This window comes from Hafnia alvei (assembly GCF_900095695.1).
GTDB lineage: Bacteria > Pseudomonadota > Gammaproteobacteria > Enterobacterales > Enterobacteriaceae > Hafnia > Hafnia alvei_B.
On sequence record NZ_FMIQ01000036.1, the window covers coordinates 1 to 57671 of the forward strand.

At 48.1% G+C, this 57671-nt stretch carries 50 protein-coding genes, 1 other RNA gene and 1 pseudogene (1 of these 52 running past the window's edge); 27 read left to right on the forward strand and 25 right to left on the reverse strand.

Annotated features, from left to right (window positions below; translation table 11 throughout):
* The 4 genes and pseudogenes from BN1044_RS09990 to BN1044_RS10005 form a co-directional block, all read left to right on the forward strand.
* A pseudogene (locus tag BN1044_RS09990) lies at window positions 1-212 on the forward strand (hypothetical protein); the annotation flags it as partial.
* A 296-nt stretch (window positions 213-508) separates the two neighbouring features.
* Window positions 509-1486, forward strand: coding sequence for a hypothetical protein (locus BN1044_RS09995; protein WP_247650274.1), 978 nt, complete (start codon window positions 509-511; stop codon window positions 1484-1486).
* Between the two features lie 206 nt (window positions 1487-1692).
* A complete protein-coding gene (locus BN1044_RS10000) occupies window positions 1693-2964 on the forward strand; it encodes a RidA family protein (RefSeq protein WP_072308547.1) in 1272 nt (423 codons plus the stop codon).
* A gap of 459 nt (window positions 2965-3423) precedes the next feature.
* Entirely contained in the window at window positions 3424-3942 is a 519-nt protein-coding gene (locus BN1044_RS10005) for an Hcp family type VI secretion system effector (RefSeq protein WP_072308548.1), read from the forward strand.
* A gap of 77 nt (window positions 3943-4019) precedes the next feature.
* Here BN1044_RS10005 and dxs read toward each other — a convergent pair whose 3' ends face one another.
* The 3 genes from dxs to xseB all read right to left on the reverse strand — a co-directional run bounded on the left by dxs (window position 4020) and on the right by xseB (window position 7214).
* Complete coding sequence (gene dxs / locus BN1044_RS10010) at window positions 4020-5885, reverse strand: 1-deoxy-D-xylulose-5-phosphate synthase (protein WP_072308549.1); 1866 nt, start codon at window positions 5883-5885, stop codon at window positions 4020-4022.
* A gap of 177 nt (window positions 5886-6062) precedes the next feature.
* Entirely contained in the window at window positions 6063-6968 is a 906-nt protein-coding gene (ispA, locus tag BN1044_RS10015; protein ID WP_072308550.1) for a (2E,6E)-farnesyl diphosphate synthase, read from the reverse strand.
* A 3-nt stretch (window positions 6969-6971) separates the two neighbouring features.
* A complete protein-coding gene (gene xseB, locus BN1044_RS10020; protein ID WP_040044353.1) occupies window positions 6972-7214 on the reverse strand; it encodes an exodeoxyribonuclease VII small subunit in 243 nt (80 codons plus the stop codon).
* A gap of 259 nt (window positions 7215-7473) precedes the next feature.
* On the opposite strand from xseB, the gene thiI reads away from it, so the two are divergent.
* Window positions 7474-8922, forward strand: a complete 1449-nt coding sequence (gene thiI, locus BN1044_RS10025; RefSeq protein ID WP_072308551.1) for a tRNA uracil 4-sulfurtransferase ThiI — start codon at window positions 7474-7476, stop codon at window positions 8920-8922.
* A gap of 143 nt (window positions 8923-9065) precedes the next feature.
* Here the strand turns inward: thiI and yajL are convergent, their stop codons facing one another.
* Both yajL and panE read right to left on the reverse strand, forming a co-directional pair.
* Window positions 9066-9659 (reverse strand): protein deglycase YajL, encoded by a 594-nt coding sequence (gene yajL, locus BN1044_RS10030; RefSeq protein WP_072308552.1) that lies wholly within the window; start codon window positions 9657-9659, stop codon window positions 9066-9068.
* The gene (gene panE, locus BN1044_RS10035) at window positions 9622-10536 is read right to left on the reverse strand and encodes a 2-dehydropantoate 2-reductase (protein ID WP_072308553.1); all 915 of its coding nucleotides are present in this window, start codon (window positions 10534-10536) and stop codon (window positions 9622-9624) included. Before panE ends, yajL begins: the two co-directional genes overlap by 38 nt.
* Before the next feature lie 312 nt (window positions 10537-10848).
* On the opposite strand from panE, the gene BN1044_RS10040 reads away from it, so the two are divergent.
* Entirely contained in the window at window positions 10849-11340 is a 492-nt protein-coding gene (locus BN1044_RS10040) for a YajQ family cyclic di-GMP-binding protein (protein WP_040044356.1), read from the forward strand.
* A 276-nt stretch (window positions 11341-11616) separates the two neighbouring features.
* Here the strand turns inward: BN1044_RS10040 and BN1044_RS10045 are convergent, their stop codons facing one another.
* The 8 genes from BN1044_RS10045 to BN1044_RS10080 all read right to left on the reverse strand — a co-directional run bounded on the left by BN1044_RS10045 (window position 11617) and on the right by BN1044_RS10080 (window position 20836).
* Complete coding sequence (locus BN1044_RS10045; RefSeq protein WP_072308554.1) at window positions 11617-12984, reverse strand: MFS transporter; 1368 nt, start codon at window positions 12982-12984, stop codon at window positions 11617-11619.
* A 267-nt stretch (window positions 12985-13251) separates the two neighbouring features.
* Complete coding sequence (cyoE, locus tag BN1044_RS10050) at window positions 13252-14142, reverse strand: heme o synthase (protein ID WP_025800005.1); 891 nt, start codon at window positions 14140-14142, stop codon at window positions 13252-13254.
* Between the two features lie 13 nt (window positions 14143-14155).
* Window positions 14156-14506 carry a cytochrome o ubiquinol oxidase subunit IV gene (locus BN1044_RS10055; protein ID WP_025800003.1) on the reverse strand — a complete coding sequence of 117 codons (351 nt, stop codon included), beginning with the start codon at window positions 14504-14506 and terminating at the stop codon, window positions 14156-14158.
* Window positions 14506-15126 carry a cytochrome o ubiquinol oxidase subunit III gene (locus BN1044_RS10060; RefSeq protein WP_072308555.1) on the reverse strand — a complete coding sequence of 207 codons (621 nt, stop codon included), beginning with the start codon at window positions 15124-15126 and terminating at the stop codon, window positions 14506-14508. The genes BN1044_RS10055 and BN1044_RS10060 overlap by 1 nt, the downstream gene beginning before the upstream one ends.
* On the reverse strand, window positions 15116-17107 hold the full coding sequence (gene cyoB, locus BN1044_RS10065) for a cytochrome o ubiquinol oxidase subunit I (protein WP_072308556.1): 1992 nt from the start codon (window positions 17105-17107) through the stop codon (window positions 15116-15118). The genes BN1044_RS10060 and cyoB overlap by 11 nt, the downstream gene beginning before the upstream one ends.
* Before the next feature lie 3 nt (window positions 17108-17110).
* Window positions 17111-18040: a cytochrome o ubiquinol oxidase subunit II gene (cyoA, locus tag BN1044_RS10070; RefSeq protein ID WP_072308557.1), complete on the reverse strand. Its 930-nt coding sequence runs from the start codon at window positions 18038-18040 to the stop codon at window positions 17111-17113.
* Window positions 18041-18659: 619 nt separating this feature from the next.
* Entirely contained in the window at window positions 18660-20141 is a 1482-nt protein-coding gene (ampG, locus tag BN1044_RS10075; protein WP_072308558.1) for a muropeptide MFS transporter AmpG, read from the reverse strand.
* 116 nt (window positions 20142-20257) lie between these two features.
* Window positions 20258-20836, reverse strand: coding sequence for a lipoprotein (locus tag BN1044_RS10080; RefSeq protein WP_139130923.1), 579 nt, complete (start codon window positions 20834-20836; stop codon window positions 20258-20260).
* A 472-nt stretch (window positions 20837-21308) separates the two neighbouring features.
* Here BN1044_RS10080 and bolA point away from each other — a divergent pair, with 472 nt between their 5' ends.
* From bolA to BN1044_RS10125, 9 genes are all read left to right on the forward strand, one after another.
* Entirely contained in the window at window positions 21309-21638 is a 330-nt protein-coding gene (gene bolA / locus BN1044_RS10085; protein WP_172625154.1) for a transcriptional regulator BolA, read from the forward strand.
* Window positions 21639-22217: 579 nt separating this feature from the next.
* On the forward strand, window positions 22218-23522 hold the full coding sequence (gene tig, locus BN1044_RS10090; RefSeq protein ID WP_025799991.1) for a trigger factor: 1305 nt from the start codon (window positions 22218-22220) through the stop codon (window positions 23520-23522).
* 233 nt (window positions 23523-23755) lie between these two features.
* On the forward strand, window positions 23756-24376 hold the full coding sequence (clpP, locus tag BN1044_RS10095) for an ATP-dependent Clp endopeptidase proteolytic subunit ClpP (RefSeq protein ID WP_025799989.1): 621 nt from the start codon (window positions 23756-23758) through the stop codon (window positions 24374-24376).
* A 265-nt stretch (window positions 24377-24641) separates the two neighbouring features.
* A complete protein-coding gene (clpX, locus tag BN1044_RS10100) occupies window positions 24642-25913 on the forward strand; it encodes an ATP-dependent protease ATP-binding subunit ClpX (protein WP_025799987.1) in 1272 nt (423 codons plus the stop codon).
* Between the two features lie 190 nt (window positions 25914-26103).
* Window positions 26104-28458: an endopeptidase La gene (gene lon / locus BN1044_RS10105; protein ID WP_040044362.1), complete on the forward strand. Its 2355-nt coding sequence runs from the start codon at window positions 26104-26106 to the stop codon at window positions 28456-28458.
* A gap of 218 nt (window positions 28459-28676) precedes the next feature.
* Window positions 28677-28949 carry a nucleoid-associated protein HU-beta gene (gene hupB, locus BN1044_RS10110; RefSeq protein ID WP_008814266.1) on the forward strand — a complete coding sequence of 91 codons (273 nt, stop codon included), beginning with the start codon at window positions 28677-28679 and terminating at the stop codon, window positions 28947-28949.
* A gap of 321 nt (window positions 28950-29270) precedes the next feature.
* Window positions 29271-31154, forward strand: coding sequence for a peptidylprolyl isomerase (ppiD, locus tag BN1044_RS10115; protein WP_072308559.1), 1884 nt, complete (start codon window positions 29271-29273; stop codon window positions 31152-31154).
* 140 nt (window positions 31155-31294) lie between these two features.
* A complete protein-coding gene (locus BN1044_RS10120) occupies window positions 31295-31675 on the forward strand; it encodes a ComEA family DNA-binding protein (protein WP_072308604.1) in 381 nt (126 codons plus the stop codon).
* 146 nt (window positions 31676-31821) lie between these two features.
* On the forward strand, window positions 31822-32232 hold the full coding sequence (locus BN1044_RS10125; RefSeq protein WP_072308560.1) for an acyl-CoA thioesterase: 411 nt from the start codon (window positions 31822-31824) through the stop codon (window positions 32230-32232).
* A 267-nt stretch (window positions 32233-32499) separates the two neighbouring features.
* Here the strand turns inward: BN1044_RS10125 and queC are convergent, their stop codons facing one another.
* Together queC and BN1044_RS10135 are read right to left on the reverse strand one after the other, a co-directional pair.
* On the reverse strand, window positions 32500-33186 hold the full coding sequence (queC, locus tag BN1044_RS10130; protein ID WP_025799977.1) for a 7-cyano-7-deazaguanine synthase QueC: 687 nt from the start codon (window positions 33184-33186) through the stop codon (window positions 32500-32502).
* A 101-nt stretch (window positions 33187-33287) separates the two neighbouring features.
* A complete protein-coding gene (locus BN1044_RS10135; RefSeq protein ID WP_072308561.1) occupies window positions 33288-34988 on the reverse strand; it encodes an SgrR family transcriptional regulator in 1701 nt (566 codons plus the stop codon).
* 135 nt (window positions 34989-35123) lie between these two features.
* Here BN1044_RS10135 and cof point away from each other — a divergent pair, with 135 nt between their 5' ends.
* Window positions 35124-35945 carry an HMP-PP phosphatase gene (gene cof / locus BN1044_RS10140; RefSeq protein ID WP_072308562.1) on the forward strand — a complete coding sequence of 274 codons (822 nt, stop codon included), beginning with the start codon at window positions 35124-35126 and terminating at the stop codon, window positions 35943-35945.
* An 83-nt stretch (window positions 35946-36028) separates the two neighbouring features.
* Here the strand turns inward: cof and BN1044_RS10145 are convergent, their stop codons facing one another.
* Window positions 36029-37069 (reverse strand): PLP-dependent cysteine synthase family protein, encoded by a 1041-nt coding sequence (locus BN1044_RS10145; protein ID WP_072308563.1) that lies wholly within the window; start codon window positions 37067-37069, stop codon window positions 36029-36031.
* Window positions 37070-37194: 125 nt separating this feature from the next.
* Between BN1044_RS10145 and BN1044_RS10150 the strand changes: the two genes are divergently transcribed.
* From BN1044_RS10150 to amtB, 5 genes are all read left to right on the forward strand, one after another.
* On the forward strand, window positions 37195-37656 hold the full coding sequence (locus BN1044_RS10150) for an Lrp/AsnC family transcriptional regulator (protein ID WP_025799970.1): 462 nt from the start codon (window positions 37195-37197) through the stop codon (window positions 37654-37656).
* Between the two features lie 118 nt (window positions 37657-37774).
* Window positions 37775-39547, forward strand: a complete 1773-nt coding sequence (locus BN1044_RS10155) for a SmdA family multidrug ABC transporter permease/ATP-binding protein (RefSeq protein WP_072308564.1) — start codon at window positions 37775-37777, stop codon at window positions 39545-39547.
* The gene (locus BN1044_RS10160; protein WP_072308565.1) at window positions 39540-41318 is read left to right on the forward strand and encodes a SmdB family multidrug efflux ABC transporter permease/ATP-binding protein; all 1779 of its coding nucleotides are present in this window, start codon (window positions 39540-39542) and stop codon (window positions 41316-41318) included. The genes BN1044_RS10155 and BN1044_RS10160 overlap by 8 nt, the downstream gene beginning before the upstream one ends.
* A gap of 332 nt (window positions 41319-41650) precedes the next feature.
* Window positions 41651-41989, forward strand: a complete 339-nt coding sequence (gene glnK / locus BN1044_RS10165; protein ID WP_004091732.1) for a P-II family nitrogen regulator — start codon at window positions 41651-41653, stop codon at window positions 41987-41989.
* 33 nt (window positions 41990-42022) lie between these two features.
* On the forward strand, window positions 42023-43312 hold the full coding sequence (gene amtB, locus BN1044_RS10170; protein WP_072308605.1) for an ammonium transporter AmtB: 1290 nt from the start codon (window positions 42023-42025) through the stop codon (window positions 43310-43312).
* 79 nt (window positions 43313-43391) lie between these two features.
* Here the strand turns inward: amtB and tesB are convergent, their stop codons facing one another.
* On the reverse strand, window positions 43392-44252 hold the full coding sequence (gene tesB, locus BN1044_RS10175; protein WP_072308566.1) for an acyl-CoA thioesterase II: 861 nt from the start codon (window positions 44250-44252) through the stop codon (window positions 43392-43394).
* A gap of 292 nt (window positions 44253-44544) precedes the next feature.
* On the opposite strand from tesB, the gene BN1044_RS10180 reads away from it, so the two are divergent.
* Window positions 44545-45063 carry a YbaY family lipoprotein gene (locus BN1044_RS10180; protein WP_072308567.1) on the forward strand — a complete coding sequence of 173 codons (519 nt, stop codon included), beginning with the start codon at window positions 44545-44547 and terminating at the stop codon, window positions 45061-45063.
* Between the two features lie 53 nt (window positions 45064-45116).
* Here the strand turns inward: BN1044_RS10180 and BN1044_RS10185 are convergent, their stop codons facing one another.
* Window positions 45117-45455 (reverse strand): MGMT family protein, encoded by a 339-nt coding sequence (locus BN1044_RS10185; RefSeq protein WP_072308568.1) that lies wholly within the window; start codon window positions 45453-45455, stop codon window positions 45117-45119.
* A 204-nt stretch (window positions 45456-45659) separates the two neighbouring features.
* On the opposite strand from BN1044_RS10185, the gene ffs reads away from it, so the two are divergent.
* Both ffs and BN1044_RS10195 read left to right on the forward strand, forming a co-directional pair.
* Window positions 45660-45756: signal recognition particle sRNA small type (gene ffs, locus BN1044_RS10190), an RNA gene on the forward strand.
* Window positions 45757-45943: 187 nt separating this feature from the next.
* Window positions 45944-46363: a lysozyme inhibitor LprI family protein gene (locus BN1044_RS10195; protein ID WP_072308569.1), complete on the forward strand. Its 420-nt coding sequence runs from the start codon at window positions 45944-45946 to the stop codon at window positions 46361-46363.
* A 199-nt stretch (window positions 46364-46562) separates the two neighbouring features.
* Here BN1044_RS10195 and BN1044_RS10200 read toward each other — a convergent pair whose 3' ends face one another.
* From BN1044_RS10200 to BN1044_RS10225, 6 genes are all read right to left on the reverse strand, one after another.
* Entirely contained in the window at window positions 46563-46766 is a 204-nt protein-coding gene (locus BN1044_RS10200) for an HHA domain-containing protein (protein WP_004091739.1), read from the reverse strand.
* Window positions 46767-46785: 19 nt separating this feature from the next.
* The gene (tomB, locus tag BN1044_RS10205) at window positions 46786-47154 is read right to left on the reverse strand and encodes an Hha toxicity modulator TomB (RefSeq protein ID WP_046457234.1); all 369 of its coding nucleotides are present in this window, start codon (window positions 47152-47154) and stop codon (window positions 46786-46788) included.
* 513 nt (window positions 47155-47667) lie between these two features.
* Entirely contained in the window at window positions 47668-47808 is a 141-nt protein-coding gene (gene ykgO / locus BN1044_RS10210) for a type B 50S ribosomal protein L36 (protein WP_004091741.1), read from the reverse strand.
* A complete protein-coding gene (locus BN1044_RS10215; RefSeq protein WP_072308570.1) occupies window positions 47808-48080 on the reverse strand; it encodes a type B 50S ribosomal protein L31 in 273 nt (90 codons plus the stop codon). Before BN1044_RS10215 ends, ykgO begins: the two co-directional genes overlap by 1 nt.
* 158 nt (window positions 48081-48238) lie before the next feature.
* Window positions 48239-51391, reverse strand: coding sequence for a multidrug efflux RND transporter permease subunit AcrB (locus BN1044_RS10220; RefSeq protein ID WP_072308571.1), 3153 nt, complete (start codon window positions 51389-51391; stop codon window positions 48239-48241).
* A 45-nt stretch (window positions 51392-51436) separates the two neighbouring features.
* Window positions 51437-52627, reverse strand: coding sequence for an efflux RND transporter periplasmic adaptor subunit (locus BN1044_RS10225; protein ID WP_072308572.1), 1191 nt, complete (start codon window positions 52625-52627; stop codon window positions 51437-51439).
* Between the two features lie 139 nt (window positions 52628-52766).
* Here BN1044_RS10225 and acrR point away from each other — a divergent pair, with 139 nt between their 5' ends.
* The 3 genes from acrR to mscK all read left to right on the forward strand — a co-directional run bounded on the left by acrR (window position 52767) and on the right by mscK (window position 57354).
* Complete coding sequence (acrR, locus tag BN1044_RS10230) at window positions 52767-53471, forward strand: multidrug efflux transporter transcriptional repressor AcrR (protein WP_072308573.1); 705 nt, start codon at window positions 52767-52769, stop codon at window positions 53469-53471.
* On the forward strand, window positions 53471-53824 hold the full coding sequence (locus tag BN1044_RS10235) for a DsrE/DsrF/TusD sulfur relay family protein (RefSeq protein WP_072308574.1): 354 nt from the start codon (window positions 53471-53473) through the stop codon (window positions 53822-53824). Before acrR ends, BN1044_RS10235 begins: the two co-directional genes overlap by 1 nt.
* A 164-nt stretch (window positions 53825-53988) precedes the next feature.
* On the forward strand, window positions 53989-57354 hold the full coding sequence (gene mscK / locus BN1044_RS10240; RefSeq protein WP_072308575.1) for a mechanosensitive channel MscK: 3366 nt from the start codon (window positions 53989-53991) through the stop codon (window positions 57352-57354).
* 136 nt (window positions 57355-57490) lie between these two features.
* Here mscK and BN1044_RS10245 read toward each other — a convergent pair whose 3' ends face one another.
* A protein-coding gene (locus tag BN1044_RS10245; protein ID WP_072308576.1) for a sensor domain-containing diguanylate cyclase crosses the window boundary here: on the reverse strand, window positions 57491-57671 show its end. The gene runs 1340 nt beyond the window's last position; 181 of the gene's 1521 nt are visible here — the last part of the coding sequence; the start codon falls outside the window, past its right edge — the gene reads right to left on this strand; the stop codon is at window positions 57491-57493.

Consider the following 57671-nt stretch of genomic DNA (forward strand, 5'->3'; position numbering starts at 1 on the left):
CCCCAACTGCTCGTGAGTTCCAGTGGTTACCTAGCGGTACAGAACTAGGTAATCGCCTCAAGCCTCTGATTATGATCGACGGCAGAATTGATACTCGCGATCTGCCCGCTGAATACCGCGACAAAATTAGCGGTGAAGAGCTTATCCTATGGATACTGGAAAGTATCAAAATGCGGGTGGGTGGTGACGAAGATATTCTATCTCATCGATAAATAGTCTGTTTTGAGCTAACGCCATTCTTTATATACATGACGTTAGCGACTCAAACATATATTTTTCTTTAATAGCTATATGACTAATGTATTTGTCGTGTTGTAAATATAAAATTGTATCGAGCAGTCTTCTTATAAAATCCATACAAACCGCCAGTTGGGCCTATAATGCTGAAATTAGCGCGCCAAAAAAATAAAAGGAATTAGCTATGCGACATCTATCGTGGTTATTACTTAGCACTTTGGTGTTATCAACAACCGGCTGTGGGCCACACTCTCTTCGTAAGGATACTGCTATGAGTACTCAACTTCCCACGCAAAAACACTGCTTTGGGCGTTATGAAATTGAATTACCTAACTTTATGTATATGAATAGTGGCGGTTATTCCTTTGACAGCTTTAGCATTGAAATTGTAAGGGCAGTCAGAGCTGATTATCCAAATATAGAAAAAGACTGGATTAATTATATTAATGAAAAAATATCTAAAGATAGTGAGTACAACAAGGGTAGTCGCATTGTGCACAAAAATATGGGCTCTAATCCTAAGATAATATTGGAGTATTCAAATACAGAAAAGAATCCAGATATTGGGATGAGTTCTTTATATCGCTTTCATCCGTATTATTTAAAATCAGTCCCCGAGCGTAAACAATGGATATTAGTCACAGGAAGGTCGATAGAAATCCCTCGTCCACTATCAGCCGATAGACTAGATCAGGAGTTAAAAAACAAAACTGATGCTCAAATGCGGGATATAAAAAAAATAGCCTATCATGTTTATCCGCACTATGATCAAGGCTATTGCCTTGACAACGAGTACCAATATTACCCAGGGCGCCTTGAGACGCAAGATAGTTATGGCATCACATGGCGTGGAACAACAGGACATGCCGATACAGCGAGCCGTATAACCATTGATGTTCAAAGTCTTAATAAAGATGAACAATCAGTGTTAGAAGACCGCACTTCCAAAGGCAAACTACTCAGAACCTTCTTCCCGAGTACCACGGTGGTTGTCGGTGGGATTAAAGGGGAACTCTATACCAGCCACGATAAGCTCAACCCGACCGGGCGTGAATTCCAATGGCTGCCTAGCGGTACTGAACTGGGCAATCGCCTAAAACCGTTGATTATGATTGACGGTGAAATTGATACTCGCGATCTGCCCGCTGAATACCGCGATAAAATCAGCGGTGAGGAGCTTATTCTATGGATACTGGAAAGTATCAAAATGCGGGTGGGTGGTGACGAAGATATTCTGTCGCATCGATAATGACTAGCTAAGTAAAAAATAGAGTAAAAAATAAATGCCGTGCGCTTCAACGCATGGCATTTATTTTGCTTGAAATAAAGGCTTCATAATTTATGAAGTTCAAATGTTTGTTACGTGGATGCAACCGCAGCAATGATCGACAGCGCTGTAGAGTCTTGTTTGCCACATAACCCACTAAACTCTAATTTTTAACGGTGAACATCACTATGAGCGGCTACAATGAAGTCTTAGCAAGAAACACGCAGAATGCACCAAGCGATATCGAACTCCATTCACAAACTGTCGCATTTTCTCATTATAATAATTTTTCAGTTCAGTTGCCTATTGATCCAAAATCAGGTGAATTGGTCGCAGGTGGTATAAAAGAGCAGGCCGGGCAGTGTTTTAACAATATTAAAGCCGTTGTAGAAAGCATCGAACATGTCATGAGTGATATTATTCGTATCACTATATTCGTTAAGAATATCAAAGATGCTGACGCCGTAGGTGTAGTTTATAAATCATTCTTCCCAACCTATGTTCCCGCCCTAACGGTTGTTGCGGTTGATGCTTTGCCTATGGGGGCGTTAGTGCAAATTGAAGCACTTCTCTCAAACGGAGAGGGCACAATTCCAAACGCCCCACAAGCTGGCGACCTGATAAAGCTTATAAATAACACGGTAAATGCGCCAGTGAGTTCTCTATCTTCACAAACAGTCGCTTTTTCTCATTATAATAATCTTTCGGCCCAATTACCTATTAATCCGATAACCGGCAGAGTGGTAGAGGGGGGGATTAAAGAGCAAACTAAGCAGTGTTTAAAGAATATTAAAGCCATTGTAGACAGTATTGACGTGCCCTTTGATGACATTGTGAAGATAAGTATTTTCCTGAGAAACCTTTCGGATCTTGAAGCCGTCAACGAAGTTTATGCTACATTTTTTCCCGACTCAGCGATTGCCCGAACCATGGGCTATGTTCCAGCACGAGCGGTGATTGTTGCGTCAGGGTTACCTATGGGGGCTTTGGTGCAAATTGAAGCCGTGGTGTCACACGGCGACGGTACACCGCCGCAGGCCGTTGAAGATAGACATGGGCTCATTGTAGAACCACACAATACGGACAATGCGCCAAAATGCCCTCTGTCTACACAGACTGTCGCTTTTTCTCATTACAACCATTTGTCAGCTCAACTGCCTATTGATGCCAAATCCGGCAAATTAGTCGCCGGTGGTGTCAAAGAGCAGGCTGAGCAATGCCTTAAAAATATTAAAGCAATTATAGAGAGCATCGAGCACACGATGGGTGACGTTGTTAAAGTTAATATCGCCCTTAAACATATTGCAGATATTTCCGCAGTAGATAGCGTTTACACAACATTCTTCCCAAGTGGTACTCCTGCACGAAGAATTATTGGCGTATCTGCTTTACCTAAAGATGCGCTAATCCAGATAGAGGTTGTTGTCGCAAATGAGGAAGGAACGCCGCCGAAGGCATAAACTTTGACTTGTGATTTCTTCGCTAACTATGTTTATTCATCCGAATGACTGGCTTTATTGAGTGGTTCGAGATGTCGTCTCTTAATATCGTTATTTCAATCAAGCCTCGCTCTGCAAAGGGCGAGCGCACGCAGTGCTCAAAAAATAAAATTCTTTGGTCGCGTAATTCCATCTATTGACGGAAGGGCGTTTTATCTCCAGTGTATAAAAAACTTAGCACATGGTTTTTGTAGATTATTAATCTAATTATTAGGTTTTTCACAATTAAAACGCTCAAAATGGAAGTTTTTTTCTAGTTTACGAATAATGTTATTCATATTTTCTTACATTCATTTTAATGGTTGGAAACAAATTTCTCAGATAGGCAGATAGCATGCAGAAAGAAAAAGACGCACTTCCCTTTTTCTTTTAAGGAACATCCCTCTTAACTCAGTTCGGTTTATTTATAAGGATATTGCAATGCCTACTCCATGTTATATCTCCATCCAAGGTAAAACGCAGGGAAATATTACGTCTGGCGCATTCACTTCTGATTCTGTGGGTAACATTTACGTTCAGGGCCATGAAGACCAAATGCTAGTGCAGGAATTTGAACACATTGTGACTGTACCAACCGACCCACAATCAGGTCAGCCTTCTGGCCAGCGTGTTCATAAGCCGTTTCGTTTCACCGTTGCGTTGAACAAAGCCGTACCTTTGCTATATAACGCATTAGCTTCAGGCGAGATGTTGCCGAAAGTTGAGCTGAAATGGTATCGCACTTCCATTGAGGGTAAACAAGAGCATTTCTTCTCAACCATTTTGGATGATGCCACAATTGTTGATATTGATTGCCACATGCCACACTGCCAAGATGCCGTTAAAGCTGAATTCACTCAGTTAGTCAAAGTGTCTTTGGCGTATCGTAAAATTACTTGGGAACATACCGTTTCCGGTACTTCTGGTGCCGATGACTGGCGTGCGCCAAGCGAGTCTTAATATTGGCTTAGCTTGTGTGTTAAGTGCAAAAAAATCAAAGCTACCGAAAGGTAGCTTTGTTATTTGGGCAATGAAGTTTAGTCTTGTAACCAACGCTCGATCTGGCTGACGATGCCTGCCGAATCAAGTTCAATTTCATGCAATGCTTCAGCCTGAGTACCCTGCGGGATAAATTTATCGGGTAAACCAAGGTTAAGTACAGGGACGACTTTACGCTTAGCCATCAGCAGTTCATTCACGCCGCTACCGGCACCGCCCATAATGGCATTTTCCTCTAGCGTCACTAGCACATCGTGCGTCGCGGCCAGTTCCAACACTAATGCTTCATCAAGTGGTTTAACAAAGCGCATGTCAGCGACGGTGGCATTTAGCTGTTCGGCGGCGATTAATGCATCTGGCATCAACGTGCCGAAGTTCAGTATGGCGACTTTCTCTCCCTGACGACGAACAATGCCTTTGCCAATTGGCAAACAGGCTAAAGGTTCTAACACTGCCCCCGTGCCTGAACCGCGCGGATAACGTACAGCCGTTGGGCCATCCTGATATTGATGCCCGGTGTGCAGCATCTGGCGGCATTCATTTTCATCACTTGGTGTCATGATGACCATGTTAGGGATACAGCGCAGGAATGAGATATCAAAGGCCCCCTGATGCGTTTGCCCGTCGGCGCCTACGATACCGCTGCGATCGATAGCAAACATCACCGGAAGCTTTTGCAGCGCCACATCGTGAATGACTTGGTCATAGGCACGTTGCAGGAACGTGGAGTAAATGGCGACGACCGGTTTATAGCCACCGATGGCTAAGCCAGCGGCGAATGTGACGGCGTGCTGTTCGGCAATCGCAACGTCAAAATATTGCTGCGGGTATTCTTTCGAGAACCGCACCATGCCAGACCCTTCACGCATGGCGGGTGTGACAGCCATTAATTTGCTGTCGTCGAGCGCCGTTTCACACAGCCAGTCGCCAAATATTTTGGAGTAGGTTGGTAATCCACCTGAATTTTTTGGCAAGGTACCGCTGGCTGGATCGAATTTAGGTACCGCGTGCCAGCTGATAGGATCTTTTTCGGCAGGGGCGTAGCCTTTGCCTTTTTTGGTCATAATATGCAGCAGCTGTGGGCCTTTTAAATCACGCATGTTTTTTAGCGTGGCGGCCAAGCCTTGCACATCATGCCCATCAACAGGGCCAATGTAGTTAAAACCGAGTTCTTCGAACAAGGTGCCAGGGACAACCATACCTTTAAGGTGCTCTTCGGTACGTTTTACCAGCTCTTTGATCGGCGGTAAGCCGGATAGCACTTTTTTCCCACCTTCACGCAGGCTGGAATAGAGTTTGCCGGAGAGCAATTGGGCCAAATGGTTATTCAACGCGCCCACATTTTCGGAGATCGACATTTCATTATCATTCAGAATAACGAGCATGTCCGCTTTGATATCGCCGGCGTGGTTCATGGCTTCAAAAGCCATGCCTGCTGTGATAGCTCCATCGCCAATGACACAAACCGTGCGACGGTTTTTACCTTCCCGTTCGGCGGCAACGGCCATCCCCAATCCAGCACTGATGGATGTCGAAGAGTGGCCCACGCTGAGCACGTCGTACTCACTTTCATCGCGCCATGGGAACGGATGTAAACCGCCTTTTTGGCGGATGGTTGCAATGCGATCGCGGCGCCCAGTCAGGATTTTATGCGGATATGCCTGATGGCCGACATCCCAAATTAGTGAATCAAATGGGGTGTTATAGATATAGTGCAGCGCGACCGTCAGTTCTACGGTCCCTAGCCCTGAGGCAAAGTGCCCGCTAGAGCGGCTAACGCTATTGAGCAGATACTGACGAAGTTCGTCGCACAGCTTTGGCAGGCTTTCTTTCGGCAGTAGGCGAAGATCGTTAGGATCTTCAACCAGTGCGAGTGTCGGGTATTTGGCTATATCAAAACTCATTAGCGGCTCATGTCTGAATTACATTTTTCAATATATACCCGTCATACTTCAAGCTGCATGCGCGTTGTTAAGGTGTTGTTCACCTGCCGCCTGACTGCAACTCTGATTATTTCGGGTATAGACTACAACCCATCAGCGTTTTAACGTGCACGAAGGGCGGTTTCTATTTTTATTGGTTTAATTATCGCGCTCAATGATGAAACTGGCTAAGGATTTTAACGCCAGAGTATCAATGCTGTGGTGTTGCTCAAGCTCTTCGAGAACATGTATTGCATCTTTATACAGATCGAGCGCTTTATTTTGGGCCTGTTCGAGGCCGAGCAATGCAGGGTAAGTGCTTTTTTCTAATTCTTGATCTGAGCCCTGAGGTTTGCCCGTTTTAGCGCTGTCACCGATAACATCTAAAATGTCGTCTTGTACTTGGAATGCAAGTCCGATGGCCTGAGCGTAACGGTCTAACAACGGCAGCGCAGCGCGTCCGGTATCGCCGGCGGCCAAGGCCCCCATACGAATAGCACAGCGGATCAATGCCCCGGTTTTGTGGCTATGAATTTGCTCAAGCGCCTGCAAATCAACGCGTTTACCTTCGGCTTCTAAATCTAACGCTTGGCCACCGCACATGCCTGCCACGCCGCTGGCCTGCGCCAGTTCGCTAAGCATCGCCAATCTATCGGTAACGGCAACCGCAGGCATTGGGCTATCGGCTAGAATCGAGAACGCCAGCGTTTGCAGCGCATCGCCGGCCAAAATCGCGTGGGCTTCACCAAATTTAATATGGCTGGTGGGCTGACCACGACGCAGATTATCGTCGTCCATAGCGGGTAAATCGTCATGCATCAGCGAATAGGCGTGAATGCATTCAACGGCCGCAGCGGGGGCATCCAGATTATCTAACGAAAGGCCGAACATTTCGCCGGTGGCATACACCAAGAAAGGGCGAAGACGTTTTCCGCCGAGCAGTGCACCATAGCGCATTGCTGCGACCAATTGCCCGTCAGAAAAGGGCAGTGGGTCAATATAGTGTATTAACGCGGCATCGGCGCGTTGATGATAGGTTTTGAGTAACTGTTCAAAAACAACCATGTTTTATTCTTGATCCGCGTTAAAAGGGGATAAAGGGGCGTCCTTATCGTCATTAAGTAGGATCTGTACGCGCTGTTCGGCCTGTTGCAGCGTCTGCTGCCCTTGACGTGCAAGCTGAACGCCACGTTCGAACTCATTGAGCGCGTCTTCTAATGGCAGTTCGCCAGATTCTAAATGAGTCACAATCTGTTCTAGTTCGCTCAGAGCTTGTTCAAAGCTAGGCGCGGCGGGTGCTTTTTTTGCCATAGTCTTCTTTTCTTCGCTGTTCTGTAATGTTGTTCTGCAATAAATAGCGGTTCTGCGATGGAGTGACAGAATTTTTTGCCACGTTACCGGAGTCTGTAGGACTTGGCAAATTACGGATTTTAAACTCGTGAGATGAGGTTCAGTGCGCCAGTGAGCAAGTTAGTGCTATACTGCGCGCCTTGTACATTGCGTCCTCAATTTCTTAGCATGCAGTGTAAGCCCTTTTAACGTAAATCACGACGAAATAGCCACTGCCATCATGAAGTTTATCATTAAATTATTCCCAGAAATTACTATCAAAAGCCAATCAGTGCGTTTGCGCTTTATTAAGATCCTTACCGGGAACATTCGCAACGTTCTGAAAAAACAAATTGATGAAGTGGCTATCGTACGCCATTGGGATCATATCGAAGTTCGCGCTAAAGATGAAAGCCGCACCGAACAGGTTCGTGATGCTTTAACACGAATCCCTGGGATCCATCACATTTTAGAAGTTGATGACTGCCCTTACACCGATATGCACAACATCTTCGAGCAAACGCTTGAAATGTATCGTGACAAGCTGGAAGGGAAAACCTTCTGCGTGCGTGTTAAGCGTCGTGGTAAGCATGATTTTACGTCGATTGAAGTTGAACGCTACGTGGGTGGTGGTCTAAATCAGCATATTGAAAGTGCTAAGGTTAAACTGTCCCATCCTCAGGTCACCGTTCATCTGGAAATTGAAGATGACCGCCTGCTGCTGATCAAAGGTCGCTACGAAGGCTTAGGTGGCTACCCAATCGGTACGCAGGAAGATGTGCTGTCGCTGATTTCCGGTGGCTTCGATTCCGGCGTTTCCAGCTATATGCTGATGCGCCGTGGCTGCCGTGTACATTACTGTTTCTTCAATCTGGGTGGTTCTGCGCATGAAATTGGCGTCAAACAAGTCGCTCATTATCTGTGGAACCGTTTTGGCAGCTCTCATCGTGTGCGTTTTGTGGCCATCGATTTTGCCCCTGTGGTGGGTGAAATTCTGGAGAAAGTCGATGATGGCCAAATGGGCGTTATCCTCAAGCGCATGATGATGCGTGCGGCGTCGAAAGTTGCAGAACGTTATGGCGTTCAGGCTTTGGTTACCGGTGAAGCACTGGGACAAGTTTCAAGTCAAACGCTAACCAATTTGCGTTTGATTGACGGCGTGACTGACACGCTGATCCTGCGCCCGCTGATTTCGCACGATAAAGAACATATCATTGATATGGCTCGTGAAATTGGGACTGAAGATTTTGCCAAAACCATGCCTGAATTCTGCGGCGTGATTTCAAAAAGTCCAACCGTAAAAGCCGTGAAGTCCAAGATTGAAGCTGAAGAAGAAAACTTCGATTTCGACATTCTTGAACGTGTGGTGGCCGAAGCGCAAAACATGGATATCCGTGAAATCGCCCAGCAAACCAGCGAGCAGGTGGTCGAAGTTGAAACCGTTGATGCACTAAGCGGTGATGAAGTGGTTCTGGATATTCGCTCTAACGACGAACAAGAAGACAAACCGCTGAAGATTGAAGGGCTAGAAGTGAAAAGCCTACCATTCTACAAACTGGCTACTCAGTTTGGCGATCTCGATCAGAACCGCAATTATGTGTTGTACTGCGATCGTGGCGTGATGAGCCGCTTGCAGGCGCTGTATCTGAAAGAGCAGGGATATAACAACGTTAAGGTGTATCGCCCGTAATCTGCTAGCTTGCTTGCCATTTTGAACTCGGGCAGTGCTCGCAATCCTCACGTACTGAATGTACGCTCCGGTTGCTGTGCGCTGGCCGAGATCAAACTGACTTCGCCGCTAACGCAGATTATACGCTTGGCAAGATGTCTGGATTACCACTCCTGATAGTCATAGATCCCCGATGCGGGAATTAACTGGGCTGCCACTTCGGCGGCTTTTTCTTTGCCTAAAAGCACGTCGATAATCTTTAGCGCAAAATCGATGCTGGTTCCCGGCCCTTGGCTGGTTAGCAGGTTAACGCGTTCATCAAAGTAAGCGCGTTTGTCGATCCACTGATTTTCGGGGATTTGATCTTTCAGCGTTGGGAAACAGGTGATATTCCCTATTGGGAATAGTTTGTGGTGAGCCAATACTAACGCTGGTGCAGCACAAATTGCGGCGACCAGTTTTCCTTCTAGATGCATTTGACGCACTTTCTCAACGACTAATTCACTGTCTCGAAAACACTCGGCGCCTTGCATTCCACCGGGCAAAACAATCACGTCATAAGACTCATCGGCAACCTGAACCAGTGGTTTATCTGCTAGCAGTTTAACGCCGCGTGAACAGACTATGACTAATTCGCCATCGCTGGCAGCACTTGCCGTAGTGACTTTAATGCCCGCGCGAACAAGCAAATCAATGGTTGTTACTGCTTCAGTTTCTTCGCTACCAGGAGCCAGACACACCAGAGCCGATGCGCTCATAGGTTTGTTCCTTTCGTTTAATGGTTTCAAAAATATGGGCATTCTCAGTAACGCTAAGCCCGTGCTTACGTGCCATCCTGAGCAGATAGCCGGTGATGTAGTCAATTTCAGTATGTCGCTGTGCCTGCACGTCTTGGTGCATAGAAGAGTAATTATCGGCGGTCATGCACATCACGTTGGTCACGTAATGCAATAAGCTTTCGGGGGATGTTCGATACCCTTCAGCCTCCATGACATCGGAAATTTCTTTTACGATGGCCTCTACGTGCGGCATGTATTTTTGCAGATCGCCGTTGCGGCAGTTATAGATGACCGACAATGGATTAATAACGCAGTTAACGGCTAATTTTTTCCAAATAGCGGGCATGATGTTGTCATGCCATGCCACATCAGGAAGCGCCTGATGCAAGACTTCAGCAACGTTGCTTTGCCCAATAGCGGCTGAGTTCGTTGGACCGATATGCGTCGCACCCGCGGCAACGTGGATAATCGTATTGCCATCACGGCGCGCGGCATGGGTGGTTACCCCTTGAAATAGAGGTTGTTCAATCAGCTTTGGTAACTCATCCTGACTGCCCATGCCGTTATGCAGCAGGATAATTCGGCAATGAGGGGGGATTTTTGCCAGCAACGGAACCAAACCGTTGTATACCTGCCAAGCTTTTAGCGTCACCAATAAAATTTGGCTTTCGGCTAAATGCAGAGGGTCGTTCGCTGCGAGGTTTTTATTGTAGGACTGCCCGTTAAGTTGGATTATGTTAACTGGACAGTAGGGCTGAGGCACGCGCAACCAGCCTTGAACATCGTGCCCAGCTTGTTCCAGTGCCGATAACCATAGCTGCCCTAGCGCCCCACAACCAAGAACTGTTATTTTCATTTGGCCTCCTGCCCGATGCATCAGGCGATTTGCGCGCAAAGCAGAAATATTCAATCTATAGCCAAAATAATTCGAGTTGCATCGCGGCGGCAAAAGAGCGAGTCCCAATGAGCTTACTCGAGTAAGTGATTCGGGCGAGTGAGCGCAGCCAACAAAGATGCAGCTTGAAGTATGATGGATATTATCAGTATAAACTTTTATGACGCAGATCGCAGTGAGAAGCATTGGTTATGGTGTAAGGACGGTGGCTGGTCTTGCATCGCCGGAGGAAGCCGCTATTATGCTCGGCATTCAACCGAGAGGAGATTTAACATGCCTTCATTCGATATCGTTTCTGAAATTGATATTCAAGAAGTTCGTAACGCCGTAGAAAACGCTTCACGTGAGCTAGGAACCCGTTGGGATTTTCGCAACGTTGAAGCCAGCTTTGAGCTGAATGAGAAAAATGAAAGTATCAAAATCTCCAGCATCTCTGATTTCCAAGTCAACCAGCTCGTGGATATTATGCGCGAAAAACTGGCGAAACGTGGCATCGATGGTGCTGCATTAGAGATCCCAGAGCAGATAGAACACAGCGGTAAAACTTACAGCATTGAAGCCACGCTGAAAAAGGGCATTGATAGCGCAATGGCGAAAAAAGTCATTAAGCTGATTAAAGACAGCAAGTTGAAAGTGCAGGCGCAGGTTCAGGGTGAACAAGTGCGTGTCACGGGTAAATCACGCGATGATTTGCAGGGCGTTATGGCCCTTATTCGTGGTGCAGATTTGGGACAACCATTCCAGTTTAATAACTTCCGCGATTAACAAATTGTTTTAGGCGTAAGGTTTGTAGAATCGCGTAAGGTTTCGGACGCCAATTAGCATTTGGGTTTCCATGAAAATGCTGGTTCAGGCGTCCGACGAAAGGTTGCTGGCGCGCAACCTCTCGACTCTCGCGCTTTTTACCGAGTTGTTTGTCCGACCGGTCTCGGAGCGCACGTCCTGTGCGCCCTCAACCTGCCACCAGCATCCTTGCTGGCGGCTCTATCGTGTATCTCATCCAACAAGAAAAACAAAAGCATCAGATAAACAGGCCTAAATCTAATGCTGCCCCGCCACAAACAGCTCAATATCGCCACGGTTGGTGATTTTAGAATCAATCTTCACATACGCCGTTTTTTCTTCAGGAATAAGCACCACATCAGCCACGCCGTGCAGTTGTTTAAGCGCCAGTTCTAATTCTGGCGTTGCAGGGATCGTGTCGGGAATAACAATGCGCAAACTGCTGACGTAAGGAGGCTCTTTCATCGTCATGCTAACCGCGAGCCAGATCACGGCCAACACTGCGCATCCGGTAAACACGGTTGCCGCGCCGTTATGTGAATATAAGAATCCGCTTAAGCTCCCACCGATGGCCACGCCGAGAAATTGGCTGGTGGAGTAAATTCCCATCGCTGTGCCTTTATATCCAGCGGGCGACTCTTTGCTGATCAGTGAAGGCAATAGCGCTTCCATCACATTGAATGCAATAAAGAAAACTTGAATGCCAAAGATAATGCCCCACAGGTTTAAATCGGCGTACCAGAGGATTACCTCAGCGGCGAGCATTAAAATAACGCACACCTGAAATACCTGTTTCATACGACGCTGTTTTTCAGCATAGATGATGAAAGGGATAACGCAGACAAATGCGATCAGCATGGTCACTAAATAGACTTTCCACTGACTATCCCTTGCCAGACCCGCTTCTTCCATGAGCGGTGGCAGCGCTACAAAGCTCGACATCAGTAAAATATGTACGCACATAATGCCAAAATTAAGCTTAAGCAACCGGCTGTTTGCCAGTACTTTGCTAAAACTGCCCTTCACCATGCTCGATTCACGGTTCAGCACGTGATGGCGCGGCGTTGGGATGCAAAAGAGCGTGATGATAACGCCACCTAATGCGAGCAGCGCGATCATCCAGAAAAGCCCGGAGAGGCCAACGGCGTGGGTGATAATCGGGCCTGCGACCATTGCAATGGCAAAGGTGACGCCAAAACTGACGCCGATAAATGCCATCGCCTTAGTGCGATTTTGCTCACGGGTTAAGTCGGATAACAGCGCCATAACCGCGGCGGCAATTGCTCCCGAGCCTTGTAAAGCGCGGCCAAGGATCACGCCCCATATTGAGTCTGTCATGGCCGCAATGGCGCTGCCGAGAGCAAATATCAGTAGCCCGCCGACGATGAGCGGTTTACGTCCGATTCGGTCGGAAAAGAGGCCAAATGGGATCTGGAAGACGGCTTGTGTTAAGCCATAAATTCCAATCGCGAGCCCGATTAACGTTTCGGAAGCGCCCGCCAAAGACATACCATAGGTGGTTAGCACCGGCAAAACCATAAACATCCCAAGCATACGCAATGAGAATACGGTTCCTAGACCCCAGGTGGCTTTCCGTTCCTCTGGTGTCATCTGAAAATCATTCATTACAACCTCAGTTTCTTTTAGTACGGGAACAACCCAGCGTTTCACTGCGTTGAAATTATTCTTGTTATTGGTGCTTTCTGATGAGCACTGCTCTGGTGGCAGTTGGTGGAAAGCATTCCCGAGGAATAGTATCTATTGTAATTAAAGCCGAGCTAGATTACTTGACCTTACCCGTTTTGAACAGACTAAGGACTCAGCGGGGGAGGGGAAAAAAGAAAGCCGGATGAGATATCCGGCTTTTTACGATTAACCATTAAGACTAAACGATCAACGCAGCATCGTTAGCAGGCTTTCTGTTGCCGGAGACTGGAAGTCAACCGACATCATTACGCTCAGGCAAGTGATGGTCACGATGGAGAACACAAACAGTTTGCGAGCCCATACGCGATCGTCCACCGCTTTCTTATAGCCAGAGAGCGCCATACCTAACCACCACACGCTGACCGCGGCTGCAACAACCAGATATTTATAGCCAGCATACCCGCCTAGAGACAGCATCAGCGTGGCAACCATAAACGCCACGATGTACAGCGTGATGTGGTTTTTAGCTACCGAAATACCTTTAACCACGGGCAATACTGGAATATTGGCAGCTTGATAATCCTTGAAGCGGAAGATGGCAATCGCATAGGAGTGCGGCATCTGCCACAGGCTGAAAATAGCCAGAAGGATCAGGGCGCCGGCGTCAAACTCGTTGCTGACGGCGCAATAGCCAATAACCGGTGGAGCGGCGCCAGACAGGCTGCCAATCAGCGTACCGTATACGGAATGACGCTTCATATACAGGCTGTAAACGCCAACGTAGACGATGAAGCCAATCACTGCCAACAGCGCGGCTAACGGATTAGCCGCAACATATAACAGTGCAACACCGGCAAGGCCCAACAGCGTAGCGTAGGTCAATGTCACTTTAGGCGCGATTAACCCTTTCACCAAAACGCGGTTTTTGGTTCGCTCCATAATTTTATCTATGTCTCGGTCAATGTAGTTATTAAATACACAGCCCGAGGCGACAACCAGCGACACGCCTACCATGGTCGCGATGAACAGGGGAACATCTAAGCTCCCCTTCGAGGCCAGGAAGAATCCACCGATAACCGAAATCAGGTTACCGAAGATAATGCCCGGTTTTGTTACTTGCAGGTATTGCTTCATCATCACAGGCAGCTCTTTAGTGGACCATCATATTGATGTTGAGGTTGTACATAATCCAAAGTGAGCCAACGACAACAATGGCGATAATCAAGGCGGTAAATGCCAGAGCTATCAGGTTCCAACGCTCTTCAGACGAGGTGTTCATGTGCAGGAAGTACACCAGATGAACAAAAATCTGAATCACTGCCATCGCCACCACGGTAACCAAAATCGTTTGGTGCGAAGCGGTACCTTCCATCACCATCCAGAACGGGATAACCGTAAGGATGACCGACAGAATAAAGCCAATCATGTAAGACTTTGCGCTGCCGTGGCTAGCACCGTTGTTGTCTGTAGAATGGTGACCCGTTGTAGGTGAGTGACTCATTACATTGCCCCCATCAGATAAACTACGGTGAATACGCAGATCCACACCACGTCCAAGAAGTGCCAGAACAGGCTCAGACACATCAGGCGAGTACGGTTACGCGCGGTCAGGCCTTTTTTGCCTACCTGAATCATCATCACGATAATCCAGATCAGGCCACTGGTAACGTGAATACCGTGCGTGCCAACCAAGGTAAAGAAGGCAGACAGGAATGCACTTTTGTCTGGACCAAAACCTTCGGCAATCAGGTGATGGAATTCGTAGATTTCCATCGCGATGAAGCTTGCACCGAACAGGAAGGTCAAGCCTAACCAGGTATTTACGGTGCCTACTTTACCTTTGTTCATCGCCAGCATGGCGAAGCCATAGGTGATGCTGCTAAATAACAGCAGGAAGGTTTCAACCAACACAAACGGCAGTTCAAAAATATCTTTGCCGGATGGGCCGTCAGCGGTGCCGTTGACCAAGACTGCATACGTTGCGAACAAGCTCGCGAACAGAATACAGTCGCTCATCAGGTAGACCCAGAAGCCGAACACTTTCGTGTCACCGGCGTCGTGGTGCCCATGCTCCGCATGGGCCTCCTGACCGTGAGTATGATGTAAAGTATCAGTTGTCATATTTCACGCCTGCTTTGCTAATTTGTTCAAAGTGTTGATTCTCAATACTTTCAATTTCAGGAACTTGAACGTAGTAATCAACATCATCGTTGAAGCTGTGCACGATCCACGTGGCAATCATGCCCAGGAAGCAGACAATCGCCAGCCACCAGATGTCCCAAATCATGGCAAAACCAAAGACGAGGCTGAAGCCTGCAATGATGACGCCTGCGCCAGTGTTACGTGGCATATGAATTGGTGCATATTTTTCTGGTTTCTTATAAGCGATACCTTCTTCTTTCAGCTCCCAGAATGCATCACGCGAATGAACCTGTGGCTCGATAGCGAAGTTATAGAACGGCGGTGGAGAAGACGTTGACCACTCCAGCGTACGGCCGCCCCATGGATCGCCGGTCAGATCGCGGTTCTGATCGCGGTCGCGAACAGACACGAAAATCTGAATCAGCTGACAGGCAATACCACATGCAATCAGCGCAGCGCCGCCCGCAGCAACCATCAGCAGAGGATGGAATGCAGGGTCAATTTGCTGGCTCAGACGACGAGTCATGCCCATGAAGCCCAAGCCGTACAGCGGCATGAAGGCAACGAAGAAGCCGATGATCCAGAACCAGAATGCGCGTTTGCCCCAAGTTTCGTTTAGCGTGAAGCCAAATGCTTTCGGGAACCAGTAAGTCATACCGGCGAAGCAACCGAATACCACACCGCCGATGATCACGTTATGGAAGTGCGCAATCAGGAACAGGCTGTTATGCAGAACAAAGTTTGCACCAGGAACAGCCAGCAGAACGCCGGTCATACCACCTACGGTAAAGGTGATGATGAAGCCAATAGTCCACAGCATCGCAGAGTTAAACACGATGCGGCCTTGGTACATGGTGAACAGCCAGTTGAAGATTTTTACCCCGGTCGGAATCGAGATAATCATCGTGGCTATACCGAAGAACGCATTGACGTTCGCACCTGACCCCATGGTAAAGAAGTGATGCAGCCAAACGATGAACGACAGAATGGTGATACACACGGTCGCCCATACCAGCGAGGTGTAGCCAAACAGACGTTTCTTACAGAAGGTTGCCACCACTTCGGAGAACACACCGAAGACAGGCAGAACCAAGATATACACTTCCGGATGGCCCCAGGCCCAAATCAGGTTGATGTACATCATCATGTTGCCGCCCATATCGTTGGTGAAGAAATGGGTGCCGAGGTAGCGGTCAGCCGTCAGTAAAGCAACGGTAACGGTTAAAATCGGGAAGGCAGCAATGATCAGAACGTTGGTGCACAATGCGGTCCATGTGAAGACCGGCATTTTCATCAGAGACATGCCAGGAGCACGCATTTTGATGATGGTGGCAAAGAAGTTAACGCCCGTCAGCAAGGTGCCCAAGCCGGATATCTGTAGACTCCATATCCAGTAATCGACCCCTACGCCAGGGCTGTACTCCTTACCTGATAGCGGTGGATAGGCCAACCAGCCAGTTTGAGCAAATTCGCCCACACCCAGCGACAGGTTGATCAGAACCACACCGGCAACGGTGAACCAGAAGCTCAGGTTATTCAGGAATGGGAAGGCAACGTCGCGAGCACCGATTTGCAACGGCACAACGACGTTCATCAGACCTACCACGAACGGCATCGCTACGAAGAAGATCATGATAACGCCGTGAGCGGTGAAGATCTGGTCGTAGTGGTGAGGTGGTAGGAATCCGGCTTCACCGGCGGACGCAAGCGCCTGCTGGCTACGCATCATGATGGCATCGGCAAAGCCGCGCAGCAGCATGACAAACGCCACGATGATGTACATGATACCCAGACGTTTATGGTCAACCGAAGTTAGCCACTCCGTCCATAGGTATTTCCATTTTCCAAAATAGGTAATCAAAGCCAGAAGGGCCAGACCGCCTAAGATAATGCCGGCAACCGTAACCATAACAATCGGTTCATGGTACGGGACGGCGTCGAGTGTTAGTTTTCCAAACATCTGTTATTCCTCGGCTCCTGCGTGAGCGTGCTCACCCATGTCCATATCCATATGCTCGTCTTTCTTCATGTCCATCTTCTTGCTGCCCATGAATTTGTTAATCACATCGACAAACAATTCTGGATTAGCGCTAGAGAAGTATTCAACCGGATGGTATTCACTTGGCTTCGCTAATGCGTCGAATTCAGCCATGGTGGTCAGCTGATTAGGGGCTTTCTTAACGTTGGCAACCCACTGATCAAAGGTTTCATTATCGGGCGTTGCGATGGCGGTGAACTTCATTCCAGAGAATCCTGGACCGCTGTAGCTGCTGGAAATCCCGTTATATTTACCCGGTTCGTTGGCAATCAAATGCAGTTGGGTCTGCATGCCTGCCATCGCGTAAATCTGCCCACCTAAACGCGGAATGAAGAATGAGTTCATCACCGAGTTTGACGTGATGCGGAAATTAACCGGAGTATTGGCTGGGAAAGCCAGTTCATTAACGGTTGCAATCCCCAAGTCTGGATAAACGAACAACCATTTCCAGTCGAGTGAAATTACATCAACACGGATTGGTTTAACGTCGGAGACCAGTGGTTTATACGGATCAAGTTCGTGAGTCGTTTTCCACGTCAATGTTGCGAGGATAGCGATAATGATAATTGGCACTGTCCAAACGACAGCTTCAATTTTATTAGAGTGAGACCAGTTGGGAGTGTATTTGGCATCGGTATTTGACGCGCGGAATTTACGCGTAAATACAATTGTCATTACGATTACTGGAATCACCACGATTAACATCAGCCCAAGGGCAGTCAGTATCAGGGATCTCTGCTCTAGACCTATTTGTCCTTTAGGATCCAGAAGCGCCATATCACAACCGCTCAGCAAGGCCGAGGCTGCGATTAAAGATAATATCCCAAAGCTTTTATTTAATTTACTGAGTCTCATCTAACGACCTCAATCGAAGGCTCTCTGTCGTCCCAAATGTAGGGGCATTTTACGGGAAGGTTGCAGATCTGTAAACATTCTTAAAGGTCTGTCACTCCATTGTTTAAAAAGTCCAGTTTGTTTGTTCTAAATGTCGCATTTCATGGTGTGTTTAAGGCGAAATGTAGCTATCAAATCAGAGGCTTATTTTCACTTTGTTGTAACAAAGTAAATGTAACAAAAAATATTTACGTACCCCTGAAAATCACGTTTTGTCACTTCTAGCCTAGCTCCTAATCTGCGGTTAGCCCATGTATTGCCAGCTTTAAATAGGAATATGTGACACAGATCGTAGGGATATGTAACTCGTTACATTTAGGTTTATTTCTTCTCTTAGAAGGCACGAAACGTGAAAGAGATCTCTATTTGTTAATTTTTTGTTCTTCATTTTTCTGACGTCTAAATGAATTTAGCGTGAAAATTGAACAGTTGCTTAGGTGTGAAAATACAGAAAAATATCAGTAGAAAATTATTTAATGGATAATTAAGCGGCAAATTTGAATAATAAAAAAAACGCTGCCTAAAATATAGGCAGCGTTTTTTTTATTATTTTAAGACTTAAATTAATTTAGTTACGGAATTAAATTGTCGGCTGTAGATCGCGCTGGCTGCGATAATCCAAACCCGCGCCAAGTAAAATGCCAAATAAGCTCAGCAATAAACCAATATTTAACAGCCAATCCATGAGGACATCAGCACTCGAGCCAGAAAGAGTTTCTACGAGCAGCCCAAGCAGCCATAATGCAATCAAAATGCATCCGACCAACAGCGATTGAGAGGCCAGCTTATAGGCTCGAGCAAAGCGGGTTCGGCGCGAGAATTCACCGGTGATTTGTGTGTATTCCAAGGTTTTGCGGCAGGCGACCAGCAGCAAGAGCCCAGGAACGGCGGCGACGATCGAGAAAAGATAGAACAACGGCCAGCCATGTAATTCAACAAACCAACCCGCAACCGGCCCTACATAGACACGACCTACGGCTGAAAGCGCCGACAATAGAGCGAATTGGGTTGCTGAGAATGACTTGTTACACAGCGTCATTAACAGTGCGACGAATGCCGCGGTGCCCATTCCCCCGCAGAGGTTCTCCAGAAAAATGGCGCTGCCCATGGTGAGCAGATTTTTATCGGTCACCGCCAGCAGCCAGTAGCCAAAATTGGATACCCCTTGCAAGATACCAAATAGCATCAATGCGCGGAAAAGGGACAAGCGTTGCATCAGTACGCCGCCAAACAAGGCGCCAACGATGGTGGCAAACAACCCTAACGTTTTGTTGACGATACCAACTTCACCCGCGTCGAATCCGACACCGCGAATCAGAAACGTTGTGCTCAAACTGCCGGCGAAAGCATCACCCATCTTGTACATCACGATGAGTAATAAAATTAGCCACGCATTATTTCGGCCAAAGAAATCCTTAAGCGGCTCAATCACGGCCTGTTCAAGCGTGCGTGGCGCAGGCGCTGATACCTGAGGTTCTGGAGCAAATAGCGTAGCAGCGATACCGATCAGCATTAAACCAGCCATCAGCCAATAGGTGCCTTGCCAGCCAAAATAGCGATCGGCTAACCACAGCGCTAACCCACCAGAAACCAGCATCGCCAGCCGATAGCCCAAAACGGAAACAGCCGCGCCGGTTCCGCGTTCTTCAGCGCTAAGCAAATCAGTTTTATAGGCGTCGAAGACAATATCTTGGGAGGCTGAGCAGAATGCGACGATGACGGCCAACCCTGCCAGCCACCACAGATGCTGGATAGGGTTGAGTAATCCCATGGCAAAGATGGTGATAAGTAGCAGGATTTGAGTCACTAAAAGCCAGCCACGGCGGCGACCAAGGAAGGAAGGCGTATAGCGATCCATCATCGGTGACCATAGGAATTTAAAAACGTAGGCCTGACCAACCAGTGAAAAGAATCCGATCGTTTTGAGATCGACGTTGGCAACGGTCATCCAAGCCTGAAGTGTACCGGAAGTTAATGCGAGAGGAAGGCCAGAGGCAAAACCCAACAGTAATAAAATGACCGTATTACGCTGGGTGAAAATAGCTAAGTTTGAATTAGACATTCAATTGATTCCCATGCTCTGCCCAAGGTCGGGCAGAGCGGGGTGAAAACGGCGTATGCTCATCATCATTCGATCGTGCTCTTATCCGGCAAAACGAATGGCTCTGAGCATAGAGATTAACGTGCGTTGGCTTTGATGAAGTCGCTGATGCTAGTGTCTTGCGCCATGTTAGATACGATGTCTGACATGGTATTATTGACGGCATTAGTGATTTTGCTATTCGATGCGGTAAATGCACCTTGCTCGTTGTAAACAGAGCGATAGTTTTTCACCTGCTTATTACCATTTTTCGCCTGTGCGATGATAGAAATATCAGCATTGGTGGTGATGTTGTAACGCAGATTGCCTTCTTTCACATCGGCATACAACTGGTTGACAACGATCTGCAAATCAACAGCGCCGCTTGGGCCGACCATATAACCGCGCTTAGTCATCTGATTTTCCAACACTTCCTGCAGCAAGAAACGCAGATCGCGTGAAGGCGTCAGCGTGACTAACTCACCATCGCGATTAACTTTTGCCAGCGCCTTATCTTGGCGAACATCCGCACCGTTAATGCTGATCGTGATGCCTTGCAAGGTTGGATCCTGCTGTGGCAAGGCCATCTTAGGGTTAACGTCTATTGTATTGGTGCTGGTTGCGCATCCGGCCAAAGCGAAAACGGCCAAAAGCGGGAAAAACAGTTTTTTGATCATATTCATCGAGTTAATAACCATTTTACGTGGGAAGACGCCGTGCCCATCCTTCATCTATGACTGAGTATGATTATGACGAGCCAACGGGCTTTACGGACAAAATATCCGCCATCATAGCATTGCCATTGGGATGTTGAAGCCCCCTATAAATATTTTTATCTTAAGGATAATGAAATCACTAACGTGGTGGCGTTTTGTCTTTCTGTTTAAACATTAAACTGACTTTTAAAGCCACCCATTTGAATGATAGACAGAAAATTTTTATAAGTTACGCTACGCAAAACACGATAAAAATGTTTTGTAGCGGCGTTAGTTGTGAAAAAACAGCTACGCTTAACGTTAAGATGTGTTTTCCGATTGGGCGTTTGTCCGCCCCTGATGTGGGCTGCCACTGATAATACTTGTGATGGTTTAGCCGTTTCGAGAAGGAAATACATTCCATTAAGAGCAGCGCTCTTTCTGCCGATGCAGTATGAGGGGATATCTTATGATGAGAGAACAGATAGAAGCAAAGTTACGCGCCGCGTTTGAACCTTTCTATCTTGAGGTGGTTGATGAAAGCTATCGCCATAACGTACCGGCAGGTTCTGAAAGTCACTTTAAAGTTGTCATGGTTAGCGATCGTTTCCAAGGCGAGCGTTTCTTGACGCGTCATCGTTCTATATATGGCGTTCTGTCAGAGGAACTGGCTGATGGTGTGCATGCGTTAGCCTTACATACCTATACCCATAAAGAGTGGGAGGCGTTGCAAGATACGGTTCCTGCATCTCCGCCCTGTCGCGGGGCTGGCACCCTAGCCTAAGCTAACTTGCTTAAATAGGCGGCGAAAAGGCAAGTAAATTACCACGAAGGTGGAACTCTTAGCCGTTTTTGCTGTATTAATAGCGTGTTTGACGAGAAACGGCCCGAGTGGCCGTTTCTTTTTGTGTAGCAACTTTATGACTTAGGTGCGCACGCGATTTCGTGACTTTGGCCCGTGGAACTTGGCGCTACAACGTTCTACTGTTGTACCCGAGTTGCCGAGGTATCGCTCGAAACTGTGAATCACGCCGCGGACAGTTGGCGTGCGGTTCTCGACTCATCGCTCATGCATCGCTATAATGTCGCGTCTATTTTTTCCTGAATGTATTCGGGACGCTTCTACGCCCAAAGTACTTGATGTTGTTGCTAGGCGGCCAGCGAGTGAATCCCGATGAGCTTACACCGGTAAGTGATTAGGGTGAATAACCGCAGCCAACACCGTAGCGGCTTCAAGTAAGAAGGGATAAACAGGGAACACGGTTCTGCTGAAAGCGGCCGTCCCGGTTCTGTGAAGTCGGGTTTTCTTCATTGAAAACGACTTCTGGAGTTGACCGAGCACTGTGATTTTTTGAGGTATAAGATGCAAGTTTCTGTTGAAACCACCGAAGGCCTTGGCCGCCGCGTAAATATTACTGTTGCAGCCGACAGCATTGAAAAAGCAGTAAACAGTGAGCTGGTCAACGTGGCTAAAAAAGCACGTATCGACGGCTTCCGTAAAGGTAAAGTGCCAATGCACATTATCTCTCAGCGTTATGGCGCATCTGTTCGCCAGGACGTTCTGGGCGATCTGATGCAGCGTAACTTCGTTGATGCGATCATCAAAGAAAAACTGAATCCAGCTGGCGCGCCTAACTATGTACCAGGCGAATACAAACTGGGCGAAGACTTCTCTTTCGCGGTTGAATTCGAAGTTTACCCAGAGATCGAACTGAAAGATCTGGAAAGCATCGAAGTTGAAAAGCCAGTTGTTGAAGTCACTGACGCTGACGTTGACGCGATGCTGGACACCCTGCGTAAGCAGCAGGCAACTTGGACTGCAACCGAACGTGCAGTTGAAGCTGAAGACCGCGTAACCGTAGATTTCACCGGTTCTATCGACGGCGAAGTTTTCGAAGGCGGCAAAGCCTCTGATTTCGTTCTGGCAATGGGCCAGGGTCGTATGATCCCAGGTTTCGAAGAAGGTATTCTGGGCCACAAAGCGGGTGAAGAATTCGCTATCGAAGTGACCTTCCCAGAAGATTACCACGCTGAAAACCTGAAAGGTAAAGCGGCTAAATTCGATATCGTTCTGAAGAAAGTTGAAGAACGCGAACTGCCAGAATTCACCGAAGAATTCATCAAACGTTTCGGCGTTGCTGATGGTTCTCTGGATGGTCTGAAAGCTGAAGTGCGTAAAAACATGGAACGCGAACTGAAAGGCGCAGTACGTAACCGTATCAAGTCTCAGGTTATCGACGGTCTGGTTAAAGCAAACGACATCGACGTTCCAGCTGCACTGATTGACGGTGAAGTTGACGTTCTGCGTCGTCAGGCTGCACAGCGTTTCGGTGGCAACGAGAAACAAGCTCTGGAACTGCCACGCGAACTGTTCGAAGAACAGGCTAAACGTCGCGTTGTTGTAGGTCTGTTGCTGGGTGAAGTTATCACCAAGAAAGAGCTGAAAGCTGATGAAGATCGCGTTAAAGCGCTGATCGAAGAAATGGCTTCTGCTTACGAAGATCCAAAAGAAGTGGTTGAGTTCTACAGCAAAAATAAAGAGCTGATGAACAACATGCGTAATGTTGCTCTGGAAGAACAAGCTGTTGAAGCACTGCTGGCTAGCGCTAAAGTGTCTGAAAAAGCGACCAACTTCAGCGAACTGATGAACCAGACTCAGGCTGCGTAATGTTGCTCTGAACGGCTTATTCGTTCCGAAGTAATAAAAACCTTCGCTCTTGGGCGAAGGTTTTTTTATGGGAAAAGGTTTATTTCTTTGATTACTGTCCCCAAATATTGGCTAAGTGTCTAACCTATAACAACAGACACAGACAGTTGAGCATGGTCAACATAGTTTATCTACAGTAGAATCAAAGCAAATAATGCCAATAATGCCAAAGTGATTTCTATAGGAGACGGTTAATGTCATACAGTGGCGAGCGTGATTTAGCACCGCACATGGCCTTAGTGCCAATGGTTGTTGAACAGACTTCGCGTGGCGAACGTTCATACGATATTTTTTCCCGTCTGTTGAAAGAACGAATCATCTTCCTGACTGGTCAGGTTGAAGATCACATGGCAAATCTGATTGTGGCTCAGATGCTGTTCCTCGAAGCAGAAAACCCAGAGAAAGATATCCATCTTTATATCAACTCACCGGGTGGCGTTATTACTGCAGGCATGTCAATTTATGACACCATGCAGTTTATCAAACCCGATGTGAGCACCATCTGTATGGGACAGGCGTGTTCCATGGGCGCGTTTCTGCTGACGGCAGGGGCGAAAGGTAAGCGTTTCTGCCTGCCAAATTCACGCGTGATGATTCACCAGCCGTTGGGTGGTTTCCAAGGGCAGGCGACGGATATTGAAATTCACGCCAAAGAAATCCTGAAAGTTAAAGCTCGTATGAATGAGCTAATGGCAAAACATTCAGGTAAATCGCTCGAAGAAATCGAGCGTGATACCGAACGTGACCGCTTCTTGTCAGCGGACGAAGCTGTAGAGTACGGCTTGGTTGATTCGGTAATGACTCACCGCGGCTGATTGTGTCAGACTACGGCCTAGATTCAGGACGTCTGTGAGACCTATTATCTCGTCCAGCCGCCGATAGAGTGACTATCATGTTACGGCGGGTTGCCGATATACTATAGTGAATATAAAGCGCGGAGCGATGCCCGCATCGCGCTAATGGGTTATATAGACTACGCTGATAGGCCGTTTTGCGCAGATTGGTCGCACTGCCGTTGAGCGGTCTTAGCCGTAATAGGCTGATTCGACGGGACAGATACTTAATGAAAGAGGTTTACTGATGACAGATAAGCGCAAAGACGGTTCAGGCAAGCTGCTGTACTGTTCTTTTTGCGGCAAAAGCCAGCATGAAGTTCGTAAGCTGATCGCCGGGCCGTCAGTGTATATCTGCGACGAGTGTGTCGATCTGTGTAATGACATCATTCGCGAAGAGATTAAAGAAGTTGCTCCACACCGTGAGCGCAGCTCTCTGCCAACGCCGCATGAAATCCGTAACCATTTAGATGATTACGTTATTGGTCAGGAACAGGCGAAAAAAGTCTTGGCGGTAGCGGTGTATAACCACTACAAGCGCCTGCGTAACGGCGATAGCAGCAACGGTGTCGAACTGGGCAAAAGTAATATCTTGCTGATCGGTCCAACCGGTAGCGGTAAAACTTTGCTGGCGGAAACGCTGGCACGTTTCCTTGATGTGCCATTTACCATGGCTGATGCAACGACCCTAACCGAAGCCGGTTATGTGGGCGAAGACGTTGAAAATATCATTCAGAAGCTATTGCAGAAGTGTGATTACGACGTTCAGAAAGCACAGCGCGGTATCGTATACATTGACGAAATCGATAAGATTTCTCGTAAGTCTGACAACCCGTCTATCACCCGTGATGTTTCAGGTGAAGGCGTACAGCAGGCATTGCTGAAGCTGATTGAAGGTACTATCGCTGCGGTTCCACCTCAGGGCGGCCGTAAGCATCCACAGCAGGAATTCTTACAGGTTGATACCTCTAAGATCCTGTTTATCTGTGGCGGTGCTTTCGCTGGCTTGGATAAAGTTATTGGCCAGCGTGTGAATACCGGCACCGGTATTGGTTTTGGCGCAACGGTTAAAGCGTTGTCTGAAAAAGCAACCGAAGGCGAGTTGCTGGCTCAGGCAGAACCAGAAGATTTGATCAAATTTGGTCTGATCCCTGAGTTCATCGGTCGTTTGCCAGTTGTCGCTACCCTGCGTGAACTGAGTGAAGACGCGCTGATTCAGATCCTGAAAGAGCCAAAAAATGCCCTGACCAAACAGTATCAGGCATTATTTAATCTGGAAGGTGTAGATCTGGAGTTCCGTGACGAAGCCCTGACGGCTATCGCGAAAAAAGCGATGGCGCGTAAAACAGGTGCTCGTGGTCTGCGTTCTATCGTTGAAGGCGCGTTGCTGGAAACGATGTACGACTTACCATCAATGGAAAACGTCGAAAAAGTGGTTGTCGACGAAAACGTCATTGAAGGTCAGGCGGAGCCAATGCTGATTTATGGCAAACCAGAAGCACAGGCTTCTGGCGAATAATTAGCCAGTAAACTGATGGGTTATCAATAAAATGGGGGATTTTATCTCCCATTTTTTTTTCTGTTGTTGTTTGCGTTGAATCCCTGGTAAACATCCCCATATACTCAGATACAAACTGGGTGAAGCAACAACGTAAAACGGGTTGTAAGATTCCCATAACCTGGCGGAAGCTAAACTAAGAGAGAGCTCTATGAATCCTGAGCGTTCCGAACGCATAGAAATCCCCGTATTGCCTCTGCGCGATGTGGTGGTTTATCCGCACATGGTGATTCCATTGTTCGTAGGCCGGGAAAAGTCAATCCGGTGCCTAGAAGCCGCAATGGATCACGACAAGAAGATCCTGCTGGTCGCGCAAAAGGAAGCCTCAACGGATGAACCAGGGGTAAATGACCTTTTCTCTGTAGGTACCGTTGCCTCTATTTTACAGATGCTGAAATTGCCCGATGGCACCGTCAAAGTGCTGGTTGAGGGACTTCAGCGTGCGAAAATCACTACGTTATCTGACAGTGGTGAACATTTTGCTGCACAGGCTGAATATTTAGAAATTCCAGAAATGGACGAGCGCGAACAAGAAGTGCTGGTTCGTACCGCCATTAATCAGTTTGAAGGCTATATCAAACTGAATAAAAAGATCCCACCAGAAGTGCTGACATCGCTCAACAGTATTGACGATGCGGCTAAGCTGGCAGATACCATTGCTGCACACATGCCGTTGAAGTTAAACGACAAGCAGGCCGTGTTGGAAATGTCAGACGTGACCGAGCGTCTAGAATATCTGATGGCGATGATGGAGTCTGAAATCGATCTGCTGCAGGTTGAAAAACGCATTCGTAACCGCGTTAAAAAGCAGATGGAAAAGAGCCAGCGCGAGTACTATCTGAATGAGCAAATGAAAGCGATTCAGAAAGAACTGGGCGAAATGGACGACACGCCAGACGAATTCGAAGCGCTGAAACGCAAAATCGAAGCGGCAAAAATGCCGAAAGACGCGCGCGAGAAAACGGAAGCCGAGCTGCAAAAGCTGAAGATGATGTCGCCGATGTCCGCTGAAGCAACCGTGGTGCGTGGCTATATCGATTGGATGATTCAGGTTCCGTGGAATGCGCGCAGCAAGGTCAAAAAAGATCTAAATAAAGCGCAGGAAATTCTGGATACCGATCATTACGGTCTTGAGCGCGTCAAAGACCGAATTCTGGAATATTTAGCGGTTCAGAGTCGTGTTAGCAAAATTAAAGGGCCTATCCTCTGTCTGGTTGGGCCTCCAGGGGTCGGTAAGACCTCTTTGGGTCAGTCTATTGCCCGTGCTACGGGGCGTCAGTATGTCCGTATGGCGCTGGGTGGCGTGCGTGATGAAGCCGAAATTCGCGGCCATCGCCGTACCTATATCGGTTCTATGCCGGGTAAACTGATCCAGAAGATGGCCAAGGTTGGGGTGAAAAACCCACTGTTCCTGCTCGATGAGATCGACAAAATGTCTTCGGACATGCGTGGCGATCCGGCTTCAGCGCTGCTGGAAGTTCTGGATCCAGAACAGAATATCGCGTTCAACGACCACTATCTGGAAGTTGATTACGATCTGTCTGACGTGATGTTTGTGGCAACATCGAACTCGATGAACATTCCTGCGCCGTTGTTGGATCGTATGGAAGTGATTCGTCTGTCGGGTTACACCGAAGATGAAAAACTCAACATTGCGAAACAGCATCTGCTGCCAAAACAGTTGGAACGCAACGCACTGAAAAAAGGTGAGTTGACGGTTGATGACAGCGCAATTAGCGGCATTATTCGCTATTACACGCGTGAAGCGGGCGTGCGTAGTCTGGAACGTGAAATCTCAAAACTGTGCCGTAAGGCGGTTAAAAATCTGCTGATGGATAAATCCGTTAAGCATATTGAGATCAACGGCGACAACCTGAAAGACTTCTTAGGTGTGCAGCGCTACGACTATGGCCGTGCGGACAGTGAAAACCGTGTGGGTCAGGTTACTGGCTTGGCATGGACCGAAGTAGGCGGCGATTTGCTGACGATTGAAACCGCATGCGTGCCAGGCAAAGGCAAGCTGACGTATACCGGTTCTTTAGGTGAAGTCATGCAGGAATCCATCCAGGCGGCGTTGACCGTGGTACGCGCTCGTGCTGAGAAATTGGGTATCAACCCTGATTTCTACGAAAAGCGTGATATTCACGTCCATGTGCCTGAAGGTGCTACGCCGAAAGATGGTCCAAGTGCGGGTATTGCGATGTGCACCGCGCTGGTTTCATGCTTAACCGGTAATCCTGTGCGTGCCGATGTTGCTATGACCGGTGAAATTACGCTGCGTGGGTTAGTGTTGCCTATCGGTGGTTTGAAAGAAAAACTGCTGGCAGCTCACCGCGGTGGAATTAAAACCGTGCTGATCCCAGACGAAAACAAACGCGATTTGGAAGAGATTCCAGACAACGTGTTGGCCGATCTGGATATCCATCCGGTGAAGCGAATTGATGAAGTTTTAGCCTTGGCGCTGCAAAATTCACCATTCGGAATGGAAGTGGTTACCGCGAAATAGTGATATATCGCATAAACCGCTGATAAAACCTATGCTGGCAGTCTATTTCGGACTTGCCAGCATTTTTTTGTGCAGCTAACTTAGAGCCCTGTCAAATTAGGAAAAGCCGCATCTCATGTGTCTTGCCATGAACTGACAGGATTGATATAACTGCAGCGCAGCCGTACCCTAAGGACAATATTCCAGTACGGCATAAGATTTCTAAAGGGGATGAAAGAGTGAATAAGTCACAACTGGTCGATAAGATTGCCGAAGGCGCAGATATTTCTAAAGCAGCAGCTGGCCGTGCATTAGATGCGATTATTGCGTCTGTTACTGAGTCTTTGCAGAGCGGTGATTCTGTTGCTCTGGTCGGTTTTGGTACTTTTGACGTGCGCGAACGTTCTGCACGTACTGGCCGTAACCCTCAGACAGGTAAAGAAATCAGCATTCCTGCTGCCAAAGTACCTGGTTTCCGTGCTGGCAAGGCACTGAAAGACGCTGTTAATTAATAATGCGTCTGGCTCAACCGTCTGAATTTGTTTGTATGTTATGAAGCCACGTGAGTGGAAACAATGAAACATTAGACTGACGTGGCTGAGTTGCTAGGGTAAAATACAAGGCGCATCATAACTGATGCGCTTTTTTTTTATGGCTGAAGTTTCATGGAAACAGAGCCTTTCCCAGTAGGTCGATTCGGTTAATGGGATAGGTTTTTGATCTTATAGCCCAATTTTATCGTATTACGTGTGCAGTGTTGGCTACGAATCAGATAGACTGAGCCGACAAAAATTACTGTATTACCCACAATCACAGCGGAGTGTTGCCACACTATGATGGACAATTTACGCGCGGCCGCTAATCACGTCGTGCTCAAAATCATCCTGGGCCTAATCATCGTGTCATTTGTTTTGACCGGGGTAGGGGGTTATTTGACCGGCGGTTCCGGTGACTATGCGGCTAAGGTCGATGGTCAGGAAATTAGCCGTGGTCAGCTTGAGCAAGCGGTTCAAAGCGAACGTAGTCGCTTACAGCAGCAATTGGGCGACCAATTTTCAGTGTTGGCAGGTAACGAAGGCTATATGAAGGAACTGCGCAAGCAGGCTCTTAATCGCCTAATTGATGACACTCTGCTTGATCAGTACGCCAAGAAATTGGGTCTGGGGATCAGCGATGAGCAGGTGAAAGAAGCTATCTGGGCAATGCCTTACTTCCAGACCAACAACCAGTTCGACAATGCTAAGTATCTGAACATTATTGCCAATATGGGATTAAGCCCAGATACCTATGCGCAGTTGGTTCGCCAGCAGCTCACCAGCCAGCAGCTGATTCAGGCATACACCGCAACAGGCTTTACGCTGCCGGTAGAAGTTGAAGCGATGGCTGCGTTAACAATGCAGCAGCGCGATGTGCGTTTGGCGACGATTGATATCAAAGCGTTGGAGAAAGCTCAGCAGGTTACTGATGAAGAGCTGAAAGCCTACTACGAACAAAACCGAAATAGTTTTATTGCGCCGGAAGAAGTGAAGGTTAGCTATATCGAAATGGATGCTGCGGCGATTCAGGACAAAGTCACCGCCTCTGATGAAGAAATCGCAGCTTATTACGATCAGCACAAATCCAGCTACACTCAGCCGGAGCGCAAAGATTACAGCGTTATTCAGGTAAAAACTGAAGCTGATGCTAAAGCGGTATTGGATGAACTGAACAGCGGTGCTGATTTCGCCAAGGTAGCAGCCGAGAAATCCACTGACATCATCTCGCGTAAAAACGGCGGTGAGTTGGGATGGCTAGAGCCGGGCACTACGCCAGATGAAATTCTGGGCGCTAAGTTAACCACTAAAGGTCAGCTGTCAGGCGCGGTAAAATCAAGCGTTGGCTACCTCGTTATTCGCCTGAATGACGTGAAACCAGAGCAGGTAAAACCTCTGGCTGAAGTCCGTGCGGATATTGCCACTCAGGTAAAACAACAGAAAGCGCTGGATGCTTACTATGCGTTACAGCAAAAAGTGAGTGACTCTGCAACCAGCGATAATGAATCACTGGCGGGCGCAGAAGAAGCGGCCGGCGTGAAGGCGATTGAAACTGGCTGGTTTACACGTGACAGCGTTCCTGCAGCGCTGAACTTCAAACCCGTTACTCAGGCCATCTTCGATGGTTCCCTGATTGGTGAGAATGGCGCTCCAGGAAGCAACTCTGATGTGATCAGCGCCGAAGGCGACCGTGCTTTTGTGATCCGTATCTCTGGTCATAAGCCAGAAGGGGTTAAACCGATGGATCAGGTTAAAGATCAAATCACCAATATGGTGAAGCGTCAGAAAGCCATCCAGCAGGCACGTAATGAAGGCGACAAACTGCTGAGCGCATTGCAGTCAGGTAAAGGTGACGAAGCGCTGAAAGCTGCGGGGATTAGTTTCGGTGCAGAGCAGACGTTGACGCGAGCCTCTGAGGATCGTCAGTTAGCCGATACCGTGTTTGCCATGGCGCAGCCAAAAGATAACAAGCCGGTTTATGGTTTGGCCCAAGATCGTCAAGACAACATCGTGCTGATCCAATTGGATGCGGTTAAGTCGGGTCATATGAGTAATGAAGAACTTAAAGCCTTCTCTTCTCAGATGTTGACCGGTGCAACCGGCATTACCTTCGACTCTCTGATGGATAATCTGCGTTCAAATGCCAAAATTAAATTAGGCAGCGCAGCGAGCGAAATGCAGTAAGCATCGCACTAAATTTGCATCCTGATGCAATCTCAAAAGGCCGCTTATGCGGCCTTTTCCATATCTGGAGAATGGTGTTTGTTATGTTTTTTATCCTGCTGCACTCTGTGTTCGCTGACACACAACAGGAGAACTTCAGCATGAAAAAGCAAAAAATGATGGTGCAATTAATCGGAGTATGGGCTGTGCTTACAGGGGCCTTGCTGCTGCCGTTACAGGCTCAATCAGCGACGCCTGCTAAACCTATAACCCCTAACGTTGAACAAACACAAAAAGCCACGGACCCTCAGCCGGTAATTAAAGATGCCTCACCGGGTGCTGTGGGAACCAGCATCAATATCAACACCGCCAGTGCGCAAGAGATAGCAACGGCGCTCAACGGTGTTGGCCTGAAGAAAGCGCAGGCGATCGTGGAATATCGTGAGAAAAACGGGGCCTTTACCCAGATCGAGCAGTTGGAAGAGGTGAAAGGAATTGGCGCAGCATTAATCGCACGTAACCGCGATCGCTTAAAATTGTGATCGAGCACAAAATTCAGTGGTCAAACCAGTTTGGTTTTTTAGCGCTCTGCTACTTTCAATAGTGCGCTAAGAATTAAAAATAGCTGAGCAGGCGACTGCATATTTGCAGTCGCTTCAGTCAACTACTGGAAAAGGCCATATGAACGATGAGCAATGCAACCATCATTAAGGTTCGAGGATATCATTTAGATGTTTATCAGCATGTTAATAACGCCCGTTACCTCGAGTTCCTTGAGGAGGCGCGTTGGCAGTGGCTTGAAGACCACGGTGCTTTTGATTGGATGATGAAGGAGGCCATCGCGTTTATGGTGGTGAATCTCAACATCAACTATCGTCGCGGCGCGGTGCTAAATGATGAGCTGGTGGTGGAGAGTAAGCTGCATCAGCTTAATGGGCGCAGCGGCGTGTTAAATCAAACTATCACTCGTACTTCAGACAATGAAATTATCATTGATGCTGCTTTAACGTTTGTTTGTACCGATCTGAGAACGCAAAAAGCATTGCCTTTGGAAGGCGCATTACGCGATCGTCTGCTGGAATTGAGCGGAGATAAGTGAAAATCATAAAATGAGCCGCCAATACGAGAATATAGCGGCTCATTGAAACGTGATCTTATAGGTTGATGTTGATCATTGTAGCTTGATTTTAGGGGGAGCACACCGATGGGGTCGTAGCGGCGTAAGCCGCCGACAACTTTGCCTGGAGCAAAGTTGAACAACGCGTAAGCGTTGCCCTTTAGGGAGGAACACATGGATGTGTTCCGTAACCGCCCCGCGGTGTGGTAGACCCGTGTATCTCGATCTTATAAACGATAGACAAAAATCTTACAGACCGGTTTTTTCTTTCAGGCTTGCAGAAACCGCCGCACGGTTCGCTAAATAATCATTGAGCCCGTGCGAACGCAAATGACAGGCAGCGCATTCACCGCAGCCGTCACCCTGAATGCCGTTGTAGCAGGTGAGCGTTTCCTGACGCACCAGATCAAGTTTTTGGTAATGATCGGCTAGTGCCCACGTTTCTGCTTTGTTCAGCCACATCAACGGGGTTTCGAAACGAACGTCGCGCGCCATGCCTAAGACAATTGCTTTGTTTAACGCTTTCACAAATTCGTCACGGCAGTCTGGGTAGCCGGAGAAATCAGTTTCGCATACGCCGGTAATCACGGCCTCGGCCTGCACTTGATAAGCATAAATGGCGGCTAAGGTCAGAAACAGAATATTGCGGCCAGGCACAAAGGTATTTGGAATACCGTCTTCGCTTTCGGTTGGAACCGGAATGTTGTCGCGGGTAAGGCTGCTTATCGCCAGTTCGTTAAGCAAGCCAACATCGAGCACTTTATGCGCTGATGCGCCAAGCTTAATGGCGAGATCGCGTGCCACATCAATCTCAGCACGATGGCGTTGGCCATAATCAAAAGTGATGCAATGCACTTCATCATAACGTTCCAAAGCTTGAATTAAACAAGTTGTGGAGTCTTGACCGCCACTGAATACTACCACCGCGCGTTTCATTGCCTTACCTCTATCAATCTAAAAAAAGAGAGGCAGGCAATAAAATTGCCTGCCATAACGCTGCCTATGGTAACGGCTATGGAAAGAGATGAACAGCCAGACTATTCATCCGTAGGCGCGGGAACCCATGCACGACAGAAATCGAACCACCCATAGGCGGTAAGCGTCACGCCTTCTACGCGAGGAGGTGCACTGATTTGATACTGGTAATTAAACAGCGGCATGATGATGCTTTGCTGCATGAGATGGGTGTAATAATCCCGTAGAGCATGGTGGCGCTGCGTTTCGTCCGCTAACTGTTGCACGCCATCAAGCACCGCACAACATTGCTGCTGCTCTTCGTCACTCAAAATCGCCTGCCAAAGCACATCAATCCGCAGCCAATTCTCCAAGGCCACTTCCGGCGACTCGCCGATTAATCTGTCGCCTAAAATAATGTCGACGTCGGCAAACTGCTCATTAGATTCCCAACGCTTACCGTCATAGAAGCGTACTTCTAACTCACATCCAGCCTGTGCTAAGCGTTCCTGTAGTCGGTCGGAAAGCGCGGTGAGCTCTGCCGGTGGATGGTAAAGCAACGTGAGTTTCGGGGGCAGCGTAATCGGCTCAGGAGTAGGTTCCGGCAGTGGCCAGCCAGTAAGCATTGCGCTGCTGCGTGCGATCAAACCATTTTCAATCGGGAGATGATTGAGCGTATTTTCCTCGCGTATCAGCGTCGTGAGGTAACGGCTTTGAGCCGCTGTGAGTTTTCCGCGCTTCTGATTGAGAGCGATATAACAAAAGCCTACGCTGGTGCTGCGCTGTACCGGACGCACGCTATCCAATTCCTCATACTGCCCGATGGTTATTTTTACCGGATGCTGGCTGCTGGAGGCTGACGCCTGCTCTGGACTGGATGTGATCCAATATTCAATCGCATGCAGGTAAGGGCGGTGCAGATGATAGCTGCTGTGCTGCTCAAGCCTAATGAGCATGTCTGACGAGCTGATCTGACGAAAAGGCCCCGCGCCAATTTCAGGATAATCAGGATGAGGCAAAAGGCAGAGTAAATCAGCCAGACGGTGAGCAAGCCAATAGTCTGCACGCTTTAAGGTAAAACGAATACATAGCGCATGGGGCAGAGAAATATCCGCGATGCTACTCAGAAAACTCCCGCAGCGAGGATGATGGCACAGCTGTTTTAGCCGCTGAACCAATTGTTCGGCAGATATAGGTTGTCCATTGTGCCAGCGCAAATCGCTACGCAGTAAAAACTGCCACCGCAGACCATCGGCGCTGGTTTGCCAATGATGTGCTAAATCGGGCTGTGGATGAGGATTACCGGTTTCAAAGCGAGTGAGCCCGGCATGGATTGTATGGGCAAGATGCTGCTCGGCGCGCCCGGTTAGCGCCAACGGCGCGATAGGTTCGAGCGTTCGATAGTACGGAATACGCAGCGTAGGAAGGTCCGCATCCCATTGACCGCCCAGATGCGGCATAAGCAGTTCATTGAGATGAATAGGGTCACGTTCGGCCAGCTTTAATGCATTTTGATGGTCGCCCGCGTTGAGCAGTTGCTGCATTAGGTTGGCTCGAAGCTGTTGTTCAGGAATAACGCAGTGCAAACGTGCGCGTTTCCCACGGCCCGCTGTTGCATGCCACTCCAACCACTTCAGCTCTTGAAGCTGGGCTAACAACGTACGCACGTGGCGTTCGCTACAGCAGAAAACCCCAGCCAGTTCAGCCACGGTTGTCTGAATAGGAGCATCGCCAGCGAACTGGTTTAAACGTTGATATTGGCTAAGTCTTTGCAGCAGGCGCATCGTTAAATCCTGAACAATTTTCTTCAATTGTTCACTATTAGTTCCGTAAATGCCACGCCATACTGTTTATCTCACTATATTCGTCACAAAAATGATTCGTCACAAAAATGATTCGTCACAAAAAGAGGTTTCGGTATGGTTCGTTTAGCAGCCTTTGATATGGATGGCACACTGCTGATGCCTAATCATCAGGTTGGGGCTGAAACCTTAGATGTGCTGCATCGTTTATCTGAGAACCAGATTGCATTGACGTTTGCAACGGGGCGCCATTTTCTCGAAGTGCGCACTATCGCGCGCCGGTTAGGTTTGCAGGGCTATATGATTACCGGCAATGGCACGCGGATACACGACCGCGAGGGTAATAACTTATTTTCCAGCGATTTAGTGCCAGAAATTGCGCTTGAGGTTTTGCATTCTCATTGGGAAACCCCCGCCTCAGTTCACGTTTTTAGAGATGATGGTTGGTTGACTTCAGTCGAGCGCCCAGAGCTCTTAGTTCCACATGTGGAAAATGGTTTTGGCTATCAAATCACGCCGCTGCGTGCTCTGCCGGCTTATGGCATTAGTAAAATCTGTTTCTGTGGCAATCACGATGCTTTAACGCTTTTACAAACGCGGCTGCGTCAGCATTTTGGCAAGGCTGTTGATCTGTGTTTTTCGGCCTACGATTGCTTAGAAGTTTTGCCCGCAGGAACTAACAAAGGCTCTGCGCTGAGTCATTTATGCGACCATCTTGATATCGATCTTGCTGATTGTATGGCGTTTGGTGATGCGATGAATGACAGAGAAATGCTGGGCATGGTGGGTAAAGGCTACATCATGGGTAATGCATTGCCGCAGCTTAAAGCCAGCTTGCCACACTTAGAGATTATTGGTCACTGCCAGCAACAGGCGGTGGCACAACAATTAAACAATTGGCTGAGTTCACCAAAAAAACCTCACCATTCCCCCGAATAACGAGGATTCTTTTACAGCCGCCGGGCCTACACATCGTGTGTATAGCCCGGTTTTTTATTTCTGCTTTAAACAGAATAGGTAAGCTACATCGCTTCCAACTGTTGGGTATATTGGCTTAAATCGCCAATATTCGTTTTCACCCAATCAGCATCATAGTAGGTGTCTAAATAACGTTCACCGCTGTCGCAGAGCAGGGTAACGATAGCGCCTTGTTCGCCACGATCGCGCATTTGACGTGCCAGCGTTAATGCACCCCACATATTTGTTCCTGTCGAAGCGCCGACCTTGCGCCCTAATACCTTCTGCAGCCAATGGATAGTGGCGATGCTGGCGGCATCTGGAACCCGCATCATGCTGTCGATAGCCTCAGGGATAAATGAAGGCTCAGCTCGTGGTCGTCCGATACCTTCGATTTTGCTGCCACAGGTGCCCGTAATGGTGCGGTCTTTTTGCAAATAGCTATCCATAAACACCGAGTTTTCAGGATCGACCACCATCAGATGAGTCGGGTGTCCTTGGTAACGAATATAGCGGCCTAAGGTTGCAGACGTGCCGCCGGTGCCCGCGCTCATGACGATATAAACGGGAACCGGATGCGGCTCGCGCTCCATCTGGCGAAATATGCTATCGGCAATATTATTGTTGCCACGCCAGTCGGTTGCTCGTTCAGCATTGGTAAACTGATCCATGTAATGGCCGTTTAATTCTTTGGCCAATTGCTCTGACGCCGCATAAATCTGGCTGGCGCTATCAACAAAATGGCAGTGTCCGCCATAGAATTCGATCTGCTCGACCTTTTTACGTGCGGTGCATGAAGGCATCACGGCGATAAACGGCAAATTCAGCAGTCGAGCGAAATAGGCTTCGGAGACGGCGGTGCTGCCTGAAGAGGCTTCGATGATCGTGGTGTCTTCTTTAATCCAACCGTTACATAACCCATATAAAAAGAGTGAGCGGGCTAGACGATGTTTCAGGCTGCCGGTTGGATGCGTGCTCTCATCTTTCAGATACAAATAGATGCCGGGAAAAGTAGGAAGATTTAGGCGAATAAGGTGTGTGTCTGCCGAACGTTGAAAATCGGCTTCGATCTCGCTGATAGCGTGCTTTACCCAAGCGTTGTTCATGATAATGGCCTATGTGAGTCAGTCTGAACGTATGGGATAAGACTATCGGATTTTGCAGAAAAAGAAGTTGCTATATAGACTTCATATTGGCCTAATAAGAGAAAATATTTCTCCATAAGTGATATATGTTAGATAAAACAGACCGAAAACTGTTGGAACTCTTACAGCGCGACTGCACTCAGTCGTTGCAGGTGTTGGCCGATGCGGTCAACTTGACCTCTACGCCCTGCTGGAAACGCCTAAAACGCCTAGAAGATGAGGGCTATATCGTTGGGCGTGTGGCGCTGCTAGACAAGGATAAGCTTGGCCTTGGTCTGACCGCGTTTGTTATGATCAAAACCCAGCATCACAGCAGTGAGTGGTATCATCATTTTGTGCAGCAGGTTGAGCACATGCCTGAAATCCTTGCGTTTTATCGTATGGCAGGAGAGTACGATTATTTAATGCAGGTGCAGGTTGCGGACATGAAAAGCTACGATGCTTTTTATAAGCGATTGGTGAATGCGGTGAAAGGCTTAAGTGACGTCACTTCCAGTTTTGCGATGGAACAAATAAAAAGCACCACGTTTTTGCCCGTGGGTGAATAAAGCACACAAATTTGCCCATCACGCAGTTACCTAAGTTTCCTATCGGTGTTATCCTAGTGCTGTTTATATATACAGCATTCAAAATCAAAGCCCATAGCGGGCTATGGAATAAAAATACGTGAGATTATTTGCCCAACTAGGCTGGTATTTTCGTCGTGAATGGCGGCGATATCTGGGAGCCGTACTTTTATTAGTCGTTATCGCTATCTTGCAGCTGGTGCCGCCGCGCATTGTTGGCATCGTGATTGACGGCGTGTCAAAACAGCATATGCCTGCCACAACGCTGGCGTTTTGGATTGGTATTTTACTGCTCGTCGCGGTGGTGGTGTATCTGTTGCGCTATGTGTGGCGAGTGCTGCTATTCGGTGCGTCCTATTTGCTGGCCGTTGAACTGCGTGAAAAATATTATCGTCAGCTCAGTAACCAAGCCCCTTCATTTTATCACCGCCACCGTACCGGCGATTTGATCGCTAGAGCGACCAACGACGTCGATCGCGTTGTTTTCGCCGCGGGTGAAGGTGTATTGACGCTGGTGGACTCGCTGGTTATGGGCTTGGCGGTGCTGTTTGTGATGAGCACCCAAATAAGCTGGGAGCTGACGCTGCTGTCTCTTATTCCAATGCCGATTATGGCTATGGTCATTAAGCATCAAGGCGCGCAGCTACACTCGCGGTTTAAGTCTGCGCAGGCGGCTTTCTCTATGCTCAACGATCAGGCTCAAGAGAGCTTGACCAGCATTCGCATGATTAAATCCTTTGGTTTAGAAAATCATCAGTCGAAACGCTTTGCCGACGTTGCAGCTGAAGCCGGTGTCCGCAATATGCACGTGGCCAAGGTCGATGCACGCTTTAACCCGACGATTTTTATCGCGATTGGCTGTGCCAACTTGCTGGCGATCGGCGGCGGCGGGGTGATGGTGATTCATGGTCACCTAACGTTAGGGCAATTGACCAGCTTTGTGATGTATCTGGGCTTAATGATTTGGCCGATGTTGGCATTAGCGTGGATGTTTAACATCGTGGAGCGCGGTAGCGCGGCCTATAGCCGTATTCGCAGCATGCTGTCCGAGCCATCAACCGTTCAAGACGGCGAGCGGTCTTTACCACTGGGGCGAGGTGCTCTTAGTGTTAATATCGAGCGTTTCGCCTATAGCGAAGGGACTCATCCTGTACTGCATAACATCCAGTTCAATCTCGCGCCGGGTCAGATGCTAGGCCTGTGCGGGCCAACGGGGGCGGGCAAAAGCGCGTTGCTCTCATTGATTCAGCGACAGTTTGATCCCGACCAAGGGGAAGTGTGTTTCCACGGCATCTCTTTGCGTGAGCTGCGTCTTGATGAATGGCGCGCTCGCCTCGCCGTGGTGAGCCAAACACCTTTCCTGTTCTCGGATTCTGTTGCCATGAATATTGCATTAGGTAAACCTGATGTAACACAAGAAGACATTGAACGCGTGGCGAAGCTCGCCAGCGTACATGAGGATATTCTGCGCTTGCCTGAAGGCTATCAAACCGAAGTGGGAGAGCGTGGTGTGATGCTGTCCGGTGGGCAAAAGCAGCGCATTTCTATCGCTCGAGCATTGCTATTAGATGCCGAGATTTTGATCCTCGACGATGCGCTATCGGCGGTTGACGGCCGCACAGAATATCAAATTCTGCATAATCTGCGCGAATGGGGAGAGAATCGAACGGTGATTATCAGCGCTCATCGTCTTTCTGCGCTGACAGAAGCCAGCGAGATCCTTGTTCTGCAGCAAGGCGTTGTGGCTCAGCGTGGCTTGCACACTGAACTGAGCCAACAGCGCGGTTGGTATCGAGATATGCATCGCTTCCAGCAAATTGAAGCTCAGCTTGATGAACCCGATTCGCAGATTCAGGAGCCAGATAATGCGTAATATCAAACAGCTCTGGCCCACCCTGAAACGCCTGCTCGCCTATGGTGGCCCGTACAAAAAACCGTTGGCGATTGCCGTGGTTATGCTATGGGTGGCTGCGGCTGCGGAAGTTTGTGGCCCGATTATCATCAGCTACTTCATCGATAATGTGGTTGCCAAAGGCGATCTCAGACTTGGGTTGGTGACAGGCTTAGCACTGTTATATCTGCTGCTTGAATTTACCGCCGCGGGCTTGCAGTATGCGCAGGCATTATTGTTCAACCGTGCGGCGGTTGGCGTCGTACAACAGCTACGTACCGACGTTATGGATGCTGCGCTGCGTCAGCCTCTATCCGCTTTTGATAATCAGCCTGTTGGGCAGCTTATTTCGCGAGTGACCAACGACACTGAAGTGATCAAAGATCTTTATGTCACGGTGGTGGCGACGGTGCTGAAAAGCGCGGCGCTGATTGGTGCGATGCTGGTGGCCATGTTTACCCTTGATTGGCGAATGGCGCTGATTTCTATTTGTATTTTCCCCGCCGTGTTTGTAGTGATGGCGGTTTATCAACATTACAGCACGCCGATTGTACGTCGCGTTCGTAGCTATCTTGCTGATATCAATGATGGTTTTAACGAAGTGATCAACGGCATGGGCGTTATCCAGCAGTTCCGCCAGCAGGCGCGCTTTGGTGAGAAAATGGGGGAGGTTAGCCGCTCTCATTATCAGGCGCGTATGCAAACACTGCGTCTGGAAGGTTTTTTGCTGCGACCGTTGCTGAGCCTCTTCTCCGCGATGATCCTCTGTGGATTGCTAATGATGTTTGGCTTCAGCGCCGAAGGTTCGATTGGCGTGGGCGTGCTTTATGCTTTCATTAACTATTTAGGTCGTCTGAATGAGCCTTTGATTGAGCTCACGAGCCAACAGTCCATGATGCAGCAGGCCGTTGTTGCCGGGGAGCGCATTTTCGAGTTGATGGATGATGCTCAACAGAACTACGGCGGCGACATTCAGCCTTTGCAGAGCGGGCGAGTCGATGTTAACAACGTGACTTTTGCCTATCGGGAAGGCCGCCCGGTTTTGCAGGATATTAATCTGCACATTGCATCGCGCGGATTTGTGGCTTTGGTAGGGCATACCGGCAGCGGTAAATCGACGCTGGCTAATTTACTGATGGGTTACTATCCGGTTAATCAGGGTGAGATCTGTATTGATGGCCGACCGATCCCTACGCTGAGCCATCAGGTTCTGCGTGAAGGCGTGGCTATGGTTCAGCAGGATCCTGTGGTGATGGCAGAGTCGGTTATGCATAACGTGACGCTTGGCCGTGATATCAGCGAGGATCAGGTGTGGAAAGCGCTGGAGGATGTCCAGCTTGCACCGCTGGTCAGAAGCTGGCCGCAGGGGATTCAAACCCAGCTGGGTGAACAGGGTAATAATCTGTCTGTGGGGCAAAAACAGCTGTTAGCGATGGCGCGTGTGCTGGTTCAGGCTCCTCAAATCCTCATTCTGGATGAGGCTACGGCCAATATAGACTCCGGTACCGAGCAGGCAATTCAGAAAGCGCTCAATGTGATTCGCCAGCAAACAACCTTAATTGTTATTGCTCATCGCTTGTCGACCATTGTCGATGCTGACTCTATTCTTGTTCTGCACCGAGGACAGGCGGTAGAACAAGGCTCGCATCATGAGCTGTTAGCGAAGCAGGGACGTTACTACCAAATGCATCAGCTGCAATTGGTGGGAGAGGCGCTGGCGGCTGGATTGCATCAAGACTCACCGACGATCTAAATATTTTCCGCAGCTAAAAAGCCGGTTGTTATGCCACGGATGCATAGCACCGGCTTTTTGTTTTTGCAGCGTCAATCACGGCAATTGCCTCTGTGCATTTGCAGTGCATCGTAGCTTTGAATTGTGTAAAAAAAATGCACCGTATCTTTCCTGATTGCACGCTATTGGTGCGTTTTTGAGAAATGCCTCACGTTTTATCTGCTGTAACCGTGTCTGTCCCTCCCTAAAACCAGCATTTTCTTCCGCGGACTAACCTTATGCAAAGTTGGCATAGCCTTTGCTCATATCAATGCGTAGACGAAATTATTCGAAGTCATGTGAGGAGAGGCCGTATGAAGCTTGTAACCGTGGTAATAAAGCCGTTCAAACTGGAAGACGTACGTGAAGCCCTTTCCTCTGTTGGGATCCAGGGACTGACCGTTACCGAGGTGAAGGGATTTGGGCGCCAGAAAGGCCACGCCGAGTTGTATCGTGGGGCGGAGTACAACGTAAATTTCTTGCCCAAAGTGAAAATTGATGTGGCGATTGCCGACGATCAGCTCGATGAGGTGATCGATGTCATCAGCAAATCAGCCTATACCGGAAAAATTGGTGACGGGAAAATCTTTGTTGCCGAACTACAGCGCGTTATTCGCATTCGTACCGGTGAAACCGACGAAGCGGCTCTGTAATTAATAACTCACACAGATAGGGATGGATTAATGATGAAAACACGCTTATCCACTTTAGCTCTGGGGAGTGCTTTATTACTACCCGGTGCCGCCATGGCTGCAACGCCAGCCGTAGCAGATAAGGCTGATAACGCCTTTATGATGATTTGTACCGCGCTCGTTCTGTTTATGACCATCCCCGGCATTGGCCTATTTTATGGCGGCTTATTACGTTCTAAAAACGTACTGTCATTGATGACGCAGGTGATGGTGACGTTTGCCGCCATCTGTGTGCTGTGGGTTGTCTATGGCTACTCTTTAGCATTTGGTGCCGGTAATGCCATTTTTGGCAACCTAGATGAAGTGATGCTGAAAGGGATTGGGCTAACTGATTTAACCGGCTCATTCTATAAAATGATCCACGTTGCGTTTCAGGGATCATTCGCCTGTATTACCGTTGGTTTGATAGTTGGCTCGTTTGCAGAACGCATTCGCTTTTCTGCAGTGCTAATTTTCGCTGTGCTGTGGTTCACGCTTTCCTATATTCCGATGGCTCATATGGTGTGGGGCGGTGGATATTTAGCAGCAGACGGGGCGCTGGACTTTGCGGGTGGTACGGTCGTGCATATCAACGCTGCGATTGCCGGCTTGGTCGGTGCGTATCTGCTAGGTAAGCGTGCCGGATTTGGCAAAGAAGCCTTTAAACCCCATAACCTGCCGATGGTCTTTATGGGGACTGCGATTCTGTATATCGGTTGGTTTGGCTTTAACGCAGGATCGGCAAGTGCAGCGAATGAAATTGCCGCGCTGGCCTTTGTGAATACGGTGGTGGCGACAGCGGGAGCGATTCTGTCTTGGGTATTAGCTGAGTGGATGACGCGCGGGAAACCCTCTCTGCTGGGTGCGTGTTCTGGCTGTATCGCTGGGCTGGTTGCGGTAACGCCTGCCGCAGGCACCGTTGGAGTGGGAGGCGCGCTGTTGCTCGGCCTGATTGCGGGTATCGCTGGGCTGTGGGGCGTGGTGATGCTGAAACGCTGGCTGAAGGTGGATGATACCTGTGACGTATTCGGTGTACATGGCGTGTGCGGTATCGTGGGGTGTTTAGCCACGGGTATCCTAACTGCAACGTCTTTGGGAGGAACCGGTTATGCCGAAGGGGTGACGATGGGTCATCAGTTAGGCGTGCAGGCTCTTAGCGTTGTGGTCTGCATTGTTTGGTCCGGTGTGGCAGCGTTAATTGCCTTCAAGATTGCCGATGTTTGTGTTGGCCTGCGTGTGCCGGAAGAACAAGAGCGTGAAGGCTTAGACGTCAACAGTCACGGTGAGAACGCGTACAACCAGTAGTTTCCTTTTTTATCGTTCAATCACAGATGTGAAAAGGGCGGAGAAATCCGCCCTTTTGCGTTATGAGTGATGCTCGTTTTTACGAACGCTGGCGGATTACGCCTTCCTGCACCGTAGACGCAATCAGCTCACCGGCTCGGTTATAGAATTGTCCACGTACAAAACCGCGAGCGCCAGACGCTGAGGTGCTCTCGACCGCATAAAGTAGCCACTCATCTAAGCGGAACGGGCGATGGAACCACATCGAATGGTCAATCGTTGCGACCTGCATGCCAGGCTCTAAGAACCCTTTACCGTGTGGCTGTAAGGCGGTTGGTAGGAAGTTGAAATCAGACGCGTAACCCAGCAAGTACTGATGAATACGTGGGTCGTCAGGCATTTCGCCATTGGCTTTGAACCAAACGTTACGGATTGGCTCTTCTACTTTGCCCATCAAAGGGTTATGGAAACTTACCGGACGCATCTCCAGCGGTTTTTCACAGGTAAATTTTTCACGTACGGCTTCAGGGATAAGGTGCGCCATGCTACTGGCAATTTCAGACTCAGATTTTAATGATTCCGGCGCGGGTACATCGGGCATCACGTTCTGGTGTTCGAAACCGTCTTCTGCAGTCTGGAAAGACGCCGTCATGTAGAAAATAGGTTTACCGTGTTGCACCGCCTTTACCCTGCGCGCGCTGAAACTATTGCCGTCACGCAGATTTTCAACGTCATAGATTATCGGCTGGCTGCTATCGCCGGGGCGGAGGAAATAGCTGTGAAAGGAGTGAATATTGCGTTCTAAAGGCACCGTTTGTTTCGCGGCATAGAGCGCTTGACCAACCACCTGACCGCCAAAAACCTGACGTAAGCCAAGATCTTCACTCTGCCCGCGATAGATCCCTTCTTCGATTTTTTCCAGATCTAACAGATCGAGTAAATTTTTTAATGCCTGACTCATGAGTGAGATCCTAATTAACCAGTGTTGAAAACAGGAGCGAAAACCCCAATTGCATTATCAATTATGGCAGAACTTATCACAAAACTATTTAAGGGGTTGCCATCGTTTCTAGGGTTCAATTATCTGAAAATGTTAATGTAAAGTAGATAAAACTGGAAAACTCAGCGCTTTGTGCCATGCTTATCAAGTATCGTAGTTTAAGAAACTATTTTAAGAGGCTCGTATCGGTTGCTCAATGTGCTTTTGTAGATTGGCATCCGATAACAAAAATAAAAGGAAGGAGACCGAACTTATGAAACTCTGGAAAATTGTAGGTGGTGTACTGATGACCGCAACGGTTGCTGGCTGTTCTTCAAATGCCGCTGATGTTCCAACGCCGGCTCCGGGTAATCAAGTGACTGCAGATGCATCGCAGATTAGCGGCCCAGCGGTACGCGGTAGCGTGAATATTCGTCAGCGCATCGCTCTGCCACCGAATGCGGAAGTTACGGTCACCTTAGCCGATGTTTCTCTGGCGGATGCGCCTGCTCGTGTGTTGTCACAGAAAGTGTTCCGCACCGATGGCAAACAGCCACCTTATAACTTTGTTCTGCCGTATAATCCTCAGGATATTCAGCCAAACCAGCGTATTAACCTGAGCGCGGCAATTAAAGTCGACGGTCGCTTAGTGTTCATCACCGATACGCTGAATGAAGTGGTGAATAACAACGCTGGCACGCAGAAAGATCTGGTCTTGGTGCCAGTTTCCGCTGATGGCGCTGCCACCGTGTTGAGTGAAAAAAAGAAGGTTGAGGGAGCATCACCTTTCTAATATTCGTTTAGGCGATGGCGATATAGAAAACCTGCCCATCGTGGCAGGTTTTTTTATAGCTGCGATGGATCCCATCCGTAAAGAGCCAAATCGATAACGCCGCTAGCGTTGAAGGTGACGCCTTCATCTTGCAAGGCGGTACGCTGACGTACGTAATCAGGGCCAATCAGAGAGATGTTGCCGCTGCGATTGATGACGCGATACCAAGGAATCGAGGAACCCTGGGGGAGCTTGCGTAAAATACCACCAACCTGTCGTGCCGCACGTGAGGAGCCCGCAAGGCGAGCTATTTGTCCATATGTCGCTACCTTGCCAAAGGGGATAGCGTGAATTGACATCAAAACACGTTGGCGAAAATTATCTTCAGGTATCGATGGGCTATCTTTTGGCATAAGACGTTGAAGTTCAAAGTTAGTGGCTCGGAATATGAGCTCAGTTTGCCATAAGGGGCTGATGGATTGAATGATTGTTTAATAAAACGACGTTCGACAGCCTTAGCCTTGCATTTCGCGGAGTCATCACTGATAATGCCCCCGCACTGAAGTTATGCATGACGTTATGCAGTAGCAAATTCAGTCGCTCATCAATGGAGGCCCTGTTGGTTCTCCCGCAACGCTAACTTGTGAACTCGGTCAGATCCGGAAGGAAGCAGCCGCAGCAGGCGACGTGTGTGCCGGGATGTAGCTGGCAGGGCCTCCACCCATTTATACCTCTGTAATTATCTTAGCTTTAAAACCTTTCGGTTCTTTCATCTGTTACTGACCTATTCTCAAACCCGTTGTATTGCCTAATCATCATCGTTTTGCCACAACGGTAATACGCAAGTGCGAGAGAAGTTGTATATATTCTTTCTATTGGGTGAATTAATGAGGTTATCGTGATGAAGGAAGGGTTACTGGCGATAGTGTTGTTTTCATGCAGTCTATCAGTACATGCCAAAACGCCTTTGGGCAAAGATATCGATGCTGCTTTGGCGCTCTGTAAAAATGCGGCTTCTGCGACACAAGATATTTCTGACTGTTATCAGACTGCGATGAAAGCGTGGGATGTTGAGTTAAATAAACAGTATAAATCATTACTCAAAGATCAATCCGAAGTTGCACAGGCAAAACTAAAAATCGCGCAAAGAGGGTGGGTTAAATACAAAGATGATTACTTTCTAGCGATAAATGCGTTTTATCAACAAGAGCAGGGGACTGTATGGGGCCTTGTCGCGGCTGAAACCAAGCTCAATGTGATTAAAGAAAAGGCTATTGACCTAGATAGATTGCGGCGTAGTACGGATTTATCAGGTGAATAGAGCGAGTAAAGGCCAGCGTATATATACGTCATTGGCCTTTACTGTTTTTCTTTCTGGCTGCTGAAACAGTAGCACCTAATGTAAGGTGCAAAAATACAAATGGAAAACCATTGGTGATTAATCCAATTGATAAAAGTGTTTATTAATCGTTAAGTAATAAATAAAGGTAATTTCTTAAGTGACAACTTAGATTAACTAATTAACGTACATACTTCCAAACTTCAGCAGGGATCTTATCGTACAGTTTGTTCATGGTAAGTTCGGCCAAACGATGGTCGGCGGCTGAGTAGAATGTTTCTAGCTCATCGTCGGAGAGTTCGTATTTGTTTTTTTCAATTACGCGCTCTAAGGTGTCTAGCGTTGTGCACTTGCGTAAACGCATAAGGTAATCAATTTTAGTCATAAAAACTCCTGTTCGAAGGTTAAAAATTCAACGCGGATGCTGGTTTTTCACCCGCTAAATAACGCAAAATACGGCCTTTTGCTTTAAGCCATTTTTTAAGTTCTGGTTCATTTATGCTGTAATTACTAAACAGACTATAAGTTTCGTCAAGATACTCATCTAATATTTCAGTTAATTCTGAACTCTTTGGATACTTAATCTTGAACGTTAAACCAAACGTTGCGATATGTTCGTTTAATTCATTTAGTTGCAGATTAGCTACAGCAGTTGGGTCATTAACCCAGCCATGATGGCTATCACTCAGAACTTCCATTCCCTGATTATACAGCATATTGCAGAGGTATTTCAGCTCTGTTATATCGTGCTGATAAGACGTGTATTCATCCATATCATGCCTCCACCTTGCTCAACGTTGTCTCAACGAATTAGTCTATGTTGCCGTGAAGCCACAACAATAAACGTCAAAAGCAGTTTACAACCATAAGCATTACTAAAGGCCGCAACATCATAGCAAAAGCACATCTAGATTGGCGATAATTTGTGTTAATAAGTATTTAATTAAGGCGTTTTGCGTGTTTTTTAAACGCTTTTCAGACAACTCTAAAACAAATTACCTTGCGATTCTAAAGGCATTTAACTAATTAAACATCGGGTAATGACTTGAAAATAATTATCTCTCTATGATTATTGCACAAATAGGTACCTAACCAAGTGAATTTTACTTTTTATTACGCAGAGTTTATGAGTCTTGGTGTGAGAACTAAGTTCTAGAGCGCTGATTCTTTTTTTTTCAATATGTTGGAAGTAAGACTAGGCATAAGGCAGGGTAAAGAGAGCAGTGTGATGAAGAGGCGGGAGCAGCCCCACGATGTGGGGCTGTGGTGAGTAAAAACAGACATATTCAGCGTTTTTTCTTTCCTCCCTGTACGGCTTTGAAGCGTGGATTCGACTTGCAGATAACAAATATGCGGCCATGACGTTTTACAATTTTGCAGTCAGGGTGGCGCTTTTTTGCGGATCGTAATGAGCTTAAGACTTGCATTAGTTAACCTCTACAGGTTTTTTCTTCGTCATAAAGTGACCGAAACGTTGCTGGAATTTAGCTGCGCTGCCTTCTTTAGAAAACTCTTTCTGCTTACCCGTGTAATAAGGATGGGAAGCGGAAGAGACCTCTAGCGTGACATACGGATAGCTAACCCCATCCAATTCGATAGTGCGATCGGATTGGATTGTTGAACCGATTTTGTAATAAGCATCTGCAGTTGTGTCGTGGAAAACCACGGTGCGGTAGTTTGGATGTATATTGGCTTTCATTTCTCACTCTTTATTTATGTTATAACATAACAATTATTATGCGGCGCATTTTTTGCCGATGCAAGCGGATTGTTGAACAGGATTTTTAAACTGGTGAGAAATGGTCGAGAAGGGCAATAAAAAAGGCCGCATATGCGACCTTTTGAGCAGGAGATAAATTATTTCACCTGATGGTCAACGGGATGGCTATGTTCAATGTCTTCACCGCCTTTGTTAAAGCGACGGCGAACGACCACAAAGAACATCGGTACGAAGAAGATGGCCAGAATAGTTGCTGTAACCATACCGCCCATTACGCCTGTACCCACTGCATTCTGTGCACCAGAACCGGCACCGGAGCTGATAGCCAATGGCAGAACACCCAGCATAAATGCCAGAGACGTCATTAGGATTGGACGTAGACGCATGCGTACCGCTTCTAACGTTGCTTCAATCAGCCCTTTACCTTCTTTATCCATCAAGTCTTTAGCAAACTCGACGATAAGTATGGCGTTCTTGGCCGAAAGTCCGATGGTCGTCAACAAGCCTACTTGGAAGTAAACGTCGTTGTTCATACCACGCATCGTTGCTGCCAACAGTGCACCGATAACGCCCAATGGAACCACGAGCATAACGGAGAACGGAATTGACCAGCTTTCATACAATGCAGCCAAGCATAGGAAGACCACGATGAGCGAGATGGCATACAGCGCCGGAGCTTGGTTACCTGATAGGCGTTCCTGATAGGACATTCCTGTCCAGTCAAAACCGATACCGGTAGGCAGCTTGGTCACCAAATCTTCCATCAGAGCCATTGCTTCACCGGTACTTTTACCCGGTGCAGCTTCCCCAAGGATTTCCATGGATGGCAGGCCGTTATATCGTTCCAGACGCGGAGAACCATATTCCCATTTTGATGATGAGAACGCTGAGAACGGTACCATTTGTCCTGAATCACCACGGACATAGTAGTTATTGATATCGTTTGGCAGCATACGATATGGCGCATCAGCCTGTACGTAAACTTTCTTCACACGACCACGGTCGATGAAGTCGTTCACATAAGTACCACCCAACGCGGTAGACAGCGTTTGGTTGATGTCTGAAATCGAAACGCCTAACGCCTGTGCTTTTTCCTGATCGACAATGATCTTGAACTGCGGCGTATCTTCCAAACCGTTTGGACGTACACGAACCACGGTGTCTGGATGCTGTGCGGCCATGCCTAACAGCTGATTACGTGCTTCGGTCAGTTTTTCGTGGCCGAGGCCAGCCTGATCGATAAGTTCAAAGTCAAAGCCGGTAGCCGTACCCAGTTCGATAATTGCTGGCAGGTTGAATGGGAACACCAAGCCATCTTTAATCTTACTGAATGCGCCAGTCGCGCGGGCGATAATGGCTGGAACCTTGTTATCTGCACCGGTACGTTCATCCCAAGGTTTCAAGCTGACGAAGGCCAAGCCGTTGTTCTGACCTTGACCGCTGAAGCCGAAGCCACTCACGGTAAAGACGGATTGAACGTTGGCTTTTTCTTTATCCAAGAAATAATCAGTGACTTGCGCCAGAACCTTGTTGGTACGCTCTTGCGTTGCACCAGCCGGTAACTGAACCATGGTCAGAGCAATACCCTGATCTTCATCCGGTAAGAATGACGTTGGCATACGGACAAACAACAGACCCATACCGACAACGATAATCAGGTAAATCAGCAGATAACGACCGGTACCACGCAGAATGCCAGCAACGGAATTCGTATAGTGTTCGGTGCTCTTATCGAACATGTTGTTAAACCAACCAAAGAAGCCGGTGGTTTTACCATGGCTGCCTTTTTCGATCGGTTTAAGCATGGTGGCACACAGAGCCGGTGTCAGGATCATTGCTACCAGTACTGACAGCACCATCGCGGAAACGATAGTGATGGAGAACTGACGATAAATCGCACCGGTTGAACCACCGAAGAATGCCATTGGGATAAATACTGCGGACAGTACCATCGCAATCCCCACCAAGGCGCCCTGAATCTGCTCCATGGATTTACGCGTTGCTTCTTTTGGTGGTAGGCCCTCTTCGGCCATAACACGCTCAACGTTTTCCACCACAACGATGGCGTCATCCACCAAGAGGCCTATCGCGAGCACCATACCAAACATGGTTAGGGTGTTTATCGAATAGCCAAAGGCGGATAGAACAGCAAACGTCCCTAGCAGAACCACAGGAACCGCGATGGTTGGGATCAAGGTTGCACGAATGTTCTGTAAGAACAGATACATAACCAAGAACACCAGCACGATAGCTTCCAACAACGTTTTCACAACTTCGTTGATGGAAATCTTAACGAACGGCGTGGTGTCGTATGGATAAACAACCTTCATGCTGGCAGGGAAGAAGGGCTGCAACTTAGCCAGCTCTTTTTTAACCCCTTCAGCGGCATCCAGTGCGTTAGCGCCGGTTGCCAGTTTAATCCCCAGACCTGCGGCAGGTTTGCCGTTAAAGCGTGCGATAACGTTATAGTTTTCGCCGCCTAGCTCAATCTTGGCTACGTCACGCAGCAGCACGCGAGAACCATCGGTTTGAACCTTCATCAGGATCTTGCCGAATTCTTCCGGTGTCTGTAAGCGCGTTTGCGCAATGATTGAGGCGTTCAACTGCTGACCAGGAACCGGAGGAGCGCCACCTAATTGGCCAGCTGCAATCTGGTTGTTCTGGACTTTGATCTGGTTGATCACGTCCAGAGGGGTCATTTGGTAGTTGTTCAGCTTATTTGGGTCTAACCAGATACGCATCGCGTACTGAGCACCAAACAGCTGTACGTCACCAATCCCTTCGGAACGGCTGATCGGATCTTTAATGTTGGAAGCCACGTAGTCGGCGATATCATCCTGAGACATACTTCCGTCATCAGAAATAAAGCCAGCAACCATCAGGAAGCTACTACTGGATTTCTCAACGCTGATCCCTTGTTGCTGAACTTCTTGCGGCAGCAACGGCGTTGCTAGCTGCAATTTGTTCTGCACCTGAACCTGTGCGATATCCGGGTCAGTACCAGACTGGAAGGTAAGCGTGATCGACACGCTACCCGATGAGTCGCTGGTAGAGGACATGTACATCAGATTATCGATACCGTTCATGTTCTGTTCGATAATCTGTGTCACCGTGTCCTGCACCGTCTGCGCATCAGCACCAGGGTAGACTGCGGAGATCGACACCGCCGGGGGGGCAATCGTTGGATATTGCGCCACCGGTAGTTTCATAATCGCTAGCGTACCGGCCAGCATGATAATGATGGCGATAACCCAGGCGAATATAGGTCGATCTATAAAAAACTTAGCCATGAATTACTGGCTCCTTTTTATCAATGTATCAGCAACGAGCATCACTTAAGACTTCTTCGGTTCGCTAGCCGCTGCATCTTTTGTTGAAGCGTTCCCTGCAGAAGCTTCTTCTACTTTCACTTGCACACCTGGACGAACTTTCTGCAAGCCAGTCACAATCACTTTGTCACCGGATTTCAGACCATCGGTCACTAACCATTTATCACCGATGGCTTGCGCTGCGGTTACGGTACGGTTTTCAACTTTGTTGTCGGCACCGACTAACATGACGGTTGCTTCACCGCGAGGATTACGGGTGACGCCTTGCTGAGGTACGAGCAACGCATTGTTTTTGATCCCTTCATCCAGACGAGCGCGCACAAACATGCCAGGCAACAAATCGCCTTTAGGATTCGGGAACACGGCGCGAATAGTGATTGAGCCAGTGCTTTCATCAACGGTGACGTCAGAAAACTCCAGAGAGCCTTTCTGTGCGTAAACCTGTCCATTTTCCAACACCAGTTCAGCCTTAGCCTTACCGCCTTCCTGCTCTAAAGTGCCGTTAGCCAGCTCTTCTTTTAAACGCAGGAAGTCATTGCTTGACTGAGTCACGTCGACATAAATCGGGTCAAGTTGCTGAACGGTTGCCAGCGCATTAGCCTGATTAGAGGTCACTAAAGCCCCCTCGGTCACGCTGGATTTACCAATACGACCGCTGATTGGCGAAGTGACTTTGGTGTAAGCCAGATTGATACGTGCAGTTTCTACCGCGGCTTTTGCTGCGGTAACGGCTGCATCCGCCTGACGCGCGTCGGCAACAGCTGTATCGTATTCTTGCTGACTGATGTACTTAGTACCGACTAATGTCTTATAGCGATTGACTGTCAGGTGAGCGATATTTGCGGCGGCTTCAGCTTTGGCCAAATCGCCACGTGCGCTGTCATAAGCGGCCTGATAAGTTGCTGGATCGATTTGATACAGGGAAGAACCGGCCTGGATGTCGCTGCCTTCCACGAAGTTACGCTTAAGGATGATGCCGCCAACCTGTGGGCGAACTTCTGCGATGCGATATGCAGATGTACGTCCAGGAAGCTCAGTGGTGACGTTCAACGGCTCAGCTTTCAGCGTCACAACACCCACCTCAGGTGCGCTTTGCTGACCTTTTTGCTCGTTTTCGTCGTTACATCCTGTAAGAAGTAAACTACCAGAAAACATTAGCACGGCCGCCAGAGGCGTTAACCCTCTGTTTTTATTCATAGATAACCTCAAGAGTTCGATTGTTAAATGGGTATTGATTCATTTGTGAAAACCCATTGCTGCGCTAATTAAAACTGCATGTTATGGTACATACATTCATGAATGTATGTAAATCAAAGCACATTAAAAATATAACGCCATGGCACGAAAAACCAAAGAGCAAGCTCAAGCAACCCGACTGCAAATACTTGAAGCGGCAGTATGTGAGTTTTCCGCACGCGGTGTGTCCGCTACCTCTCTAACGGATATTGCCAACGCAGCTGGTGTGACGCGTGGCGCAATTTATTGGCACTTTAAAAATAAAGTAGACCTTTTTAATGAAGTCTGGAACCTGACCGAATCAAAAGTCAGTGACTTAGAGATAGAGTATCAAGCAAAGTATCCAGATAATCCACTTAGGATTTTACGCGAAATCCTAATTTATATCTTAGTCGCAACCGTGGATGACCCACGCCGTAAAGCGTTGATGGAAATTATATTTCATAAATGCGAATTTGTCGGCGAGATGCGTTCTTTAGCTGATATTCGCAAGATTTTGTACCTCGAAAATTTTGAGCGCATCGAAAATGTGCTACGTAACTGTATTGAGTGTCAACAGTTGCCTGCCGAACTTAATACTCGGCGCACAGCGGTAATGATGCGTTCGTATATAACGGGTATAATGGAAAGCTGGTTATTTTTACCAGAAAGCTTTGATTTAAAAGAAGAAGCTTCATTTATGGTCGACAGCTTTATCGACATGATCAAGTACAGCGAACATCTCCTGCATGGCGCTGTTAGCATGCCGTTTGAAGCGCCGGCATATACGGTAGCGATGACGCCGCTGAACAGAGGGAAATCCTAATGCAGAAAATTGTTTTGATCGCCAATGGGGCCGGTTATGGCCAAGAATCATTGTTTAACGCGCTGCGCTTGGCTATTGCGATGAAAGAGCAGCAGGGCGAGATTGAGCTGAAAATCTTTTTGATGTCTGATGCTGTCACATCGGGTTTAGCCGGACAAAAGCCCCATGAAGGCTATAACCTCCAGCAGATGATTGAAATTCTGACGGTTCAGCAGGTGCCTTTTAAACTGTGTAAAACCTGTGCCGATGGCCGTGGAATCAGCACATTACCGTTGATTGACGGAGTTGAGATTGGGACGTTGGTTGAGCTGGCTCAGTGGACGCTAGCCGCAGACAAGGTGCTTACGTTCTAATTTTGCATTGAACCGTAACGAGGACGATAGGGATTAATTCCCACACAAATGTCGTCCTTATTTATTATATAAAAAATAGATTTCATTTTCGGCTTTTGCCTATTCATTGTCTTAATATCTTCGTGCTACGCTAATCTACTCTTCCCGTTAAACGATCTCTTCCCATGATGGCTGGCAGCATTACGTTACGCTCTGTTAAATTAACTCGGCGCGCACAGTTTTATTTAATTTCACTAATTATTAGTGTGCTTATTTTATTGGTTCCTGATTATGCGTTAGCACTGAGCGGCGATATATCGACGCGGGCTGAAGTGCAGAACCAGTTAGATTCTTTAAGTAAGCAGAAATCGCTGTCGCCGGGAGAAAAACTTTCGCAGCAGGATTTGATGAAAACGCTCGAATACCTCGACGGTATCGACCGCATCAAGCAGGAAAGCCAGCAGCTTAAACAGCAGATTCAACAAGCTCCGCTCAAGCTAAATCAGGCGCTCAGCGGATTAGAATCTATTCAACAAGCCGATAGCGAAGCCATCACGCGTTCGTCGCTGTCGACGCTCTCTTTGCGCCAGCTAGAAAACAGGATGGGCAGCACGCTGGATGACCTACAAAGCGCGCAGGAAGACTTAGCCAATTTTAATAGCCAGCTTATTTCTCTTCAGACCCAGCCAGAGCGTGCGCAAAGCAGCATGATGGCGACGTCACAACAGATACAACAAATCCGAAACGCGTTATCCGATCCCAGCAATATGCGTCCAACACAGCAAAACATGCTGAATACGCAAATGGCGATGCTGAACATGTCCCTCGACTACCAGCGTCAAAGCTTGTCGGCTAACACTGCATTACAAGATTCCCTGCAAAAGCAGCGTGATTACGCCAATGCCAGAATCAATCAGTTAGAACACATGGTTCAACTGGTTCGCGAGGTAGAAAACGGCAAGCGCTTAACCCAGTCTGAAAAGACGGCGCAGGAAGCGCAAAACCCTGATGACGCCACTCAGGATATTCAGCAGGATCCTATTATTGGGCGCGAGCTCGATATTAACCGCCAATTGAGTAAGCGGTTAATCGAAGCGACCGAGGGCGTGAATACGCTGGTTCAGGAAAATATCCGTATCAAAAACTGGCTAGACCGCTCTCTACAGGCAGAGCGCAATTTGAAAGAGCAGATAACGGTGCTGAAAGGCAGTTTGCTGCTGTCGCGCATTCTCTATCAGCAACAACAAAATCTGCCGACGGAAAAACTGACTAACGATGTTGCTACGCAGATTGCCGACTTACGTTTGGAACAGTTCGACATCAATGAAAAGCGCGATGCGTTATTCCAAGGAACGGATTATGTCACCCAGTTGCTTAGTCAAAATAAGGATAAGCCGTCTGACGATGTGGTTAGCGCGCTAGAAGATATTGTTGATGCTCGCCGCGAGCTGTTGGATCAGCTCAATAAGCAGCTCGGCAGCCAGTTAACCTTAGCCATTAGCCTGCAGATCAATCAGCAGCAGTTGCTGAGTGTAAATGAATACCTTCAGCATACGCTGACCCAGCAAATTTTCTGGGTCAGCAGCAATAAGCCAATGAATCTCAATTGGTTTATGGATCTTCCTAATGCCCTAAAAGTTCAGGCTAATTCGCTGCACTTTGACCTCAAGCCGGGGGCGTTGGCTGAAGGTGCGCTAAGCTCCATGTTCGTTTTCATTCCCTTGCTTATCCTCTTCGGCCTTTTCCGTTGGCGTTATCGTAAAATTAATGAGCTGCTGGAAAAGCTTGGCAACGAAGTCGGCCAGCTGAAACGTGATACACAGCTGCATACGCCAAAAGCGATTGGACTGCTGATGGTGAAAGGATTACCCGGCACGCTATTCATACTGGCGCTGGGTTTTTGGTGCTACCGCTTGGATATTAGTATTAATAACTTCATATGGTCGCTGTCGTTGCAGTTTGCCATGTTCTGGATGGTTATTAGCACCACATATCGCCTGCTAGCGCCGGAAGGGGTATCGGAAAAACATTTTAATCTTTCTCCACTGCTATGCGCGCACTATCGCCGCGTGACTCGCCGAGTTGGGGTCACGTTAATCCCGCTGATTTTCTGGTGTGTGCTGGGCGAAAAAGCACCGCTGCGCTTGAGTGAAGATGTGATTGGTCAGGTTGCAGTGCTTATTACCTTGGCACTGATTACCGCTTTTGTTTTTCCTATCTGTCGCGATGCATGGCGCGAGAAAAACTCTCATACCGTACGACTCATTATGGTGACGCTGTTAGCCATGACGCCTCTGGTGCTGATGGTGCTTACCGCGTTCGGCTATCTCTATACCACGCTAAGTCTAGGACTGCGTTGGCTCGATAGCCTCTATTTAATGGTGCTATGGACCATTATTTATGCGACGGCTATCCGTGGATTGAGCGTTGCCGCACGGCGTTTAGCCTACCGACGCGCTTTGGCTCGTCGTCAGCAAAATACCGCGCGTGAAGGCGCGGAGGGCTCAGAGCCGGTTGAAGAACCGCCATTGGCGATTGATCAAATTAATAGCCAGTCATTGCGTCTGACAACGATGGTGCTATTCCTCATCTTTGGCTGCGTTTTGTATTGGATTTGGTCCGATTTGGTTACGGTGATTTCCTACCTCGACAGCATCACCCTGTGGCACTACAGCAGCGGTTCAGGTGCAAACCAGACCTTACAGGCCGTGACGTTAGGCAGCGTGCTCTTTGCTTTGGTGTCGGTGGTTATTGCCTATATCTTAACGCGCAACTTACCGGGATTGCTTGAAGTGCTGGTGCTCTCGCGTATTCAAATGCGCCAAGGTTCTTCCTATGCCATCACCACGGTTCTGACCTATCTGATCATCGTGGTGGGGACGATCATCTTCTTCGGTTCGCTAGGGGTGTCATGGGACAAGCTGCAGTTCCTAGCCGCCGGATTATCGGTTGGCCTAGGTTTTGGTTTGCAGGAGATTTTCGGAAACTTTATCTCTGGCCTCATCATCCTCTTTGAGCGCCCAATTCGCATTGGCGATACCATTACTATCGGGACTTTCTCTGGAACGGTAAGCCGAATTCGTATTCGCGCCACCACGATCACCGATTTTGACCGTAAAGAAGTGATTATTCCGAATAAGGCGTTTGTGACAGAACGGCTGATCAACTGGTCATTATCCGATACTACAACCCGCTTACTGATAAAAGTGGGGGTCGCTTATGGTTCCGATCTGGACAAAGTGAAGCAGGTTCTTCTGCAAGCGGCCAAAGAAAACCCACGCGTGATGAACGATCCCGAACCCCAGGTGTTCTTCTTGGCGTTTGGGGCGAGCACATTAGATCATGAGCTGCGGTTATACGTGCGTGAACTCCGCGATCGCAGCTATACGGTTGATGAGCTGAACCGCCGAATCGATCAGCTATGTCGTGAAAACGATATTAATATCGCGTTTAATCAGCTGGAAGTGTATCTGCATAACCAAGAAGGTAAGGAAGTTCAGGTGATCAAAAAAGATCTGGATGGCAAAGCAGGTAATGAATCATTAGCATAATCACGTCGTGGTAATGGCGTGATTTGAATCCCGATGGAAGCTTACGGTATTTGTTTAAGCCCTGAGTTCTGACTTAAATAAACGTTGTAAGCTTCCATGCAGGTGGAAAATATCGCCGTATTTTGCTGCTTAAGGGCTAAGCCTTCGTCACGATAGTGTTCTTCCCGTTATGCTTAGCGGTATATAAATAATCGTCAGCAATTTTCAGTATTTCCTCTGCGGTTTCACCACTCCATTTCGTAAGTCCACCGCTGAAGGTGACATGTAAGCCTGCTTCGTGCCACTGTTTCTGCTCAATGGCGATGCGCCATTTATCA

Coding starts and splice junctions, on each gene's coding strand:
- cof (WP_072308562.1), top strand. CDS start 35,124: ATGGTTCGTTTAGCAGCCTTTGATATGGATGGCACACTGCTGATGCCT.
- BN1044_RS10080 (WP_139130923.1), bottom strand. CDS start 20,836: ATGATCAAAAAACTGTTTTTCCCGCTTTTGGCCGTTTTCGCTTTGGCC.
- BN1044_RS10215 (WP_072308570.1), bottom strand. CDS start 48,080: ATGAAAGCCAATATACATCCAAACTACCGCACCGTGGTTTTCCACGAC.
- BN1044_RS10200 (WP_004091739.1), bottom strand. CDS start 46,766: ATGACTAAAATTGATTACCTTATGCGTTTACGCAAGTGCACAACGCTA.
- mscK (WP_072308575.1), top strand. CDS start 53,989: ATGATGGCTGGCAGCATTACGTTACGCTCTGTTAAATTAACTCGGCGC.
- BN1044_RS10145 (WP_072308563.1), bottom strand. CDS start 37,069: ATGAACAACGCTTGGGTAAAGCACGCTATCAGCGAGATCGAAGCCGAT.
- queC (WP_025799977.1), bottom strand. CDS start 33,186: ATGAAACGCGCGGTGGTAGTATTCAGTGGCGGTCAAGACTCCACAACT.
- BN1044_RS10185 (WP_072308568.1), bottom strand. CDS start 45,455: ATGCCAAAAGATAGCCCATCGATACCTGAAGATAATTTTCGCCAACGT.
- cyoB (WP_072308556.1), bottom strand. CDS start 17,107: ATGTTTGGAAAACTAACACTCGACGCCGTCCCGTACCATGAACCGATT.
- xseB (WP_040044353.1), bottom strand. CDS start 7,214: ATGGCAAAAAAAGCACCCGCCGCGCCTAGCTTTGAACAAGCTCTGAGC.
- glnK (WP_004091732.1), top strand. CDS start 41,651: ATGAAGCTTGTAACCGTGGTAATAAAGCCGTTCAAACTGGAAGACGTA.
- bolA (WP_172625154.1), top strand. CDS start 21,309: ATGAGGGGATATCTTATGATGAGAGAACAGATAGAAGCAAAGTTACGC.
- ykgO (WP_004091741.1), bottom strand. CDS start 47,808: ATGCAAGTCTTAAGCTCATTACGATCCGCAAAAAAGCGCCACCCTGAC.
- tesB (WP_072308566.1), bottom strand. CDS start 44,252: ATGAGTCAGGCATTAAAAAATTTACTCGATCTGTTAGATCTGGAAAAA.
- BN1044_RS10195 (WP_072308569.1), top strand. CDS start 45,944: ATGAAGGAAGGGTTACTGGCGATAGTGTTGTTTTCATGCAGTCTATCA.
- BN1044_RS10120 (WP_072308604.1), top strand. CDS start 31,295: ATGAAAAAGCAAAAAATGATGGTGCAATTAATCGGAGTATGGGCTGTG.
- amtB (WP_072308605.1), top strand. CDS start 42,023: ATGAAAACACGCTTATCCACTTTAGCTCTGGGGAGTGCTTTATTACTA.
- ampG (WP_072308558.1), bottom strand. CDS start 20,141: ATGTCTAATTCAAACTTAGCTATTTTCACCCAGCGTAATACGGTCATT.
- BN1044_RS10000 (WP_072308547.1), top strand. CDS start 1,693: ATGAGCGGCTACAATGAAGTCTTAGCAAGAAACACGCAGAATGCACCA.
- acrR (WP_072308573.1), top strand. CDS start 52,767: ATGGCACGAAAAACCAAAGAGCAAGCTCAAGCAACCCGACTGCAAATA.
- dxs (WP_072308549.1), bottom strand. CDS start 5,885: ATGAGTTTTGATATAGCCAAATACCCGACACTCGCACTGGTTGAAGAT.
- clpP (WP_025799989.1), top strand. CDS start 23,756: ATGTCATACAGTGGCGAGCGTGATTTAGCACCGCACATGGCCTTAGTG.
- clpX (WP_025799987.1), top strand. CDS start 24,642: ATGACAGATAAGCGCAAAGACGGTTCAGGCAAGCTGCTGTACTGTTCT.
- cyoE (WP_025800005.1), bottom strand. CDS start 14,142: ATGATGAAGCAATACCTGCAAGTAACAAAACCGGGCATTATCTTCGGT.
- BN1044_RS10040 (WP_040044356.1), top strand. CDS start 10,849: ATGCCTTCATTCGATATCGTTTCTGAAATTGATATTCAAGAAGTTCGT.
- BN1044_RS09995 (WP_247650274.1), top strand. CDS start 509: ATGAGTACTCAACTTCCCACGCAAAAACACTGCTTTGGGCGTTATGAA.
- panE (WP_072308553.1), bottom strand. CDS start 10,536: ATGAAAATAACAGTTCTTGGTTGTGGGGCGCTAGGGCAGCTATGGTTA.
- thiI (WP_072308551.1), top strand. CDS start 7,474: ATGAAGTTTATCATTAAATTATTCCCAGAAATTACTATCAAAAGCCAA.
- BN1044_RS10055 (WP_025800003.1), bottom strand. CDS start 14,506: ATGAGTCACTCACCTACAACGGGTCACCATTCTACAGACAACAACGGT.
- BN1044_RS10150 (WP_025799970.1), top strand. CDS start 37,195: ATGTTAGATAAAACAGACCGAAAACTGTTGGAACTCTTACAGCGCGAC.
- tig (WP_025799991.1), top strand. CDS start 22,218: ATGCAAGTTTCTGTTGAAACCACCGAAGGCCTTGGCCGCCGCGTAAAT.
- BN1044_RS10060 (WP_072308555.1), bottom strand. CDS start 15,126: ATGACAACTGATACTTTACATCATACTCACGGTCAGGAGGCCCATGCG.
- BN1044_RS10235 (WP_072308574.1), top strand. CDS start 53,471: ATGCAGAAAATTGTTTTGATCGCCAATGGGGCCGGTTATGGCCAAGAA.
- cyoA (WP_072308557.1), bottom strand. CDS start 18,040: ATGAGACTCAGTAAATTAAATAAAAGCTTTGGGATATTATCTTTAATC.
- ispA (WP_072308550.1), bottom strand. CDS start 6,968: ATGGTTGTTTTTGAACAGTTACTCAAAACCTATCATCAACGCGCCGAT.
- BN1044_RS10160 (WP_072308565.1), top strand. CDS start 39,540: ATGCGTAATATCAAACAGCTCTGGCCCACCCTGAAACGCCTGCTCGCC.
- tomB (WP_046457234.1), bottom strand. CDS start 47,154: ATGGATGAATACACGTCTTATCAGCACGATATAACAGAGCTGAAATAC.
- yajL (WP_072308552.1), bottom strand. CDS start 9,659: ATGAGCGCATCGGCTCTGGTGTGTCTGGCTCCTGGTAGCGAAGAAACT.
- BN1044_RS10125 (WP_072308560.1), top strand. CDS start 31,822: ATGAGCAATGCAACCATCATTAAGGTTCGAGGATATCATTTAGATGTT.
- BN1044_RS10220 (WP_072308571.1), bottom strand. CDS start 51,391: ATGGCTAAGTTTTTTATAGATCGACCTATATTCGCCTGGGTTATCGCC.
- BN1044_RS10180 (WP_072308567.1), top strand. CDS start 44,545: ATGAAACTCTGGAAAATTGTAGGTGGTGTACTGATGACCGCAACGGTT.
- BN1044_RS10225 (WP_072308572.1), bottom strand. CDS start 52,627: ATGAATAAAAACAGAGGGTTAACGCCTCTGGCGGCCGTGCTAATGTTT.
- ppiD (WP_072308559.1), top strand. CDS start 29,271: ATGATGGACAATTTACGCGCGGCCGCTAATCACGTCGTGCTCAAAATC.
- BN1044_RS10005 (WP_072308548.1), top strand. CDS start 3,424: ATGCCTACTCCATGTTATATCTCCATCCAAGGTAAAACGCAGGGAAAT.
- BN1044_RS10135 (WP_072308561.1), bottom strand. CDS start 34,988: ATGCGCCTGCTGCAAAGACTTAGCCAATATCAACGTTTAAACCAGTTC.
- BN1044_RS10045 (WP_072308554.1), bottom strand. CDS start 12,984: ATGAATGATTTTCAGATGACACCAGAGGAACGGAAAGCCACCTGGGGT.
- lon (WP_040044362.1), top strand. CDS start 26,104: ATGAATCCTGAGCGTTCCGAACGCATAGAAATCCCCGTATTGCCTCTG.